Annotated in this window: 53 protein-coding genes (2 of these 53 cut by a window edge); 12 read left to right on the top strand and 41 right to left on the bottom strand. The window is 69.4% G+C overall.

The genetic code is table 11. The features are described 5' to 3' along the window. Positions 1-1,623, top strand: the 3' portion of a protein-coding gene (locus AC07AG_RS40555; protein WP_478761907.1) for a CocE/NonD family hydrolase. It extends 366 nt beyond the left edge of the window; the window shows 1,623 of its 1,989 coding nt (coding positions 367-1,989); its start codon lies off the left edge, out of view; it ends in the stop codon at positions 1,621-1,623. Positions 1,624-1,646: 23 nt separating this feature from the next. Here AC07AG_RS40555 and AC07AG_RS40550 read toward each other — a convergent pair whose 3' ends face one another. Then, complete coding sequence (locus tag AC07AG_RS40550; RefSeq protein WP_478761905.1) at positions 1,647-2,471, bottom strand: HAD family hydrolase; 825 nt, start codon at positions 2,469-2,471, stop codon at positions 1,647-1,649. A gap of 213 nt (positions 2,472-2,684) precedes the next feature. On the opposite strand from AC07AG_RS40550, the gene AC07AG_RS40545 reads away from it, so the two are divergent. Next, entirely contained in the window at positions 2,685-4,064 is a 1,380-nt protein-coding gene (locus AC07AG_RS40545) for an SUKH-3 domain-containing protein (protein ID WP_478761904.1), read from the top strand. Between the two features lie 192 nt (positions 4,065-4,256). After that, entirely contained in the window at positions 4,257-4,793 is a 537-nt protein-coding gene (locus AC07AG_RS40540; protein WP_478761903.1) for a hypothetical protein, read from the top strand. Here AC07AG_RS40540 and AC07AG_RS40535 read toward each other — a convergent pair. Further along, positions 4,684-5,886 carry an FAD-dependent oxidoreductase gene (locus AC07AG_RS40535; protein WP_478761902.1) on the bottom strand — a complete coding sequence of 401 codons (1,203 nt, stop codon included), beginning with the start codon at positions 5,884-5,886 and terminating at the stop codon, positions 4,684-4,686. The genes AC07AG_RS40540 and AC07AG_RS40535 overlap by 110 nt on opposite strands. 43 nt (positions 5,887-5,929) lie before the next feature. Then, the gene (locus AC07AG_RS40530; protein ID WP_478761900.1) at positions 5,930-7,207 is read right to left on the bottom strand and encodes a carboxylate--amine ligase; all 1,278 of its coding nucleotides are present in this window, start codon (positions 7,205-7,207) and stop codon (positions 5,930-5,932) included. 193 nt (positions 7,208-7,400) lie between these two features. Between AC07AG_RS40530 and fahA the strand changes: the two genes are divergently transcribed. Then, positions 7,401-8,696, top strand: a complete 1,296-nt coding sequence (gene fahA, locus AC07AG_RS40525; RefSeq protein WP_478761899.1) for a fumarylacetoacetase — start codon at positions 7,401-7,403, stop codon at positions 8,694-8,696. Between the two features lie 140 nt (positions 8,697-8,836). On the opposite strand, the gene recQ is transcribed toward fahA, so the two are convergent. The 15 genes from recQ to AC07AG_RS40450 form a co-directional block, all read right to left on the bottom strand. Continuing rightward, positions 8,837-10,777, bottom strand: coding sequence for a DNA helicase RecQ (recQ, locus tag AC07AG_RS40520; protein WP_478761897.1), 1,941 nt, complete (start codon positions 10,775-10,777; stop codon positions 8,837-8,839). A 171-nt stretch (positions 10,778-10,948) separates the two neighbouring features. Continuing rightward, positions 10,949-12,613, bottom strand: coding sequence for an NADH-quinone oxidoreductase subunit NuoN (gene nuoN, locus AC07AG_RS40515; protein ID WP_478761895.1), 1,665 nt, complete (start codon positions 12,611-12,613; stop codon positions 10,949-10,951). After that, positions 12,610-14,181, bottom strand: coding sequence for an NADH-quinone oxidoreductase subunit M (locus tag AC07AG_RS40510; RefSeq protein ID WP_478761893.1), 1,572 nt, complete (start codon positions 14,179-14,181; stop codon positions 12,610-12,612). The genes nuoN and AC07AG_RS40510 overlap by 4 nt, the downstream gene beginning before the upstream one ends. A gap of 5 nt (positions 14,182-14,186) precedes the next feature. After that, complete coding sequence (gene nuoL, locus AC07AG_RS40505; RefSeq protein WP_478761891.1) at positions 14,187-16,082, bottom strand: NADH-quinone oxidoreductase subunit L; 1,896 nt, start codon at positions 16,080-16,082, stop codon at positions 14,187-14,189. A 14-nt stretch (positions 16,083-16,096) separates the two neighbouring features. Continuing rightward, on the bottom strand, positions 16,097-16,396 hold the full coding sequence (gene nuoK / locus AC07AG_RS40500; protein ID WP_478761890.1) for an NADH-quinone oxidoreductase subunit NuoK: 300 nt from the start codon (positions 16,394-16,396) through the stop codon (positions 16,097-16,099). Next, the gene (locus tag AC07AG_RS40495; RefSeq protein ID WP_478761888.1) at positions 16,393-17,208 is read right to left on the bottom strand and encodes an NADH-quinone oxidoreductase subunit J; all 816 of its coding nucleotides are present in this window, start codon (positions 17,206-17,208) and stop codon (positions 16,393-16,395) included. Before AC07AG_RS40495 ends, nuoK begins: the two co-directional genes overlap by 4 nt. Next, positions 17,205-17,876 carry an NADH-quinone oxidoreductase subunit NuoI gene (gene nuoI / locus AC07AG_RS40490; protein WP_249588399.1) on the bottom strand — a complete coding sequence of 224 codons (672 nt, stop codon included), beginning with the start codon at positions 17,874-17,876 and terminating at the stop codon, positions 17,205-17,207. Before nuoI ends, AC07AG_RS40495 begins: the two co-directional genes overlap by 4 nt. Next, on the bottom strand, positions 17,869-19,251 hold the full coding sequence (gene nuoH, locus AC07AG_RS40485; RefSeq protein ID WP_478761947.1) for an NADH-quinone oxidoreductase subunit NuoH: 1,383 nt from the start codon (positions 19,249-19,251) through the stop codon (positions 17,869-17,871). The genes nuoI and nuoH overlap by 8 nt, the downstream gene beginning before the upstream one ends. Continuing rightward, a complete protein-coding gene (locus AC07AG_RS40480; RefSeq protein ID WP_478761886.1) occupies positions 19,251-21,764 on the bottom strand; it encodes an NADH-quinone oxidoreductase subunit G in 2,514 nt (837 codons plus the stop codon). Before AC07AG_RS40480 ends, nuoH begins: the two co-directional genes overlap by 1 nt. After that, a complete protein-coding gene (gene nuoF / locus AC07AG_RS40475) occupies positions 21,761-23,125 on the bottom strand; it encodes an NADH-quinone oxidoreductase subunit NuoF (protein WP_478761884.1) in 1,365 nt (454 codons plus the stop codon). The genes AC07AG_RS40480 and nuoF overlap by 4 nt, the downstream gene beginning before the upstream one ends. Further along, a complete protein-coding gene (gene nuoE / locus AC07AG_RS40470; RefSeq protein ID WP_478761945.1) occupies positions 23,122-23,928 on the bottom strand; it encodes an NADH-quinone oxidoreductase subunit NuoE in 807 nt (268 codons plus the stop codon). Before nuoE ends, nuoF begins: the two co-directional genes overlap by 4 nt. 38 nt (positions 23,929-23,966) lie before the next feature. Beyond that, a complete protein-coding gene (locus AC07AG_RS40465) occupies positions 23,967-25,289 on the bottom strand; it encodes an NADH-quinone oxidoreductase subunit D (protein WP_478761883.1) in 1,323 nt (440 codons plus the stop codon). Then, a complete protein-coding gene (locus AC07AG_RS40460; RefSeq protein WP_478761881.1) occupies positions 25,289-26,011 on the bottom strand; it encodes an NADH-quinone oxidoreductase subunit C in 723 nt (240 codons plus the stop codon). The genes AC07AG_RS40465 and AC07AG_RS40460 overlap by 1 nt, the downstream gene beginning before the upstream one ends. Beyond that, positions 26,008-26,562 carry a NuoB/complex I 20 kDa subunit family protein gene (locus tag AC07AG_RS40455; RefSeq protein ID WP_160506582.1) on the bottom strand — a complete coding sequence of 185 codons (555 nt, stop codon included), beginning with the start codon at positions 26,560-26,562 and terminating at the stop codon, positions 26,008-26,010. Before AC07AG_RS40455 ends, AC07AG_RS40460 begins: the two co-directional genes overlap by 4 nt. A gap of 20 nt (positions 26,563-26,582) precedes the next feature. Then, positions 26,583-26,942 (bottom strand): NADH-quinone oxidoreductase subunit A, encoded by a 360-nt coding sequence (locus AC07AG_RS40450; protein ID WP_003992243.1) that lies wholly within the window; start codon positions 26,940-26,942, stop codon positions 26,583-26,585. Positions 26,943-27,906: 964 nt separating this feature from the next. On the opposite strand from AC07AG_RS40450, the gene AC07AG_RS40445 reads away from it, so the two are divergent. Then, positions 27,907-28,722 (top strand): C40 family peptidase, encoded by an 816-nt coding sequence (locus AC07AG_RS40445; RefSeq protein ID WP_478761879.1) that lies wholly within the window; start codon positions 27,907-27,909, stop codon positions 28,720-28,722. 82 nt (positions 28,723-28,804) lie between these two features. Here the strand turns inward: AC07AG_RS40445 and AC07AG_RS40440 are convergent, their stop codons facing one another. Next, positions 28,805-29,131 (bottom strand): putative quinol monooxygenase, encoded by a 327-nt coding sequence (locus AC07AG_RS40440; protein ID WP_478761878.1) that lies wholly within the window; start codon positions 29,129-29,131, stop codon positions 28,805-28,807. Positions 29,132-29,192: 61 nt separating this feature from the next. Beyond that, on the bottom strand, positions 29,193-30,482 hold the full coding sequence (locus tag AC07AG_RS40435) for a geranylgeranyl reductase family protein (protein WP_478761877.1): 1,290 nt from the start codon (positions 30,480-30,482) through the stop codon (positions 29,193-29,195). Positions 30,483-30,579: 97 nt separating this feature from the next. Here AC07AG_RS40435 and AC07AG_RS40430 point away from each other — a divergent pair, with 97 nt between their 5' ends. Beyond that, positions 30,580-31,104: a GNAT family N-acetyltransferase gene (locus tag AC07AG_RS40430; RefSeq protein WP_478761876.1), complete on the top strand. Its 525-nt coding sequence runs from the start codon at positions 30,580-30,582 to the stop codon at positions 31,102-31,104. A gap of 93 nt (positions 31,105-31,197) precedes the next feature. Next, positions 31,198-31,482 (top strand): hypothetical protein, encoded by a 285-nt coding sequence (locus tag AC07AG_RS40425; protein WP_478761944.1) that lies wholly within the window; start codon positions 31,198-31,200, stop codon positions 31,480-31,482. 101 nt (positions 31,483-31,583) lie between these two features. Here the strand turns inward: AC07AG_RS40425 and AC07AG_RS40420 are convergent, their stop codons facing one another. Together AC07AG_RS40420 and AC07AG_RS40415 are read right to left on the bottom strand one after the other, a co-directional pair. After that, positions 31,584-34,367: a zinc-ribbon domain-containing protein gene (locus tag AC07AG_RS40420; RefSeq protein ID WP_478761874.1), complete on the bottom strand. Its 2,784-nt coding sequence runs from the start codon at positions 34,365-34,367 to the stop codon at positions 31,584-31,586. A gap of 216 nt (positions 34,368-34,583) precedes the next feature. Further along, the gene (locus tag AC07AG_RS40415) at positions 34,584-35,276 is read right to left on the bottom strand and encodes a demethylmenaquinone methyltransferase (protein ID WP_478761873.1); all 693 of its coding nucleotides are present in this window, start codon (positions 35,274-35,276) and stop codon (positions 34,584-34,586) included. 236 nt (positions 35,277-35,512) lie between these two features. Here AC07AG_RS40415 and AC07AG_RS40410 point away from each other — a divergent pair, with 236 nt between their 5' ends. Then, a complete protein-coding gene (locus AC07AG_RS40410) occupies positions 35,513-36,553 on the top strand; it encodes a chitinase (protein ID WP_478761872.1) in 1,041 nt (346 codons plus the stop codon). Positions 36,554-36,649: 96 nt separating this feature from the next. Here AC07AG_RS40410 and AC07AG_RS40405 read toward each other — a convergent pair whose 3' ends face one another. The 4 genes from AC07AG_RS40405 to AC07AG_RS40390 form a co-directional block, all read right to left on the bottom strand. After that, positions 36,650-37,285: an amidohydrolase family protein gene (locus tag AC07AG_RS40405; RefSeq protein ID WP_478761870.1), complete on the bottom strand. Its 636-nt coding sequence runs from the start codon at positions 37,283-37,285 to the stop codon at positions 36,650-36,652. Between the two features lie 7 nt (positions 37,286-37,292). After that, the gene (gene mqnC / locus AC07AG_RS40400; RefSeq protein WP_478761868.1) at positions 37,293-38,492 is read right to left on the bottom strand and encodes a cyclic dehypoxanthinyl futalosine synthase; all 1,200 of its coding nucleotides are present in this window, start codon (positions 38,490-38,492) and stop codon (positions 37,293-37,295) included. A 155-nt stretch (positions 38,493-38,647) separates the two neighbouring features. Further along, positions 38,648-39,373: a prepilin peptidase gene (locus AC07AG_RS40395; protein ID WP_478761866.1), complete on the bottom strand. Its 726-nt coding sequence runs from the start codon at positions 39,371-39,373 to the stop codon at positions 38,648-38,650. Positions 39,374-39,472: 99 nt separating this feature from the next. Next, positions 39,473-42,469 (bottom strand): BTAD domain-containing putative transcriptional regulator, encoded by a 2,997-nt coding sequence (locus AC07AG_RS40390; RefSeq protein ID WP_478761865.1) that lies wholly within the window; start codon positions 42,467-42,469, stop codon positions 39,473-39,475. Positions 42,470-43,062: 593 nt separating this feature from the next. On the opposite strand from AC07AG_RS40390, the gene AC07AG_RS40385 reads away from it, so the two are divergent. The 4 genes from AC07AG_RS40385 (at position 43,063) to AC07AG_RS40370 (ending at position 45,831) form a co-directional block, all read left to right on the top strand. Continuing rightward, the gene (locus AC07AG_RS40385; protein WP_478761864.1) at positions 43,063-43,692 is read left to right on the top strand and encodes a hypothetical protein; all 630 of its coding nucleotides are present in this window, start codon (positions 43,063-43,065) and stop codon (positions 43,690-43,692) included. Between the two features lie 2 nt (positions 43,693-43,694). Beyond that, positions 43,695-44,765 carry a hypothetical protein gene (locus AC07AG_RS40380; RefSeq protein ID WP_478761862.1) on the top strand — a complete coding sequence of 357 codons (1,071 nt, stop codon included), beginning with the start codon at positions 43,695-43,697 and terminating at the stop codon, positions 44,763-44,765. 156 nt (positions 44,766-44,921) lie between these two features. Next, positions 44,922-45,353 carry a barstar family protein gene (locus AC07AG_RS40375; RefSeq protein WP_478761860.1) on the top strand — a complete coding sequence of 144 codons (432 nt, stop codon included), beginning with the start codon at positions 44,922-44,924 and terminating at the stop codon, positions 45,351-45,353. A gap of 127 nt (positions 45,354-45,480) precedes the next feature. Further along, on the top strand, positions 45,481-45,831 hold the full coding sequence (locus tag AC07AG_RS40370) for a hypothetical protein (RefSeq protein WP_361054791.1): 351 nt from the start codon (positions 45,481-45,483) through the stop codon (positions 45,829-45,831). Here the strand turns inward: AC07AG_RS40370 and AC07AG_RS40365 are convergent. From AC07AG_RS40365 to AC07AG_RS40295, 15 genes are all read right to left on the bottom strand, one after another. Then, the gene (locus AC07AG_RS40365) at positions 45,828-46,520 is read right to left on the bottom strand and encodes a hypothetical protein (RefSeq protein WP_478761858.1); all 693 of its coding nucleotides are present in this window, start codon (positions 46,518-46,520) and stop codon (positions 45,828-45,830) included. The two genes, AC07AG_RS40370 and AC07AG_RS40365, sit on opposite strands and share 4 nt — an antisense overlap. Before the next feature lie 18 nt (positions 46,521-46,538). Next, positions 46,539-47,159, bottom strand: coding sequence for a hypothetical protein (locus tag AC07AG_RS40360; RefSeq protein WP_478761857.1), 621 nt, complete (start codon positions 47,157-47,159; stop codon positions 46,539-46,541). Positions 47,160-47,251: 92 nt separating this feature from the next. After that, a complete protein-coding gene (locus AC07AG_RS40355) occupies positions 47,252-48,571 on the bottom strand; it encodes a WXG100 family type VII secretion target (protein WP_478761855.1) in 1,320 nt (439 codons plus the stop codon). Next, positions 48,568-48,873, bottom strand: a complete 306-nt coding sequence (locus AC07AG_RS40350; protein WP_478761853.1) for a hypothetical protein — start codon at positions 48,871-48,873, stop codon at positions 48,568-48,570. The genes AC07AG_RS40355 and AC07AG_RS40350 overlap by 4 nt, the downstream gene beginning before the upstream one ends. A gap of 38 nt (positions 48,874-48,911) precedes the next feature. Further along, positions 48,912-49,964: a hypothetical protein gene (locus AC07AG_RS40345; protein WP_478761851.1), complete on the bottom strand. Its 1,053-nt coding sequence runs from the start codon at positions 49,962-49,964 to the stop codon at positions 48,912-48,914. Next, positions 49,949-50,581: a hypothetical protein gene (locus AC07AG_RS40340; protein ID WP_478761850.1), complete on the bottom strand. Its 633-nt coding sequence runs from the start codon at positions 50,579-50,581 to the stop codon at positions 49,949-49,951. Before AC07AG_RS40340 ends, AC07AG_RS40345 begins: the two co-directional genes overlap by 16 nt. 209 nt (positions 50,582-50,790) lie before the next feature. Beyond that, positions 50,791-51,258, bottom strand: coding sequence for a TadE/TadG family type IV pilus assembly protein (locus tag AC07AG_RS40335; protein WP_478761849.1), 468 nt, complete (start codon positions 51,256-51,258; stop codon positions 50,791-50,793). Beyond that, a complete protein-coding gene (locus AC07AG_RS40330; protein WP_478761848.1) occupies positions 51,255-51,713 on the bottom strand; it encodes a TadE/TadG family type IV pilus assembly protein in 459 nt (152 codons plus the stop codon). The genes AC07AG_RS40335 and AC07AG_RS40330 overlap by 4 nt, the downstream gene beginning before the upstream one ends. Then, positions 51,713-52,096, bottom strand: coding sequence for a TadE family protein (locus tag AC07AG_RS40325; RefSeq protein ID WP_425575240.1), 384 nt, complete (start codon positions 52,094-52,096; stop codon positions 51,713-51,715). Before AC07AG_RS40325 ends, AC07AG_RS40330 begins: the two co-directional genes overlap by 1 nt. Before the next feature lie 103 nt (positions 52,097-52,199). Beyond that, positions 52,200-52,451: a hypothetical protein gene (locus tag AC07AG_RS40320; RefSeq protein WP_249588426.1), complete on the bottom strand. Its 252-nt coding sequence runs from the start codon at positions 52,449-52,451 to the stop codon at positions 52,200-52,202. 82 nt (positions 52,452-52,533) lie between these two features. Next, the gene (locus AC07AG_RS40315; protein ID WP_478761846.1) at positions 52,534-53,469 is read right to left on the bottom strand and encodes a type II secretion system F family protein; all 936 of its coding nucleotides are present in this window, start codon (positions 53,467-53,469) and stop codon (positions 52,534-52,536) included. Further along, a complete protein-coding gene (locus AC07AG_RS40310; RefSeq protein WP_478761845.1) occupies positions 53,466-54,548 on the bottom strand; it encodes a type II secretion system F family protein in 1,083 nt (360 codons plus the stop codon). Before AC07AG_RS40310 ends, AC07AG_RS40315 begins: the two co-directional genes overlap by 4 nt. Before the next feature lie 7 nt (positions 54,549-54,555). After that, positions 54,556-55,866: a CpaF family protein gene (locus AC07AG_RS40305; protein ID WP_478761843.1), complete on the bottom strand. Its 1,311-nt coding sequence runs from the start codon at positions 55,864-55,866 to the stop codon at positions 54,556-54,558. Further along, positions 55,863-56,726: a hypothetical protein gene (locus tag AC07AG_RS40300; RefSeq protein ID WP_478761842.1), complete on the bottom strand. Its 864-nt coding sequence runs from the start codon at positions 56,724-56,726 to the stop codon at positions 55,863-55,865. Before AC07AG_RS40300 ends, AC07AG_RS40305 begins: the two co-directional genes overlap by 4 nt. A gap of 17 nt (positions 56,727-56,743) precedes the next feature. Further along, positions 56,744-56,849: the final stretch of an RcpC/CpaB family pilus assembly protein gene (locus AC07AG_RS40295; RefSeq protein WP_478761841.1), read on the bottom strand. Its footprint extends 626 nt past the window's final position; only the last 106 of its 732 coding nucleotides appear in the window; its start codon lies beyond the right edge, outside the window; it ends in the stop codon at positions 56,744-56,746.

The following is a 56,849-nucleotide window of genomic DNA, read 5'->3' as shown; positions in this document are numbered from 1 at the left end:
TGGGGCGGCTTCAACTCCCTCCAGATCGCGGCACTCAAGCCCGAGCCGCTCAAGGCGATCATCACGGTCTGCTCCGCGGACGACCGCTATGACAACGACGTGCACTACATGGGTGGTTCCGTCCTCGCCGTGGACATGCACGCGTGGGCGGCGACGATGCTGGCCTTCGTGTCGCGCCCGCCGGACCCGCTGTTCGTCGGCGACGCCTGGCGGGACATGTGGCTGGCCCGCCTCGAAGCGGTCGACCCGTTCATCCACACCTGGCTCGACCACCAGACCCGGGACGCCTACTGGCAGCACGGCAGCGTCTGCGAGGACTACTCCGCGATCAACGCGGCGGTGCTCGCGGTCGGCGGCTTCCATGACCCCTACCGGGACACGGTCCTGCGCCTGGTCGAGCATCTGCCGGGTGACGTCCGGGGGTTGATCGGCCCGTGGTCGCACCAGTACCCGGACCGGGGCCTTCCGCCGGGCCCGGCGATCGGCTTCCTCCAGGAGACGCTGCGCTGGTGGGACCACCACCTGAAGGGCATCGACACGGGCGTGATGTCCGAGCCGAAGCTCCGCTCCTGGATCAGCGATTCCCACCCGCCGGCGACGGTCTACGCCGAGCTGCCCGGCGGCTGGGTCGGGGACCCCTCCTGGCCGTCCCCGAACGTCACCCCGACCTCGTACGCCCTCCAGGGCACGCCCTTGGTGGTGAACTCCCCCCAGCACACAGGCCTGGACGCGGGCCGCTACTTCCCCTTCGGCAACGACGCGGACCTGCCGCCGGACCAGCGGGACGAGGACGCGAAGTCGGCGTGCTTCGAGTTCGAGGTCCCCTCGGCCGTACGCATCCTGGGCCGCCCCAAGGTGACGCTGCGCCTGAAGATGGACGTCCCGTCCGGCCAGGCGATCGCGCGGGTGTGCGACGTGGCCCCGGACGGCTCGTCGACCCTGGTCACGCGGGGCGTACTGAACCTGTCGGCGCGCAACGGCCGGGAACGCGTGGACCCGTGGCCGGTCGGCGGCGTGGAGGACGTGACGTTCGAGCTGAACGCGATCGGGCACACCTTCCCGCCGGGCCACAGGATCCGGCTCGCGGTGTCGTCCGCGTACTGGCCGTGGATCTGGCCGCAGGCGGATTCGGCCGGATTCGTCCTCGACCCGGCGGGCAGCGCGCTGGAACTTCCGGTGCGGGAGGGCGAGTTGGACCCGACGATCACCTTCGCCGCTCCGGAGCAGTCGGAGCCGCTGGGCGTGGTGTACCCGGCGACGCTCGACGAACTGCGTCCCGAGCGCCTGGTCGTACGCGATGTGGCGAAGGGCGAGTGGCGCATGGAGGTGGACCCGCGCTACGGCGGCACGCGGGTCTACCCGGACGGCCTCGAATTCACCGAGGACGCGGTGGAGACGTACACGATCAACGAGTCCGATCCCCTCAGCGCCCGCACCCGCTCCGACTGGACGATCCGGCTGCACCGCCCTGAGCTCGGGTGGGACGTGTCGATCAAGTCCCGTTCCGAGATCACGTGCGACGCGACGGACTTCATCACGTCGAACGAGGTGGTGTGCAGGGACGGGGACGAGGTGGTGTTCCACCGGACGTGGGAGAAGCGCATCCCGAGGACGGCGGGCTAAGAGCGCGTCCCAAGGACGGCGGGCTAACGCTCCACACCCCTTGCTTCGAGCAGCCGCTCGAGGACGACGGCCACCCCGTCGTCCTCATTGGACGAAGTGACCTCATCGGCGGCCGACTTGAGGTCGGGATGGGCGTTGGCCATGGCGACACCGCGGGCCGCCCACACGAACATCGGTACGTCGTTGGGCATGTCGCCGAAGGCGATGGTGTCCTCGGCGGTCAGCCCGAGCCGCTCGGCGGCCAGGGCGAGGCCCGTCGCCTTGGTCACCCCGCGGGGCTGGAGCTCGACGGTGCCGGGCCCGGACATGGTGACGGTGGCGAGGGACCCGACGGCATCGCGGGCGACGGCCGCCAACTCGTCGTCGGTCAACCGGGGGTGGCGCAGGAGCACCTTGCTGATGGGCTCGGCCCACAGGGCGTCGCGACCCTTCACGCGGACGGCGGGCAGGGTGGGGTGCGGCATCAGATACCCGGGCTCGATGAGCGTGAGCCCGTCCACGCCGTCCTGGTCCACGGCGGCGTAGACCTGCCCGGCCTCCGCCTCGATCTTCCCGAGCGCGGCCTCGGCGAGCTCGCGGTCGAGCGTGACGGACCAGATCATGCGGTCGGCACCGGAGTCGTACAGCTGCGCCCCCTGCCCACAGACGGCGAGTCCGCCGCCCCCCAGGTCGTCGAGAAGCGGCTTCACGCGCGGCGCGGGCCGCCCGGTCACCACCAGATGACGCGCCCCCTCCGCGGCCACCGCCGCCAGCACGGCCAGCGACCGGTCGGAGACGGTGTCGTCGCCGCGCAGCAGCGTCCCGTCCAGGTCAGTGGCGATGAGTGAATATGCGAGGGGTGCAGCCATGATCCAGAGAATACGGATCCTGGGCGATGCCGAAAGCAACGTCACAGGACCTGTGACGCGCGCAGTGCGCTGGTCGCACAACCGGCGCTCGCGGGATTCACTTGGACGAGTCTCCGCGAACCGGCCCTAAGGTCATACTTCCCAGCCGAAGGCTGCCTGCGATGCATGCAAGTTTGCTCTTGACCGACCAGGAGTCAGAGAGGCACCCCTGTCATGAGTGACCAGCTTGGACCGCATTGGTCCGCGACAACCGACCGCGCGTTGCGGCAGGCCGGCTGGCACCCCGGCCGCGTGGTGCCCACCGACGAGTGGCGGCGTTCTCTGCTGGGGCGCGGTGGTATCGATATGTCTGAGGCAGCGCGGCGGTTCCTGGGCGAGTTCGGGGGCTTGGTCATCGAAGGGCCGGGCGGAGAATTCCACGTGGACCCGCTCACGTCCGGTTGGGACGACAAGATCTTCGACGTACCGGGCGAGGACTCTTTGGCGTATCTCTACCCCATCGGCACCACAGATCGTGGTGACGGCGTGGGCATGGCTCCGAGCGGAGCGGTCTACGCCGGCCGGGAGAGTGCGAAGCTCCTCGCGCATTCCCCCGGCGAGGCGCTGGACAGGCTGGTGACGGGGAGCGGAGCAGATGAAGAGGTAGAACTCCCCTCTCGTTGGTCCGCGTTGACACAGCGGGTGCTTCGGTCGTCCGGCTGGGATCCGGACCGCTGGGTTCCCAGGCCCGACTGGGAGAACGAGCTGCGGCTGCACGGCGGTTTCGAGATCCATGAGGCGGCTCGGCGGTTCCTTGCCGAGTTCGGTGGGCTGCGGACCGATGAGTGGACACCCGGCCCGATCATGCCGCAGTCGCCCTACCGCTTCGATCCCCTCACCACACTGACGGACAGCGAGACCTTCGCCAGGCTCATCGACGGTGCCGGGACCGACCTCTGCCCCATCGGCCAGGCCGACAGCGGCAACAGCTACCTGGGCATGGCTGCGGACGGCTCGGTCTACATCGGCAAGGACAGCGCCGAACTGCTGGCGAACACCCCCTACGAGGCAGTGGAGAAGCTCGTCATGGAGCGCCGCACCGACGCCCCGCTGCCGTTCGTCCTGGCCGGGAACCATCTCGTGCTCCCGCACAGCCCCGAGCACGACCTGAGTGCGGAGATCGGGACACGGTGGTCCGCCGAGACCGACCGCGTACTACGGCTCGCCGGCTGGTACCCCGGCCGGTCGGTCTCGACCGAGGAGTGGGAGCGCACGCTCCACGAAGCCGACGAGGACTTCGAGATCCACGACGCGGCAAGGGACTTCCTACGCGAGTTCGGCGGCCTGGAGATCGACCAGAAGGGCCCGGGGCGCACCGCGCCCCGCTCTCCGCTCCGCCTCGATCCGCTGGTGGCCAAGTGGGACTGCGAGATCTTCGACGACCTCGGCGAGCAGGCGGGGACATACCTCTACCCCATCGGTGGGATCGGCCGCGGCGTCTCCTACCTGGGCATGGCTGCGGACGGCACGGTCCACACGGGCATGGACGACGTGGAGTTCCTGGCGGACACCGGCGACAGGGCCCTGGAGAAGCTCATCGAAGGCATCCGGTAGGAGAATCCGTCGTGATCAGCTTCTCGTTCGACGTGGGCAGGAAGGCCCGAGGAGGCCGCGGCGTTCCCAGCGCCACCGAAGGGCTCCCCCGCCTGGACCCTGGCGAGCGAGGACTGAGCTCGCCGATCGCTTCTCGTACTTCTCGTACTTCGCGCACTTCTCGCACTTCGCGCATTTCTCGATACGGAACCCATGGAAATCACCGGCCACTCAACCGACTTCATCCTGGACGCCGGCTTCCCCGCGGCGATGAGGCAATTCGTCATGCGTCAGCACCGCCGATGGCCCGGTCTCTTCCTGGACGGAGCGCCGGTCCGTGCGGAATCCCTGGCTGTCTGGAGTCTCCCGGGCTGGAGTCTCCCGGAAGTCGACGGTGACGACGCCGACGGATTTCCCGGCATCGTCACCTTCTCGGCGGGCCAGGCGATGGAGGATTTCTGGGAGGAGCACGGCTACGCCATCGACAGCGCGGGCGAAGGCCCCTTCTCGGTCTTCTACCGGCCCCACCCGCAGCCGCCGTATGCCGGGCGGGTGGAGTCCGTGGAGGGCTACGCCGTCAGTCTCGTCACGCCGGACGACCCCGCGACCGACCCGTTCTCGGGGGACGTCCTGGCCGACTTCACCCGTGCGCCCGCGCCAGATGCCCCACCAGCCGCGGCGACGCGAACTCCGTCCCGCACACGAAGCGCATCACCGGGCCGTACGACGCCGCCGCCGGTAGGCCCGTGAAGTACAGGCCAGGGACCGACGAGACATAGCCCGCGCCCAGCTTCGGTGTGCCCCGGCTCGTGGTGAGGCGGGCGCGGAGCGCGGGGCCCAGGAAGTCCATCGCGGCGATGTCCACCCGGTAGCCCGTCGCCGCGATGACGTGGTCGGCGGAGAGGTCGCGGATACGGCCGCCCAGGGTTTCCAGCCGCAGGACGGGGCTGCCTTCCCTGACGTCCGCCGAGAGGACCCGGCGGACCTCACGCTTCTCGACCTTGCCCTCGAAGCGCTCGCGCAGCCACCACGCGCCCAGCGGGCCCAGGATGCGGCGGACCAGGAAGTGGCGGGCCTGCGGGGGCAGATAGCGGTAGGGGTGGGGGTAGTAGCTGATCGCGTAGAGCGACCAGGCCCGGCCGAACGGCGACTCGGGGCGCAGCTTCGGCTGCTTCCACGGAGGCTCGCCGAAGGCCACCGATCCCCTGCCGCGCGCCACCACCCGTACGGTCGCGCCCGCTTCGGCGGCGAGCGCGGCCGTCTCCAGGGCCGACTGCCCCGCGCCGACCACGATCAGCTCACGCCCCGCGAACCGCGACAGGTCGCTGTGCTGCGAACTGTGCGAGACGGGCCCGGTGGGGGTCGGCCCGTCCGGCGCGGCCGCGGCGAGCGCGGGCGGCAGCTGCGCCAGGCCCGACAGGCCGGTCGCGACGACGACCGCGCGAGCCGTGAACTGCTCGCCGGAGTCCAGCTTCAGGTCGAAGCCCGCCGTGCCCTTGCGGTCGACGGACACCACCCGCACCTGCTCCAGGTCGGGCACGAGCTTCTCCTTGAACCACTCCCCGTAGTCGATGAAGGTCTGGACGGGGATGATGTCCTCGTCGGTGATCAGGCGCGGTATCCCCGCCGCGTCGCAGTAGTCGACGAGGTTGTGGCCGCGCTGCGGGGCGTCGATGTTCGAGGCCACCGGGGTCGATTTCAGGAGCATGCCCGCGGGCATGTGCGCGCGCCAGCTCACCATCGGATCACCGAAGACCCGGACCGGAATGCCTCTGGCCCGCAGATGGGCCGCGGTGGACAGGCCGAACGGCCCCGCCCCGATGACTGCTACTGGATGGATCACGAAGTCCCTCCCCAGGACGTCACTTGCCGCGTGTGCCGTGTGCCTACTTCGTGGTGGCGCTGTGCGAACCGGTGCTGCTGCCGCGGCGGTTCGTACGCCACAGCTGATAGAGATGCTTCGCCCCGGGCCGTATGAAACGCGCGAGCATCATGAAGAACGGCTTCATGTCGTCCGAAGCGAGCCACGCCAGCTCCGTGCCGCTCGCGTGCGGGGGCGCGTGCGGCGTGGTGTAGCCGCTGCGGCGGTAGGCGAGGAGGGCGGGCAGGTCGATGTTCTCCACGACATACCGGTGACCGGCGCGCTGTTCGCCCTTCGGGACCGGGCGCCCTGTCAGGTGCAGGTGCATCGCACGGACGACGTCGATCCCGGATTCGTTCTCGAAGAGCCGGAACTGCGCGCCCATGCGGGGGTTGAAGTCGAGCAGTTTGTACTGACCGTCGCGCCGGTCATAGCGCAGGTCGAGGTCGATGACTCCGGTGAAGCCGATCTGCTTGATGAAACGCGCCGCGAGGTCCGCGAGTTCCGGATTGTCGACGACGTACGCATTCGCCGTCATCCCCGCGTGCGGGGGCCAGGAGCGCACCTTGACGCCCGTGAACATCGCGCGCGGCGCCGAGTCCTCGTCGAAGTACGCGTGCACGATCCAGTCCTCGGCCTGCTCCCGCGGCAGATACTCCTGGAGGATCACTCCGGGCCGCTCGCCCCAGTCACGGGCAAGGCCGAGCAGGCCCTCCGGAGTCTCGATGCGCGTCGTCCCGTTCACCGCGGGCCGGGAGCGGCGCGTGAACGCCTCGCGGTTCTTGGCGACCACCGGGAAGACCGCGGCGGCGGCGAACCGCTCGATGTCCCCGTAGCTCTCGGGGAAGGAAGCGGCCGGCGAGGTGATGCCGTGCTCCACGCACAGCTCGTGCAGGCCCTGCTTGCTGGCGAGGCGTCGGGGCAGCCCCGGCTCCACGCGCGGGAAGAGGAACCCCGCCCCGCTCAGCGGCTCCTGGTGCTCCGCGATGAGGACGGCCGCTTCCTCGTCGGTCGGGATCAGGACCGTGGGCCTGCCGATCCGGCGCGCGACGCGCAGCAGCCCCTCGACGAGCCGCTCCGGCTCCTCCGCCCCGGTGGTCGGCCAGGGAAGGGCGCGGGTGAGATGGCGGGAGGCAGCGGCAGGTGTGTACCGGTCCTCCGTGATCGCGTACATGGGCACGCCGAGCCGCCCCAGGCTGCGGATCGCCCCCACACCGCCGTGGTGCAACGGATAACTGCCGAACTTCACGATCAGGCCGGGCACCTCACGGTCCACCGCGAAGGGCACGCTGTCGTTCCTCATGGCCACGGGTCCCCCCACGTGTCCCTCTGTATGACCCGGACCCACCCCGTCCGCGTCCCCCCAAAGGAAGCTAAGCCGGAACTGACCACTCCAGCAAGGCTTATTCGGACATTGCGAACTCTTTAGACACTGCCCCAATGGAGGGCTTCCACGTAACGTGTGGCACACCCATATGGAAGCGAGGCAGGTACGCATGTCCGAGCACACCCCGCTCGATCAGGCCGGGAGCGACCCTTCCGTCCGCTCCGAAGGCGACCCCTTCGCTCTCGCGGAGGGCGACCCCTTCGGGCCGCACAATCTTCCGTACGGCGTGTTCTCCCTGGTCGGGGAAGCGTCCGGGGCCGCGGAGCGCCGGGTCGGCGTACGACTGGGCGATCACGTCCTCGACGCGGGCGCCGCGGCGGCCGCGCTCGGCTCGCCCTATGTCTCGCTGCTCGCAAGGCCCACGCTGAACCCGCTGCTCGCCGCGGGCCGCACGGCCTGGTCCGACGTGCGGCGCGCACTCACCGCGTGGGTGACGATCCCGGCTCACCGCGAGGTCGTACGTCCTCTGCTGCACCCGCTGTCGGAGGTCACGCTGCACCTCCCCTTCGAGGTCGCGGACTATGTGGACTTCTACGCCTCCGAGCACCACGCGACCCACCTGGGGCAGATCTTCCGCCCGGACGCACCGACCCCTCTGACCCCCAACTGGAAGCACCTCCCCATCGGTTACCACGGCCGGTCCGGCACCGTTGTGGTCTCCGGAACCGGGGTGGTACGTCCGTCGGGGCAGCGCAAGGCGCCCTCGGAGACCGCACCGGTCTTCGGGCCCTCCGTCCGCCTCGACATCGAGGCCGAGGTCGGCTTCGTCGTGGGTACGCCGTCGGAGCTGGGCACTCCGGTTCCGCTCGCGGACTTCAGGGAGCACGTCTTCGGTCTCACCCTCCTCAACGACTGGTCGGCGCGCGACATCCAGGCCTGGGAGTACGTGCCGCTCGGCCCCTTCCTCGGCAAGTCCTTCTGCACCTCGGTCTCCGCGTGGATCACCCCCCTGGAGGCGCTGGACACGGCGCGGATCGCCCCTCCGGAGCGCACCCATGAACTCCTCCCCTACCTGGATGACTCGGCGGAGTCCGTCGCGGACGAGCCCGCCGGCTACGACCTGCGCATCACCGTCACCCTGAACGGCCACGTCATCTCCGAGCCGCCCTTCTCCACCGTCTACTGGACGGCCGCCCAGCAGCTGGCCCACATGACGGCGAACGGCGCGTCCCTGCGCACGGGCGACCTGTACGGCTCGGGCACGGTGAGCGGCCCCTCCGAGGGGCAGTACGGCTCCCTGATCGAGATCACCTGGAACGGCCGCGACCCGCTTGTCCTCCCGGACGGGAAGCGGACGTTCCTCGAGGACGGGGACGAGGTCACGCTGACGGCGTGGGCCCCGGGCCCGGACGGCACCCGGGTCGGCCTCGGCGAGGTTTCCGGCAGGGTCGCCTCGGCGCGGTGATCCTGTGGCCGGGGGTGAGCCACCCCCGGCCCGCCTGCCCGGAGTGAGTCACCCCGGGCCCCTGCCCGCCGGGTCGCCCGCGGCTCGTCGTGGCTGGGCGCACCGTTCCCCGCGCCCCTTCGGGCGCGGCCCTGGGTCGCTCAGAAGTCCTCCGGGGGCTCCGGCCACTCCTCCTCCGGGGGCTCCGGGGCCTGTGCGGGCACCGGAGCCGCCGTACCCCCCAGCTCCGCGAGGACCCCGAGCACGCCCTCCCCGTAGGTCGCCAGCTTCTTCTCGCCGAGCCCGCCGACACCGCCCAGCTCCGCGAGCGAGGCGGGCCGCAGCGTGGCGATCTCCCGGAGCGTGGCGTCGTGGAAGATCACGTACGCCGGCAGGCCCAGTTCCTTGGCCTGCGCACCGCGCCACGCCCGCAGCGCCTCGAACACCGGCACCGCCTCCTGGGGCAGCTCGGCGACGGCCGCCGCCGACTTCGCCTTGCGCTCCCCCTTCGCGGACTTCGCCGCTGCGGGCCGCTTCGGCTCCTTGCGCAACCGCACCTCCCGCTCCCGGCCGAGGACTGTGCCGCTCTCCTCGGTCAGGACCAGCGTGCCGTACTCCCCCTCGACCGCGAGCAGTCCCTGGGCCAGCAACTGCCGCACCACGCCCCGCCATTCGGCCTCCGCGAGATCCTCGCCGATGCCGAAGACCGAGAGCTGGTCGTGGTCGAACTGGATGACCTTGGCGGTCTTCTTGCCGAGCAGGATGTCGATGATCTGGCCCGCCCCGAACTTCTGCCCGCGCTCGCGCTGGAGACGGACGATCGTGGAGAGGACCTTCTGGGCCGGGACCGTGCCGTCCCAGGTCTCCGGCGGCGCGAGGCAGGTGTCGCAGTTGCCGCAGGACTCGCGGGCCGCGTCCTGGCCGAAGTACGTGAGGAGCTGGGCCCTGCGGCACTGGGCCGTCTCGCACAGCGCCAGCATCGAGTCCAGGTGCGAGGCCGCCCGGCGGCGGAACGCCTCGTCCCCCTCGCTGCCCTGGATCATCTTCCGCTGCTGGACGACGTCCTGCAGGCCGTAGGCCATCCAGGCCGTGGAGGGCAGGCCGTCACGTCCCGCGCGGCCTGTCTCCTGGTAGTACCCCTCGACCGACTTCGGCAGGTCGAGGTGGGCGACGAACCGGACGTCCGGCTTGTCGATGCCCATGCCGAAGGCGATCGTGGCGCAGACGACCAGGCCCTCCTCCCTGAGGAAGCGTGACTGGTGCCTCGCGCGCGTCCCGCCGTCCAGGCCCGCGTGGTACGGCACGGCCTCGATGCCGTTCTTGCACAGGAACTCGGCGGTCTTCTCGACCGAGTTGCGCGAGAGGCAGTAGACGATGCCCGCGTCGCCCGCGTGCTCCTCCTTGAGGAAGGCCAGGAGCTGCTTCTTCGGCTCGGCCTTCGGCACGATGCGGTACTGGATGTTGGGACGGTCGAAGCTCGCCACGAAGTGCTTCGCGTCCGGCATGCCGAGCCGCTCGGTGATCTCCCGGTGCGTGGCGTGCGTCGCCGTCGCCGTCAGGGCGATCCGCGGCACGTCCGGCCAGCGCTCGCCGAGCAGCGAGAGCGCCAGATAGTCGGGGCGGAAGTCGTGGCCCCACTGCGCCACGCAGTGCGCCTCGTCGATGGCGAAGACGGAGATCTTGGCGCGGGAGAGCAGATCGAGCGTCCCCTCCAGGCGCAGCCGCTCCGGCGCGAGATACAGCACGTCGAGCTCCCCCGCGAGGAACTCGGCCTCCATCACGCGCCGCTCGTCGAAGTCCTGCGTGGAGTTGATGAACCCGGCCCGCACGCCGAGCGCCCGCAGCGCGTCCACCTGGTCCTGCATGAGCGCGATGAGGGGAGAGATGACCACGCCCGTGCCGGGCCTGACCAGGGCGGGGATCTGATAGCAGAGCGACTTGCCGCCGCCGGTGGGCATCAGGACGACGGAGTCACCGCCCGCGACCACGTGCTCGATGATCGCTTCCTGCTCACCGCGGAACGCGTCATATCCGAAGACGCGGTGCAGCGTCCGCAGTGCGTCACTCTCCGCCACCGCGCTCGGTACGGTCACCTCGCTCATGCCTTTGATCCCATCCATCGCCCTGCCCCCGTACGTCGCGCTTCGACCACAGCCTCCACGATAGGGCTCAGCACCGACACCTCTGGAAGTTATCCACAGGCCGCCGCCCGGCACCCCTGTCGGACGGGGTGCCGGGCGGCGGCCATGAAAGCGATAAGGGGAACAGGTGCGCTAGCGGACGAAGACCCCCGCCTGGTTCGCCAGATCCAGGAAGTACTGCGGGGCCACGCCCAGGACCAGCGTCACCGCCACGCCCACGCCGATCGCCGTCATCGTCAGCGGCGAGGGCACGGCCACGGTCGGACCGTCCGCCTTCGGCTCGCTGAAGAACATGAGCACGATCACGCGGATGTAGAAGAACGCCGCGATCGCGGACGAGATCACACCGACCACGACAAGCGCACCGGCGCCGCCCTCGGCAGCCGCCTTGAACACCGCGAACTTTCCGGAGAACCCGGAGGTCAGCGGAATGCCCGCGAAGGCGAGCAGGAAGACCGCGAAGACGGCGGCGACCAGCGGCGAGCGCCGTCCGAGCCCCGCCCACTTCGACAGGTGCGTGGCCTCGCCGCCCGCGTCCCGCACCAGCGTGACCACGGCGAACGCGCCGATCGTCACGAAGGAGTAGGCCCCCAGATAGAAGAGGACCGACGAGATGCCGTCCGGGGTCATGGCGATGACACCGGCGAGGATGAAGCCCGCGTGGGCGATCGAGGAGTACGCGAGCAGCCGCTTGATGTCGGTCTGGGTGATCGCGACGATCGCACCGGCCAGCATCGTGAGGATCACGACGCCCCACATCACGGGACGCCAGTCCCAGCGCAGTCCCGGCAGGACCACGTAGAGCAGCCTCAGCAGCGCGCCGAAGGCGGCCACCTTGGTCGCCGCGGCCATGAAGCCGGTGACCGGGGTGGGCGCGCCCTCGTACACGTCCGGGGTCCACATGTGGAACGGCACCGCGCCCACCTTGAAGAGCAGACCCATGACGATCATCGCGGCGCCGATCAGGAGCAGCGCGTCGTTGCCCATGGTGTCGGCGAGCGCCGGGTTGACCGTCTGGACGCTGCCGTCGATGACCTTCGCGATGGTGCCGTACGACACCGAGCCCGCGTACCCGTACAGCAGGGCGATCCCGAAGAGCAGGAACGCCGAGGAGAACGAGCCGAGCAGGAAGTACTTGACGGCGGCTTCCTGCGACATCAGGCGCTTGCGGCGGGCGAGCGCGCACAGGAGGTAGAGCGGCAGCGAGAAGACCTCGAGGGCGATGAAGAGCGTCAGGAGGTCGTTCGCCGACGGGAAGACGAGCATCCCGCCGATCGCGAAGAGGGCCAGCGGGAACACCTCGGTGGTGGTGAACCCGGCCTTCGTGGCGGCCTTTTCGCCCTCGCTGCCCGGTGTCGCTCCGGCCTGCGCGGCGAACGAGTCGACGCGGTTGCCGTGCGACACCGGGTCGAGCCGCCGCTCCGCGAAGGTGAAGATCGCGACGAGCCCCGCGAGGAGGATCGTGCCCTGCAGGAAGAGCGCGGGTCCGTCGACGGCGATGGCGCCCATCGCGGCGATGTGCGCCTTCGTCGTGCCGTACCCGGTGGCCGCGAGGCCGACGACCGCGGCGAAGGCCGCGGTGAGGGCGACGACGGCGACGAACACCTGCGCGTAGTACCGGGTTTTGCGCGGTACGAAGGCCTCGATGAGGATCCCGATGACCGCCGCGCCGATGACGATCAACGTCGGCGACAGCTGCGCGTACTCGATGGTGGGAGTGTCGATCTTGTCGATCTGATCTTGGGGCGCCGCGGCCGACGCCATTGTCCACAGGCTGTGGACGGCTGATGCGCTCACTTGGCCGCCTCCACGTCGGGCTTCGGGTCCTTCTGCTGTACGTCGGACATGGTGTGCTTGACCGCCGGGTTCACCAGCTCGGTGAGCGGCTTCGGGTAGACACCGAGGCCGATCAGGAGCGCGATCAGCGGTGCGACGACCACGAGTTCACGTACCCGCAGGTCCGGCATGGCCGCGACCTCCGGCTTCACCGGGCCCGTCATCGTCCGCTGGTAGAGGACGAGGGTGTAGAGCGCGGCGAGCACGATGCCGATCGTGGCGATGATCCCGACCACGGGATAGCGCGCGAACGCGCCGACCAGGACCAGGAATTCGCTGACGAACGGTGCGAGCCCCGGCAGCGAGAGCGTCGCGAGACCGCCGATCAGGAAGGTGCCCGCGAGTACGGGTGCGACCTTCTGCACCCCTCCGTAGTCCGCGATGAGCCGCGAACCGCGCCGCGAGATCAGGAAGCCGGCCACCAGCATCAGGGCGGCGGTCGAGATCCCGTGGTTGACCATGTAGAGCGTCGCGCCAGACTGGCCCTGCGAGGTCATCGCGAAGATGCCGAGGATGATGAACCCGAAGTGCGAGATCGACGCGTACGCCACCAGGCGCTTGATGTCGCGCTGGCCGACCGCGAGCAGCGCGCCGTAGATGATGCTGATCAGCGCGAGCACGAGGATGACCGGCGTCGCCCACTTGCTCGCCTCGGGGAAGAGCCCGAGGCAGAACCGCAGCATCGCGAACGTGCCGACCTTGTCGACCACCGCCGTGATCAGCACGGCGACCGGGGCCGTGGACTCGCCCATCGCGTTCGGCAGCCACGTGTGCAGCGGCCACAGCGGCGCCTTCACCGCGAAGGCGAAGAAGAAGCCGAGGAAGAGCCACCGCTCGGTGCTCGTCGCCATCTCCAGCGTGCCGTTGGCCCGCGCCTCGGCGATCTCCTGGAGCGAGAAGTTCCCCGCCACCACGTAGAGGCCGATCACGGCGGCCAGCATGATGAGGCCGCCGACCAGGTTGTAGAGGAGGAACTTCACGGCCGCGTACGAGCGTTGCGCCGACGCGTTCTCGTCGCTGCCCGCGTGGGCGCGGTCCCCGAAGCCGCCGATGAGGAAGTACATCGGGATGAGCATGGCTTCGAAGAAGATGTAGAAGAGGAAGACGTCGGTGGCCGCGAAGGAGATGATCACCATCGCCTCGACGGCGAGGATCAGGGCGAAGAAGCCCTGAGTCGGCCGCCAGCGCGACGACTTGGTCTCCAGGGGGTCGGCGTCGTGCCAGCCCGCCAGGATGATGAAGGGCATCAGGAGCGCGGTGAGCGCGATGAGGGCGACACCGATGCCGTCCACCCCGAGCTCGTACCGCACGCCGAACTCCGCGATCCAGGCGCGGGACTCGGTCAGTTGATAGCGGGATCCGTCGGGGTCGAACCGCACGAGCACGGTCACGGCGAGCGCGAGCGTGGCGAGCGACACGAGCAGCGCGAGCCACTTGGCGGCGGTCCGCCGGGCGGCCGGGACGGCCGCCGTGGCGATCGCCCCGATCGCGGGCAGAGCCGCCGTCGCTGTCAGCAGAGGAAAGGACATCGGTATCAGACCGCCCTCATCAGCAGGGTCGCGGCGATGAGTACCGCAACGCCGCCGAACATCGAGACCGCGTAGGAGCGGGCATAGCCGTTCTGCATCTTGCGCAGCCGCCCGGAGAGCCCGCCGACCGAGGCCGCCGAGCCGTTGACGACTCCGTCGACCAGGGTGTGGTCGACGTAGACCAGGGAGCGGGTGAGGTGCTCTCCGCCGCGGACCAGGACGACGTGGTTGAAGTCGTCCTGGAGGAGATCGCGCCGGGCCGCCCGGGTGAGCAGCGAACCGCGCGGGGCGGTGACCGGGACGGGACGGCGGCCGTACTGGAGCCAGGCGAGGGCCACACCGATGACCAGGACCACCATGGTGGCGCCGGTGACCGTGGTGGCGCTCAGCGGCGAGTGACCGTGGTCGTGCTGGGTGACCGGCTCCAGCCAGTGCACGAAGTGGTCGCCGATGCTGAAGACGCCGCCCGCGAACACCGACCCGAGGGCCAGCACGATCATCGGGATCGTCATGGACTTCGGCGACTCGTGCGGGTGCGGCTCGTTACCTTCCGCATCCGGCTGCCAGCGCTTCTCACCGAAGAACGTCATGAGCATCACGCGCGTCATGTAGAACGCGGTGATCGCGGCGCCGAGCAGCGCGACCGAGCCGAGGATCCAGCCCTCCGTGCCGCCCTTGGCGAACGCCGCCTCGATGATCTTGTCCTTGGAGAAGAAGCCGGACAGACCGGGGAAGCCGATGATCGCCAGATAGCCGAGCCCGAAGGTCACGAAGGTGACCGGCATGTACTTCCTGAGGCCGCCGTACTTCCTCATGTCGACCTCGTCGTTCATGCCGTGCATGACCGAACCGGCCCCGAGGAAGAGCCCGGCCTTGAAGAAGCCGTGCGTCACCAGGTGCATGATCGCGAAGACGTAGCCGATGGGGCCGAGGCCCGCGGCCAGGATCATGTACCCGATCTGGGACATCGTCGAGCCGGCGAGCGCCTTCTTGATGTCGTCCTTCGCGCAACCGACGATCGCACCGAAGAGGAGCGTCACCGCGCCGACGACCGTGACGACCAGCTGCGCGTCCGGGGCGCCGTTGAAGATCGCGCCGGAGCGGACGATCAAGTACACGCCCGCGGTCACCATCGTCGCCGCGTGGATCAGGGCCGAGACCGGGGTCGGGCCCTCCATCGCGTCGCCGAGCCAGGACTGCAGCGGCACCTGGGCCGACTTGCCGCAGGCCGCGAGCAGCAGCATCAGGCCGATGGCCGTCAGCTTGCCCTCCGACGTCTCACCGGTGGCTTCGAGGACCGGCCCGAAGGCGAAGGTCCCGAAGGTGGTGAACATCAGCATGATCGCGATCGACAGGCCCATGTCGCCGACCCTGTTGACCAGGAAGGCCTTCTTCGCGGCGGTGGCCGCGCTGGGCTTGTGCTGCCAGAAGCCGATCAGGAGGTACGAGGCGAGGCCGACGCCCTCCCATCCGACGTACAGCAGGAGGTAGTTGTCGGCGAGGACCAGGATGAGCATCGCCGCGAGGAACAGGTTCAGATAGCCGAAGAAGCGGCGGCGCCGCTCGTCGTGCTCCATGTACCCGATGGAGTAGATGTGGATCAGGGTGCCCACACCGGTGATCAGCAGGACGAACGTCATCGACAGCTGGTCGAGCTGGAAGGCGACGTCCGCCTGGAATCCCTCCACGGGGATCCAGCTGAACAGGTGCTGCGACAGGGAGCGCTCCTCGGCGCCCTTGCCCAGCATGTCGGCGAAGAGCACGACGCCGACGACGAAGGAGGCGGCAGCGAGCAGCGTGCCGAGCCAGTGGCCCACACGGTCCAACCGCCGCCCGCCGCACAGCAGTACGGCCGCTCCGAGCAGAGGCGCCGCTACGAGCAGCGCGATCAGGTTCTCCACTTTTCAGCGACCCCTTACAGCTTCATCAGGCTGGCGTCGTCGACCGAGGCCGAGTGACGGGAGCGGAACAGCGACACGATGATCGCGAGGCCGACCACGACTTCCGCCGCGGCGACGACCATCGTGAAGAACGCGATGATCTGGCCGTCGAGATTGCCGTGCAGCCGGGAGAAGGCGACGAAGGCCAAGTTGCACGCGTTGAGCATCAGCTCGATACACATGAAGACCACGATCGCGTTCCGCCTGAGCAGCACACCGGTGGCGCCGATCGAGAACAACAGCGCCGCGAGATACAGGTAGTTGACCGGATTCACTTCGACGCCTCCTCGGTCGTGGACGACCGCTCGAGACGGTCCTCGGAGCGCTGCTCCAGGGCCCGCAGATCGTCCAGCGCCTCGTCCGACACATCTCGGATCTGGCCGCGCTCACGCAGCGTCTTGTTGACCGTGAGCTCCGACGGGGTGCCGTCGGGGAGCAGGCCGGCGACGTCCACGGCGTTGTGCCGGGCGTAGACACCGGGGGCGGGCAGCGGCGGCAGGTGCTTGCCGCGCACGCGCTCCTCGGACATCTCGCGCTGCGTCTTGGCGCGCTCCGTGCGCTCGCGGTGGGTGAGCACCATCGCGCCGACGGTCGCGGTGATGAGCAGGGCGCCGGTGATCTCGAAGGCGAAGACGTACTTCGTGAAGATGGCCTCGGCGAGGCCCTCCACGTTGCCGCCCGCGTTCGCCTTGCCGAGGCCCGCGAACTCGTTCACCGAGGCGTTCCCGATCCCCCCGAAGAGCAGGATCGCGAAGCCGAAGCCGCAGAGCCCCGCCAGCCAGCGCTGGCCCTTGATGGTCTCCTTCAGGGAGTCGGCGGCGGTGACGCCGACGAGCATGACCACGAAGAGGAAGAGCATCATGATCGCGCCCGTGTAGACGACGACCTGGACGATGCCCAGGAAGTACGCCCCGTTGGCGAGGTAGAAGACCGCCAGGATGATCATGGTCCCGGCGAGACAGAGCGCGCTGTGCACGGCCTTCTTCATGAGGATCGTGCACAGGGCGCCGATCACGGCGACCGTGCCGAGCACCCAGAACTGGACGGCCTCACCGGTGGAGGTGGTGTAGGCGGCGAGCTGCGTCATCGGTTGATCACCTCCCCCGACGCGGGTTCGGAGTCACCGAAGGTGGAAGCGGCTTCCTGGGGCGTCTCGCCCTTGGAGAGGGCCACTTGGGGCACCGTGCCGGGAGCGGCCTCCGTCACCAGACCGCGGTAGTAGTCCTGCTCGTCCGTGCCCGGGAAGATCGAGTGCGGTGACTCGACCATGCCTTCCTCCAGGCCGGCGAGCAGCTGCTCCTTGGTGAAGATGAGCTTCTCGCGGCTGCTGTCGGCCAGCTCGAACTCGTTCGTCATCGTCAACGCGCGCGTGGGGCACGCCTCGATGCACAGGCCGCACAGGATGCAGCGGGCGTAATTGATCTGGTAGACGCGGCCGTACCGCTCGCCCGGGGAGTAGCGCTCCTCCTCGGTGTTGTCCGCGCCCTCCACATAGATCGCGTCCGCGGGGCAGGCCCAGGCGCAGAGCTCACAGCCGATGCACTTCTCCAGGCCGTCCGGATGGCGATTGAGCTGGTGCCTGCCGTGGAAGCGGGGAGCGGTGGTCTTCTCCTGCTCCGGATACTGCTCGGTCAGCCGCTTCTTGAACATGGCCTTGAAGGTCACGCCGAAGCCCGCGACGGGGTTCTGGAACCCCTGCTTCGATTGGTTCGACTCGTGCTGCGACTGGTGTGACTCTTTCTTCGACTCAGCCATCGGACGCCTCCTTTCCGTCACTACGGGTTCCGTCACTTTGAGTATCCGGCCCACCACTGACAATCAACTCCCGCTCCTGACGCGGGCGTCGGCGCGGCACGGGCGGCAGACTCTGTCCGGGCAGCGGCGGGACAGGGAATCCGCCCGCCATCGGGTCGAAGGCGACCGGCTCCTCGCTCTCGGATCGTGCCGCCGTTTCCTTGTCGCGCTTGTCGCGGAAGATGTCGACGACGACGGAGAGCAACAGGAGCGCGATGACTCCGCCGCCCACATAGAGCGCGATCGAGGTGAAGTCGTACTCCTCGTTCCGCATCGCCCTGACCGTCGCGACGAGCATCAGCCAGACGACCGAGACCGGGATCAGGACCTTCCAGCCGAGCTTCATCAGCTGGTCGTAGCGGACGCGTGGCAGCGTGCCGCGCAGCCAGATGAAGAAGAACAGCAGCAGCTGGACCTTGATCACGAACCAGAGCATCGGCCACCAGCCGTGGTTCGCGCCCTCCCAGAAGGTGCTGATGGGATACGGGGCCCGCCAGCCGCCCAGGAAGAGGGTGACCGAGACCGCCGAGACGGTGACCATGTTGACGTACTCGGCGAGCATGAACAGCGCGAACTTGATCGACGAGTACTCGGTGTTGAAGCCGCCGACGAGGTCGCCCTCGGACTCCGGCATGTCGAACGGCGCGCGGTTGGTCTCACCGATCATCGTCACGATGTAGATCAGGAACGAGACCGGAAGCAGCAGGACGTACCAGCGGTCGGCCTGCGCCTCCACGATCGCCGAGGTCGACATCGACCCGGAGTAGAGGAACACCGAGGCGAACGCGGCGCCCATCGCGATCTCGTACGAGATCATCTGGGCGCAGGAGCGCAGACCGCCCAGGAGCGGATAGGTGGAGCCGGAGCTCCAGCCCGCGAGCACGATGCCGTAGATGCCGACCGAGGCGACCGCGAGGATGTAGAGCATCGCGATCGGCAGGTCGGTGAGCTGCATCGTCGTGCGCTGGCCGAAGATCGAGACTTCGTTGCCCGCGGGACCGAAGGGGATCACCGCGATCGCCATGAAGGCCGGGATGGCCGCGATGATCGGCGCGAGGATGTACACCACCTTGTCCGCGCGCTTGACGATCAGGTCTTCCTTGAGCATCAGCTTGATGCCGTCCGCGAGGGACTGCAGCATGCCCCAGGGGCCGTGCCGGTTGGGGCCGATGCGCAGCTGCATCCAGGCGACGACCTTGCGCTCCCACACGATGGAGAAGAGCACCGTCACCATCAGGAACGCGAAGCAGAAGACCGCCTTGAGGGCGACCAGCCACCACGGGTCACGGCCGAACATGGACAGGTCTTCCGCCGCAAGCGGCACCACGGTGTGCATCACGACGTCACCTCCGGGGCCTCAGAGGGCTCCGGCAGGAGCGCCGGGCCGATGCGGACGAGGTCGCCGGGGCGCGCGCCGGTGTCGGAAGTGACGCCTCCCCCGGTCGAGTTCAGCGGCAGCCACACCACGCGGTCGGGCATCTCGGTGACCAGGAGCGGCAGTTCGGTCGTCCCCGCGGACCCGGTGACGGCCAGGACGTCGCCGTCCTTCACGCCCGCCTCGGCCGCGGTGACCGCCGAGAGCCGGGCGACCGCGGCGTGCCGCGTACCGGCGAGCGCCTCGTCGCCCTCCTGGAGACGGCCCTGGTCGAGCAGCAGCCGGTGCCCCGCGAGAACGGCCTCACCGGAGGCGGGCCTCGGCGGCTGAGCGGCGCTCTCCACGGGGTCGGTGGCGTGCGTCCCCTCCCAGCCGCCGAGCCGGTCCAGCTCGCGCCGGGCCGTCGCCAGGTCGGGAAGGCCCAGGTGCACGTCCCCGGCGTCGGCCAGCATGTGCAGCACACGGGCGTCGGTCGGGGCCAGCGTGCGCGTCATCTGGTCGGGCTTGAGCGCGGCGCCGAACATCCGGGCCCTGCCCTCCCAGTTGAGGAAGGTGCCGGGCTTCTCCGCTACCGCGGCCACGGGCAGTACGACATCGGCGTGCTCGGTGACCTCGCTGGGCCGCAGCTCCAGGGAGACCAGGAACCCGACCTCGGAGAGTGCTTCACGCGCGCGTGCCGGGTCGGGAAGGTCGGCGACCTCCACGCCCGCCACGAGCAGCGCGCCCAGTTCGCCGGTCGCCGCCGCCTCGATGATCTGGCCGGTGTCGCGGCCGTAGCGGTGCGGGAGTTCGGCGACGCGCCAGGCGGTCGCGACCTCCTCCCGCGCGCGCGGGTCGGTGGAAGGGCGCCCGCCGGGAAGCAGCGAAGGCAGCGCGCCCGCCTCGACGGCGCCGCGCTCCCCCGCCCTGCGCGGGATCCACACCAGCCGCGCACCGGTCGCGGACGCGACCCGTACGGCGGCGGTGAGCCCGCCCGCCACGGCGGCAAGACGCTCGCCGACCACGATCACCGCTCCCGCGGTGCGCAGCGCATCGGCCGCCTTGGCGCCGTCGCCCTCCAGGCCGGCTCCGGAGGCAAGGGCGTCGAGCCACTTCGTCTCGGTGCCGGGAGCAGCGGGCAACAGCGTGCCGCCCGCCTTCTCCAGGCCGCGGGTCTGGTGCGTCGCGAGGGAGAAGGTCCGCTGGCCGTGCTTGCGCCAGGCCTTGCGGAGCCGCAGGAAGATCCCGGGCGCCTCCTCCTCGGACTCAAGTCCGACGAGCAGGACAGCGGGCGCCTTCTCCACTTCCGCGTACGTGACTCCGGTGCCGTCGAGATCCCGGCCCCGTCCCGCCACGCGTGCGGCGAGGAAGTCGGCCTCCTCGCTGCTGTGCACGCGCGCGCGGAAGTCGATGTCGTTCGTGTCGAGCGCCACGCGCGCGTACTTGCTGTACGCGTAGGCGTCCTCCACGGTGAGGCGGCCGCCGGTCAGCACACCGGCACGGCCGCGCGCGGCGGCGAGCCCGTTGGCCGCTGCTTCGAGAGCCTCGGGCCAGCTCGCGGTCTCCAGCTCACCCGTCTCGGAGTTGCGCACCAGCGGCGTGGTGAGGCGGTCCGGCTTCTGCGCGTAACGGAAGCCGAAGCGCCCCTTGTCGCAGAGCCACTCCTCGTTGACCTCGGGGTCGTCCGCGGCGAGGCGCCGCATGACCTTGCCGCGCCGGTGGTCGGTGCGGGTCGCGCAGCCGCCCGCGCAGTGCTCGCAGACCGACGGCGAAGACACCAGGTCGAAGGGCCGGGAGCGGAAGCGATACGCCGCCGATGTCAGCGCGCCGACCGGACAGATCTGGATGGTGTTCCCGGAGAAGTACGACTCGAAGGGATCACCCTCGCCCGTACCGACCTGCTGGAGCGCACCGCGCTCGAGCAGCTCGATCATCGGGTCGCCCGCGATCTGGTTGGAGAACCGGGTGCAGCGCGCGCAGAGCACACACCGCTCGCGGTCGAGAAGGACCTGCGTCGAAATCGGCACCGGCTTCTCGAACGTCCGCTTCTTGCCCTCGAAGCGGGTGTCCGTGTCGCCGACCTGCATCGCCTGGTTCTGCAGCGGGCACTCGCCGCCCTTGTCGCAGACCGGGCAGTCCAGCGGGTGGTTGATGAGGAGCAGCTCCATCACACCGCGCTGCGCCTTCTCGGCGACCGGCGAGGAGAGCTGCGACTTCACGACCATGCCGTCGGTGCAGGTGATGGTGCAGGAGGCCATCGGCTTGCGCTGGCCCTCCACCTCGACGATGCACTGGCGGCAGGCGCCCGCCGGGTCGAGCAGCGGGTGGTCGCAGAACCGGGGGATCTCGATGCCGAGGAGCTCGGCGGCCCGGATGACCAGCGTCCCCTTGGGGACGCTGATCTCGATGCCGTCGATCGTCAGCGACACGAGGTCCTCCGGCGGGACCGCCGGCTCGCCTCCTCCGGAGGGAGCGCTGTTGGTGGTCACTGTCATGCGTTCACCTCCGAGTTTTTGGCGGGCCGGTCGGCCCAGAGAGTCGACTTGGCCGGGTCGAAGGGGCAGCCCTTGCCGGTGATGTGCTCCTCGTACTCCTCGCGGAAGTACTTGAGCGAGGAGAAGATCGGCGACGCGGCGCCGTCGCCGAGAGCGCAGAAGGACTTGCCGTTGATGTTGTCGGCGATGTCGTTCAGCTTGTCGAGGTCGGACATGACGCCCTTGCCTGCCTCGATGTCGCGGAGCAACTGCACCAGCCAGTACGTCCCTTCGCGGCAGGGCGTGCACTTTCCGCAGGACTCATGGGCGTAGAACTCGGTCCAGCGCGTGACGGCCCGCACCACGCAGGTCGTCTCGTCGAAGCACTGCAGTGCCTTCGTGCCGAGCATCGATCCGGCGGCGCCCACGCCCTCGTAGTCCAGGGGGACGTCGAGGTGCTCGTCGGTGAACATCGGCGTCGAAGAGCCGCCCGGCGTCCAGAACTTGAGCCGGTGGCCCGCCCTGATCCCGCCGCTCATGTCGAGCAGCTGGCGCAGAGTGATGCCGAGGGGGGCCTCGTACTGGCCGGGGCTCGTGACGTGGCCGCTCAGCGAGTAGAGCGTGAAGCCCGGGGACTTCTCGCTTCCCATCGACTTGAACCAGTCTTTTCCGCGATTCAGGATCGCGGGAACCGACGCGATGGATTCGACGTTATTGACGACAGTGGGGCATGCGTAGAGGCCCGCGACGGCCGGGAAAGGGGGACGCAGTCGCGGCTGGCCACGGCGGCCTTCGAGCGAGTCGAGCAGCGCGGTCTCCTCACCACAGATGTACGCGCCAGCGCCCGCGTGCACGGTGAGTTCGAGATCGAGTCCGCTGCCCAGGATGTTCTCGCCCAGGAATCCCGCCTCTTTCGCCTCACGCACGGCCTCGTGCAGCCGCCGGAGCACGGGGACGACTTCACCACGCAGATAGATGAAGGCATGCGACGAACGGATCGCGTAACAGGCGATCACGATGCCCTCGATGAGGCTATGCGGGTTCGCGAAGAGGAGCGGGATGTCCTTACAGGTCCCCGGCTCCGATTCGTCGGCGTTGACAACTAGATAGTGCGGCTTTCCATCTCCCTGCGGAATGAACTGCCATTTCATTCCGGTGGGGAATCCCGCACCGCCCCTGCCGCGCAGACCGGAGTCCTTCACGTACGCGATGAGGTCGTCCGGCGCCATGGCCAGGGCCTTGCGCAGGCCTTCGTACCCCTCGTGCCGTCGGTAGGTGTCGAGCGTCCAGGACTCCTCCTCGTCCCAGAACGCCGAAAGCACCGGCGCGAGCAGCTTCTCGGGGCTCGTCTCGTTGTCGATCTCGGCTGCCAAGGTCATCACTCCCCCTCCTCGGCCGTCGGTCCGGCCGGGTGGGCCGGGTCGGATGCCGAGGTCTGCTGCGGTGCGTCGTGCGAGCTGAGGTGCTCGGCAGGCGCCTCGTCCTGCGGCCCGCCCGTGCGCGGGTGGACCACCCGGGGCTGCGGCAACTCGCCCTTGGCCAGGCGCAGTCCGATCAGCGAGGCCGGGCCCGCGCCGCCGCTCGCCTCGACGGCGCCCGCGCGCTCGTCCGGGAAGCCCGCCAGGATCCGGGCCGTCTCCTTGTACGTGCACAAGGGGGCGCCGCGGGTCGGCTCGACCTGCACGCCCGCGCGCAGGTCGTCGACGAGCCGCTTGGCGGTCTCGGGAGTCTGGTTGTCGAAGAACTCCCAGTTGACCATCACGACGGGAGCGAAGTCGCAGGCCGCGTTGCACTCGATGTGCTCCAGCGTGACCTTGCCGTCCTCCGTGGTCCCTTCGTTGCCGACACCCAGGTGCTCCTGGAGCGACTCGAAGATCGCGTCGCCGCCCATGACGGCGCACAGCGTGTTGGTGCAGACGCCCACTTGGTAGTCACCGGAGGGCTTGCGCCGGTACATCGTGTAGAAGGTCGCGACCGCGGTGACCTCGGCGGTGGTCAGGCCGAGCACCTCCGCGCAGAAGGCCATGCCCGTGCGCGTGACGTGGCCCTCCTCGGACTGCACGAGGTGCAGCAGCGGGAGCAGCGCGGACCGGGAGTCCGGGTAGCGGGCGATGACCTCCTTGGCGTCCGCGTCGAGCCTGGCCCGTACGTCGGCCGGGAAGTCGGGGGCGGGGAGTTGGGGCATGCCCAGGCTGACGCCCGTGCCCTGTTGGGGAGTGGTGGTCACCGGTCGACGCCTCCCATCACGGGGTCGATGGACGCGACGGCGACGATGACGTCGGCGACCTGGCCGCCCTCGCACATCGCCGCCATGGCCTGCAGGTTGGTGAAGGACGGGTCGCGGAAGTGGACCCGGTAGGGGCGGGTGCCGCCGTCGGAGACGACATGCACGCCGAGCTCGCCCTTGGGCGACTCGACCGCGGTGTACGCCTGCCCGGCCGGGACCCTGAAGCCCTCGGTCACCAGCTTGAAGTGGTGGATCAGGGCCTCCATGGAGGTGCCCATGATCTTCTTGATGTGATCGAGCGAGTTGCCCAATCCGTCCGGGCCGAGCGCCAGTTGCGCGGGCCAGGCGATCTTCTTGTCGCCGACCATGACCGGACCCGGCTCCAGGCGGTCCAGGCACTGCTCGACGATGCGCAGCGACTGGCGCATCTCCTCCAGGCGGATCAGGAAGCGTCCGTAGGAGTCGCAGGTGTCGGCGGTCGGCACGTCGAACTCGTAGTTCTCGTAGCCGCAGTAGGGGTCCGACTTGCGCAGGTCGTGCGGCAGACCCGCCGAGCGCAGGACGGGTCCCGTGGCGCCGAGGGCCATGCAGCCCGCGAGGTCGAGATAGCCGACGTCCTGCATACGGGCCTTGAAGATGGGGTTACCGGTGGCGAGCTTGTCGTACTCGCCGAGGTTCTTGCTCATCTTCTTCACGAACTCGCGGATCTGGTCCACAGCGCCCGGGGGCAGGTCCTGTGCGAGCCCGCCGGGCCGGACGTACGCGTGGTTCATGCGCAGGCCGGTGATCAGCTCGAAGATGTCGAGAACGAGTTCACGATCGCGGAAGCCGTAGATCATGATCGTCGTCGCGCCCAGCTCCATGCCGCCGGTGGCGATGCACACCAGGTGCGAGGAGAGCCGGTTGAGCTCCATCAGGAGCACGCGGATGACCGAGGCGCGGTCCGGGATCTGGTCCTCGATGCCGAGGAGCTTCTCGACCCCCAGGCAGTACGCCGTCTCGTTGAAGAACGGCGTCAGGTAGTCCATGCGCGTGACGAACGTCGTGCCCTGCGTCCACGTGCGGTATTCGAGGTTCTTCTCGATGCCCGTGTGCAGATAGCCGATGCCGCAGCGGGCCTCGGAGACGGTCTCGCCCTCGATCTCCAGGATGAGCCGGAGCACACCATGGGTGGAGGGGTGCTGCGGACCCATGTTGACGATGATGCGCTCGTCGTCGGACCGGGCCGCGGACTGGACGACCTCGTCCCAGTCGCCGCCGGTGACTGTATATACAGTCCCCTCGGTCGTCTCGCGCGCGGATGCATGTGACGTGCTCATCAGCTGTACGACCTCCGCTGGTCCGGAGCCGGGATCTGGGCGCCCTTGTACTCGACGGGGATGCCGCCGAGGGGGTAGTCCTTGCGCTGCGGGAAGCCCTGCCAGTCGTCCGGCATCATGATCCGCGTAAGCGCCGGGTGACCGTCGAAGATCAGGCCGAAGAAGTCGTACGTCTCGCGCTCGTGCCAGTCGTTCGTCGGATAGACCGCGACCAGCGAGGGGACGTGCGGATCGGCGTCAGGGGCACTGACTTCGAGCCGGATCAGGCGGTTGTGGGTGATCGAGCGCAGGTGGTAGACGGCGTGCAGCTCGCGGCCCTTGTCCTCGAGGAAGTGCACCCCCGAGACGCCCGTGCAGAGCTCGAAGCGCAGGGCCGGGTCGTCGCGCAGGGTCTGGGCGACCCTGACGAGATGCTCGCGCGCGATGTGGAAGGTGAGCTCGTCGCGGTCGACGACCGTCTTCTCGATCGCGTTCTCCGGCAGGAGCCCCTGCTCTTCCAGGGCTCCCTCCAGCTCGTCCGCGACTTCGTCGAACCAGCCGCCGTAGGGGCGCGCGGTGGCACCCGGCAGGGTGACCGTCCGCACGAGCCCGCCGTAACCGGATGTGTCACCGCCGTTATTGGCGCCGAACATGCCCTTGCGTACGCCGATGACCTCGCCGGCCTCGTCGCGGGGGGCAGGGACGCCGTTTCCGTTCAGGTGTTCGTCGTGGGCGTCGCTCACCGCAGCAGCCCCTTCATCTCGATGGTGGGGAGCGCCTTCAGGGCCGCCTCCTCCGCCTCGCGGGCCGCTTCCTCCGCGTTGACCCCGAGCTTGCCGCCCTGGATCTTCTGGTGGAGCTTGAGGATCGCGTCCATCAGCATCTCGGGCCGCGGCGGACAGCCGGGCAAATAGATGTCAACAGGGACAATGTGGTCCACACCCTGCACAATCGCGTAATTGTTGAACATCCCGCCCGATGAAGCGCAAACCCCCATGGAAATGACCCACTTGGGGTTGGGCATCTGGTCATAGACCTGCCGCAGGACCGGCGCCATCTTCTGGCTCACTCGCCCGGCCACGATCATCAGGTCGGCCTGGCGCGGTGAACCGCGGAAGACCTCCATGCCGAAGCGAGCCAGGTCGTAGCGCCCGGCTCCCGTCGTCATCATCTCGATGGCGCAGCACGCGAGGCCGAAGGTCGCGGGGAAGACGGATGACTTGCGCACCCAGCCCGCGGCCTGTTCGACGGTGGTGAGCAGAAATCCGCTCGGCAGTTTCTCTTCGAGTCCCATGCTCTTTGCCCCTCAGACCCTTAGTCCCATTCCAGGCCGCCACGCCGCCATACGTACGCGTACGCGACGAAGACGGTGAGCACGAAGAGCAGCATCTCCACGAGCCCGAAAATCCCCAGCGCGTCGAAGGTGACGGCCCAGGGGTAAAGGAAGACGATCTCGATGTCGAAGACGATGAAGAGCATCGCCGTCAGGTAGTACTTGATGGGGAATCGCCCACCACCGGCCGGAGTCGGCGTCGGCTCGATTCCGCACTCATACGCCTCGAGCTTGGCGCGGTTGTACCGCTTTGGACCGATAAGCGTGGCCATGACCACGGAGAAGATCGCAAAGCCTGCCCCGAGGGCTCCCAGCACGAGGATGGGCGCATAGGCGTTCACGCTCCTCGCTCCTCTCAGTCGGCACTGACTGTTGGCGGTTGCATCGGACTGCGGCCCGCGAAGATCGCGTACATGTGAAGCAGGTCACAAGCCCAACTGCCCCGCATCTTATGCCCGCCGGTCTGTGATCTGCGACACGGGGTGCGACAACGGCTTTGTGATCTCCACCACCTGACGAAGGATCATGAAGTCGGATGAGCGGTGATCTTCATACGCGAAGCGCCTGAGTGATCACCAGAGGTGACATCTTTGCGAGTTACCGCTGGTCGGGAGGGGGTCGCCCTATCAAGCGATGGCCGCCGCAGGCAAATTGGCGCTGGACGCGATGGCTTGATAATGGCGGCTCGTTCACACTTTGGCGGGAGAGGTGTGGATGAGGGTGGACGGCCGTGGATGCGTGCACGAATTCACGAGCGGGCGGCGTGCGGCTGACGGCGACCGATTCGACGCTCGGACCGAGGGGCGAATCGAGGCTCGGACCGAGGGGCGGATCGACACCCGGTCCGCATCGATCCGACGCCGGTTGCTCTTCGACCCCACGCCGGTTCCGCGTCGACCGAATGCCGGATCCGCATCGACCCGACACCCGCCCCCCGTCGATCCGGCGTCGATCCGTCACCGATCCCCCACACCCACAACACCCCTGATTTCTTCGGGAGATCTCAGGAAGGTCTCGGCGGGATCTCAGGGAGATCCCCTAGGGTCAAACATGTGACCTGTGCCACACCTCATGATCCGGCGGAGAAGCGGGGCTTGGCCAACCGACTCAACCGGTGGTAGTCCACGGGCAATTCGGGCGTATCGCAGAAAACCCGTGATCACAGGCGTGATCGGCGTTGTCCGCATTGCCCGTTACGGCGTCAATAAGAAGTGACACGCCCGGGATTCGAGGCCTCCACGGGCAACTGTGGCGCAGCCCACGTTTCTTGAAGGGAACCCGGACTCCCTGATAGCGGTTGGTCTCATGTCCCACACCGCTCACATACCCAGCCACCGGAAGCCCCGTCGTAGCGCCACGAAGCAGGCCCTGCGCGCCGGAGTTGCCGGTGGCGTCCTCAGCACCCTGGCAGTGGCCGCGGCAGCTGGCACGGCGACCGCCGCCGAGCCGGTGACCGAGACCATCGAAATGCCCACGCTCACCACGGATCTCTCCACGCAGATCGCGCAGTCCGCGGAAGCCACCCAGCAGACCGCCGACAGCTACCAGCTCCGTGCCGAGCAGGACGCGGCCGCCGTGAAGGCCGCCAAGCAGGCCAAGGAAGACCAGGCCCAGGCCGAGAAGAAGGCCGAGGCCAAGGCGAAGGCCGAGGCCGCCGCCAAGAAGAAGGCGGAGGAGGAGCGCGCCTCGCGTTCCGCCGAGCGCACGACGCTCAGCGCCGCCGGCGGCTCCAGCGCCTCGTCCGCCGATGTGGCCGCCCCGGCCAGCGGCAGCGTCGGCTCGGTCATCAGCTTCCTCAAGGCCCAGCTCGGCGACGCGTACGTCATGGGTGCCTCAGGACCCAACGCCTGGGACTGCTCCAGCCTCGTCCAGGCCGCGTTCAAGCAGGCGGGCGTGGACCTTCCGCGCGTCTCGCAGGACCAGTCGGTCTCGGGCACCCCGGTCTCGCTCTCCAACGTCCAGGTGGGCGACATCCTTTACTGGGGTGGCGCGGGCTCCGCGTACCACGTGGGTGTGTACATCGGTAACGGTCAGTACCTCGACGCCGCCAACCCCGGCAAGGGCGTTGTCATCCAGGACCTGTCGGGCTACCCCGCCGACGGTGCCGTGCGCGTCCTCTGAGGGCCCTCACAGCCATCCAGAAGGGCCCGGAACCCCCCTGCGGGGTCCCGGGCCCTTCTGTGCGTCCAGCGAGGCTCAGGCGTCAGCTCTTCGGCGAGAGCTCGCCCATCTCCGACCAGCTGCTGCCCGGGATCTCCGTGTGGATGATCTCCGGGGTCTTGGCGATCGCCTCGGACATCGTCTCCATGGCGGCCTTGAAGTGGTCGGAACCGACGTGCACGGCGCCCGCCTCCTGGGAGGCGAAGCCCTCCAGGAGGACGAACTGGTTGGGGTCGTCCACGCTGCGGGACCAGTCGTAGAAGAGGTTGCCCTCTTCCGCGCGCGTGGCCCGCGTGAACTCGGCGGTCCGCTCCAGCCAGGTGTCGGCGTGCTCGGGGCGGACGGTGAACTTGACGGCGATGAAAATCATGCGACCAGCCTCGTACCACCCACGGGCCAAGGGCAAATCGGACAGATGCTCCGACAGCCGATCACGCCTTCGGGGCCACCTTGCTCAGGCCGTTGATGATGCGGTCCATCGCGTCGCCGCCCGTCGGGTCGGTCAGGTTCGCCAGCATCTTCAGCGTGAAGCGCATCAGCATCGGGTGGGTCAGTCCGCGCTGCGTGGCGATCTTCATGATCTTCGGGTTGCCGATGAGCTTCACGAAGGCGCGGCCCAGCGTGTAGTAGCCGCCGTAGGTGTCCTTGAGGACCTTCGGGTAGTTGTGCAGCGCCAGTTCGCGCTGGCCCGGGGTCGAGCGGGCGTGCGCCTGGACGATGACGTCCGCCGCGATCTGCCCGGACTCCATGGCGTACGCGATGCCCTCGCCGTTGAAGGGGTTCACCATGCCGCCCGCGTCGCCGACCAGGAGCAGGCCCTTGGTGTAGTGCGGCTGGCGGTTGAAGGCCATGGGCAGGGCGGCGCCGCGGATCGGCATCGTCATGTTGTCCGGGGTGTAGCCCCAGTCCTCGGGCATCGAGGCGCACCAGGCCTTCAACACCTCGCGCCAGTCCAGCTCCTTGTAGGCGGATGAGGAGTCGAGGATGCCGAGCCCGACGTTCGACGTGCCGTCACCCATGCCGAAGATCCAGCCGTAGCCGGGAAGGAGCCGGTCCTCGGAGCCACGCCGGTCCCACAGCTCCAGCCAGGACTCCAGGTAGTCGTCGTCGTGGCGGGGCGAGGTGAAGTACGTACGGACGGCGACGCCCATCGGGCGGTCGTCGCGGCGGTGCAGCCCCATCGCGAGGGAGAGCCGCGTCGAGTTGCCGTCGGCGGCGACCACCAGCGGGGCGTGGAAGGTGACCGGGGTCTTCTCCTCGCCGAGCTTGGCGTGCACGCCGGTGATGCGGCCCGTGCGGTCGTCGACGATCGGGGCGCCGACGTTGCAGCGCTGGTACAGGCGGGCGCCGGCCTTCTGGGCCTGGTTGGCGAGCTGCTCGTCGAAGTCGTCGCGCTTACGGACGAGGCCGTAGTTCGGGTAGGCGGCGAGTTCCGGCCAATCCAGTTGGAGGCGAACGCCGCCCCCGATGATCCGCAGGCCCTTGTTCCGCAGCCAGCCCGCCTCCTCGGAGATGTCGATCCCCATGGACACGAGCTGTTTGGTGGCGCGCGGCGTCAGACCGTCGCCGCAGACCTTTTCCCTTGGGAACGCGGTCTTCTCCAGGAGGAGTACGTCGAGTCCGGCCTTCGCCAAGTAGTAGGCGGTCGTGGAACCGGCTGGCCCGGCCCCGACGACGATCACATCAGCGGTGTGTTCGGTGAGGGGCTGGGGCTCGGTCACGGCGGGTTCTCCCCAAGGCTCGAAATCTGTGTGCCGGAGGGCACGGGTTATGGGCAGTCTATGCAGCGGTACTGATCAGCCAGCCGAAGGGCCACCCGTGACAAAGCAGGCACTGCCGACGAAGACCCTGCCCGCCGTACACCTGCGTGTTCCGACCCACGAGGACGCCTTCGTCTGGCACCGGCTCTTCGACGACCCGGACGTCATGGAGTTCTTCGGCAGCGGCGCGTCGGCCGAGCTCTCCGTGTACGAGGAGCTGACCGCCCGGCAGCGCAGACACGACGCCGAACACGGTTTCTGCTTCTGGACGTTGCTCGACGCGGACGGCGAGCCGATCGGCTTCACCGGAGCGCAGCCCTGGCCGCACGAGTGGGGGCCCAAGGGCGAGATCGAGATCGGCTGGCGGCTCGGCCGCGCCGCCTGGGGCAAGGGGTACGCGACCGCCGCCGCGCAGGCCACCCTGGAGCGGGTGCGCGCGGCGGGCGTGGAGCACGTGGTGGCGATGGTCGACGCCCGCAACGCACGGTCCGCAGCGGTGGCCCGGCGGCTCGGCATGGAGCTGGCCGAGACCTTCACGACGCCGTCGAAGCGGCAGGCACAGCGCTTCCGGCTCGCCCTGTAGCGGTCTACCCTGCCGGTACCGCTGGGGGTGACGCCCGTGCCGAAGGCACCCAGGACAGACGACGAAGTGCGCGTGCCGCGGCTGATCGGTCTGATGGCCGTCGACGCACGCGAGTCGGCGGCGAAGCACGGCGTGCTGCTCGCGGCGCCGGACCGCCCCGACTTCCACCTCGTCGTCGTCGACCATGTCGTCCGGCAGTACCCGCTCCCCGACATGTGGATCCCGCGCGACGCCGTCGTCACCGTCTGGTTCGAGCTCGGCCCCGGTGAGGGCGACGGCGGCGCGGGAGTACGCGAGCCGCGCCGCCCGGGGCCTCCGGACGGCGGGCTGCGGAAGGAGCTGGACGAGCCGGGGAACGAGGTCGGCGCCGCGCTCTGACGCCGCCGGGTCCCTCCGCCTGTGCCTCGGACAGCCTGTGGCCTGTGCCTCGGACAGCCTGTGCCGCAGACGGTCCCTCAGGCGGTCTCTGAGGCGGCCCCTCAGCCGTTGATCCGCCAGTGCTCCAGCGCGGTCCTGTGGGTCTTCTCGCCCTCGCCCGTGGGCCAGAAGTCCGCGCGCCAGGAGAGCTGGATGGCGTACTCGGTGCCGTTGTCCGCGACGTAACTCTGGTTCAGGGCATGGATCTCGCGGCCCGCCGTGTCGGTGTAGGTGTACTCCCAGATCGCGCCGCTGCGCCCCTGGAAGGTGTTCGGCTCAAGACGGATCCGCTCGTAGTCCGACTTCTTCGGGTCCTTCTTGGCGTCCTTCTCGATGGTCGTGAAGTTCTCGTACGAGGTGTACGGGGCGTTCGGGACCACGCCGACGATGAACTCCTCCCTGCCGGTCGACCCCGCGTACACGACCTGGCCCGGCCGTTCCTCGCCCTGCCGGGTCCAGCCGTCGGGCACGGCGAACTCGAAGCCGTTCACGTCGGACGCCAGGTCGTACCCGGCGGGCAGTTCGGGGCCCTCGTCCACGGTGCCGGGGGTCTCGCTCGGCTCCTCGGTGGGAGTGAACGCGGGGGACGGCGAGGGCGCCCCTGTGGGGTCCTGGGTGGGGCCCTCGGTGGGGTCCTCGCTGCGGCTGATGGCGGGCTTGTCGTCCTTGCCCCCGGCCTTGTCGGCCTTGCCGTCGTCGTTGTTCTGCCAGAGCAGGACGCCGGCCGCGATGCCGCTGCCGATGAGGAAGGCGGCGGCGAGGGTGCCGGCCCAGAGGGCGGTGCGGCGGGACTGGGGGGTGACAGGGGGCCGCTGGTGCAGCTGGAAGGTGTTGGGGTCGTAGGCACCAGGGGCGTAGGCCGCGGGGGCATAGGCCGGGTTCGCGGCCGGGTCGTACCCGGGATGGGGCGCCGGGGTGGCGACTCCGGGCGCGGGGGCGTCGCTTGTGACGGGCCCCACGGCACCGACGGCACCGACGGCACCGATGGACCCGACGGCGCCTTCGGTGGGCGCGGTGGCCACGGAACCGGGATCGCCGGGAGCGCCGGTGGCGCCGGGCGCGCCCGCGGGTCCTGCCGGCATCGGAGGGGCCTGCGGCATCGGTGCCACGACGCCCGTCCGCTGCCCCGTCAGCTGGAGCAGGAACGGCGCGATCAGCGCGGCGACGAACACCCAGAGCAGCCCGAACAGCAGCGCGTCCGGCACGCTCACGCCCGCCTCGAAGCTGCCGTTGCCCGAGCCGCTCCCGCCGACGCCTCCGCCTCCGCCTCCGCCGAACTCGGACGACGCGCTTCCGGTGGCGTCGACGCTGAATCCGCCGAGCCCGGCGATGAGCAGGAAGAGCCCGAAGAAGACGCCGGCGGCAAGCAGTTGCTCGCCCCGGTGCGCGGAGCGGCGTGCGGCAAGGACGCCGATGGTCAGCGCACACACGAGCCCGAGCGCCAACGCGCCCACGATCGCCCAGTCGTTGGTGACGTCGCCGAGCTCGGAGAGCCCGAAGGACTCGCTCTCGTAGCCGCCTCCGTACGACGAACTGCTCCCCTGCACCGACGCGTCGAGCGGCGCGCCCCAGCCGAGACCGAGGGCGGCGGCTCCGAGGTTCGGCAGCAGGAGCAGGGCGATGAGCAGCGGGGACACGTCCGCGTCGTCGAGGTCGGTGAGGCCTTCGAGGTCGTCGATCTGGGCGAGGCTGATGAACGCGACGACCGAGCAGAGCGCGAGCACGATCGCGAACGCCCGCAGCGCGGTGCCGGTGGCGCGGAACGCCGCCTGCCAGCCGGGACGTTCCGCCAGCCAGTGGGCCAGGTCGTGGCGGTGCAGCACACCCCCGGAGACGGCGATGGCGAGCACGAAGGCACCGAGTGCGGCGAGCACCGGCGAGGAGGAGAGCTCGACGCCCTCGATCTCGGGCTGCGCGAAGAGGCTGAGCACGAGCGTGCCCACGGTCACCAACAGGGTGACGCGCACGGCCGATTCGAGCCCCGCCGTGCCGCCGCCGAGGCCTCCGGAACGGATGAGGACGCGGGTGCGCAGGATGCGTACGCCGATGAAGAGGGCCCCGATCCACAGGGCGGTGGCGGTGAGCGGAATGAGGTGCAGCGCGGCGGTGCCGTCGAAGGCGACGTCCACGCTGGAGCTCTCGCTGCCGAAGAGGGACGACTGCTGCCGCTCGCTCCCCGAGATCTCGAAGCCGCCGCCGACGGCCTGGAGCAGCAGCGCGAGAGCGATCCGCATCCGCTCGCCGAACCCGACGACGACGTCACTGCCGTCGCCCTGCCCGTAGGAGGGAATGGCCAGCGCGACAGCCGCGACGAGCACCAACCCCAGCGGCCACAGGGCGGCTTGCGCGGCCCCGGCCCAGTCGCCCCGGAACACCCGTCCGAAGAAGGCACCGAGGGGCGAGGGAGCGGCGGGCGCCCCCGGGACGTACGCGGGAGGGGGTGGAAGCGCGGGCGCGGGCAGGGAGGTCGCGGTGAACCCGGGGCCTGCGGGCGTGACTTCGGGGGTCGGGGCGTCGGGGGCCGGAGCGTCGAGGGCCGGAGCTTCGGGCGCCGGAGCTTCGGGCACCTCACCGGCAGGCGCATCGGCAGGCGAACCGGCGGGCGCATCGGCGGACGCATCGGCGGACGCATCGGACTCAGGCTCCGCCGCTGCCGCTGCCGCCGCCGCTGCCGCCGGGGTCTCACCGGAATCCCCCACGCCGGTCGGGCCGCCGAGCTCTGCCGCAGGCAGCTCCGCGAGCCCCGCGTCCACCGTCGTGTCACGCGGACGCTCTCGCCCGCACTTCATGCAGAAGCGGGCCTCGTCAGGGGTGGGTGCCCCGCAGTGAGGGCAATGCGACGCCATGGGAACGCTCCGTCATTGGGGAGATGACCAGAAGGACCGACCCGTACCGAAAGATCCCGCGGCGGCCGGTGCGAAAGAGCGGCTTCGCATCGACCCGTCGCGTCGGCGGAGTCGTATCACAACGGACACATCTTGCCCTGCGGCTGGTTCCCGTCAACTCGGTTCACAACGCGGGATTCTGCGCGCTCCCCGTCCAGGCGTGGAAAGGCCGCAGGCCTAAGCCTTGAACCCCCGGTGCAGGGCCACGACCCCACCCGTCAGATTCCGCCACGCCACCTTCGACCAGCCCGCGTCCTGCAACCGCGCGGCCAGCGTCGGCTGGTCCGGCCAGGAGCGGATGGACTCCGCGAGGTAGACGTACGCGTCGGGGTTGGAGGAGACCGTGCGCGCGACCGGCGGCAGCGCCCGCATCAGGTACTCCTCGTAGACCGTGCGGAACGGCGCCCACGTCGCGTGCGAGAACTCGCAGATGACGACCCGGCCGCCGGGCTTCGTCACGCGGTACATCTCCCGCAGCGCCTCGTCCGTCTCGTGGACGTTGCGCAGGCCGAAGGAGATCGTGACGGCGTCGAACGTGTCGTCCTTGAACGGCAGCTTCGTCGCGTCCCCCGCCGTGAACGGCATCCAGGGATGGCGGCCCTTGCCGACCTGGAGCATGCCGAGCGAGAAGTCGCACGGCACGACATACGCGCCCGCCCTCGCGAAGGGCTGCGACGAGGTCGCGGTTCCCGCGGCGAGGTCGAGGACCTTCTGCGCGGGCCGCGCGTCGACGGCCTTCGCGACCTCCTTGCGCCACAGCCGGGCCTGCCCGAGCGACAGCACGTCGTTCGTCAGGTCGTACTTCTCCGCCACGTCGTCGAACATCGAGGCGACTTCGTGCGGCTGCTTGTCCAGAGATGCGCGGGTCACCCGACCATTGTGGCAGTACGGGCGGCAGCCGGAGGAAGCGGCTCACGGAAGCGGCTGCGGCAGCAGCCGGGGCCTGCGCCGGGCGACGCCACTCGTTCCCTGTACGTTGAAAAGCCAGCCCGGCCAGTCCAGCCGGCCCATTCCCCTGGTTCGGGGATCTTCACGGCAGCACGCGAGAGACGCGAGTGCGAGTGCGAGAGCAAGTGAGCGAGTAGAACGTGCGGAACATACGAGGCGTGCGGAATACCCGGCGCTCGCTGAAGCCGACCGCCGGTCTCGGCTGTCTGGTCGGGTGTCTGGTCGTGCTGGTGTGCTCCGGATGCTCGGAGTCCGGCAGCACGGAGGCCCGGTCGGGCACGTCGCCCTCCGAGGCGTCCGCGACGCCCGAACCCACCACCGCGTACGCCCCGTACGTCAGCGCCACGACCGCCGGGGACAGCGACAGTGCCGGCACCCCGTCGGCGTACAACGTGGCCTTCGCCGTCGCGGACGGCAGCGACTGCACGCCCGTGTGGGGCGGGACCACGGACGTCGACGACGCCGCCGTGAAGTCCCGGATCGCGAAGCTGAAGTCCTCGGGCGGCACCGTCCGTGTCTCCTTCGGCGGCGCGGCGGGCAAGGAGCTCGCGCTCACCTGCGACAGCGCGTCCGAACTCGCCGACGCCTACGCCGCGGTCCTGGACGCCACCGGCGCGACCGAGGCCGACTTCGACATCGAGGGCGACGCGCTCACCGATTCCGCCTCCGTCGCCCGCCGCTCCGAGGCGATCGCGCTGCTGCAGAAGAAGCGCGACCTCAAGGCGACGTTCACGCTGCCCGTGATGCCGTCGGGCCTGACCGCCGACAGCGTGGCGCTGCTGGAGTCCGCCAACGACCACGACGCCAGGGTCTCGACGGTGAACATCATGGCGATGAACTACGGCACGTCCTACGCGGGCGACATGGGCGAGTACGCGATCACGTCGGCCACCAAGGCGCACGCCCAGATCAAGAAGACCTTCGGCCTCTCGGACAGGAACGCCTGGCAGGGGCTCGCTGTCACCGCGATGATCGGCGTGAACGACGTGAAGGGCGAGACGTTCACGCTCGCGGACGCGGCCCGGCTCCGGTCGTACGGCGAGAAGAAGGGCCTGGCCTGGGTCTCGATGTGGGCGTCGTTCCGCGACCGGGAATGCCCGGACGGCACTTCGACGGCCAAGGCCCAGGACACGTGCAGCGGGGTGGAACAGCAGGCGGGGGCGTTCGCTGAGGCGCTGTCGGGCCGAAGCGCCCCGTAAAGGGGCGCGGGGACTGCGCGACAGGCCCCGCCGCGCCGGGCCCGCGGAAGACCCCCGCACCTTCCTCCGGCGCGGCGCCTACCTCCAGCGCGGCGCCTACCGCCGCCGGTGCACCAGACGTCCGCCGAGCACCGTGGCGACGCAGGCGACCCCGCCGCGCTCGACCAGTGCCGCCTCGTCAGGCACATCGAAGGCGGCGAGGTCGGCACGCCCGCCGACGGCCAGCGGTCCGTGCACCGTGCCGGCCAGGTCGATCCCCTCGACGAAGGGGTCGAGGTCAGGACCAGTCGTCAGCGGCGGCGCCAGCCGCCACGCGCCCGGCACCTCGCGCAGCCCCGACCGCGCCACCGACTGCCGCACCCCGTCAGGGAAGTCCCCGCCGACGTGCGTCGTGCCGTGCGCGAGCATGCGCTGCAGACCGCGCCGTACGCTCCCCGCCCACCGGGCGTCGTCGTCGCACTCGAAGTCGGCGATCGGCTCGGTGCCGAGCTCGTCGGCCTCACGCGGGTCGGGGTGGTAGACGCGCGTCAGGAGCCACCGGCCGTGCCACTGCCGAAGCCCCGGAGTGATCACGCCGGGCCACTGCCTGACGCGGGCGCGCGGCTGGGCGGCCACCACGTCCTCGTACGGTCCGATGGCCGCGATCCGGTCCCCGTCGACGAGGACAGCGCCTTCGGCCACCGGCGCCGCGCCGACCGGAAGGACCAGCGGCGCGGCGTGAATCGTCAGCACGGCGGCCTCAGTTGGAGGCGAGGAGCTTCAGCTCGGGGTGGGCCGTGCCGCCCTCGATCGCCGTGGACGAGATGTGCGAGGCGACGCGGTCGTCGGTCGGGTCGTTCGCCGGGTCGTCGTGCACGACGAGGTGCTCGTACGTCGTGGCGCGCTGGGCCGGGACACGGTCCGCGGTGCGGATCATGTCGATCATGTCGCGCAGGTTGTTGCGGTGCTTGGCGCCGGCGGAGGAGACGACGTTCTCCTCCAGCATCACGGAGCCGAGGTCGTCCGCGCCGTAGTGCAGGGTGAGCTGGCCGGCCTCCTTGCCGGTGGTCAGCCAGGAACCCTGGATGTGGGCCACGTTGTCGAGGAAGATCCGCGAGATCGCGATCATGCGGATGTACTCGAAGATGCTGGCCTGCGTCCGGCCCTTGAGGTGGTTGTTCTCGGGCTGGTACGTGTACGGGATGAAGGCCCGGAAGCCCCCGGTCCTGTCCTGGGTGTCGCGGATCATCCGCAGGTGCTCGATGCGCTCGGCGTTGGTCTCGCCCGTACCCATGAGCATCGTGGACGTCGACTCGACGCCGAGCCCGTGGGCGATCTCCATGATCTCCAGCCAGCGCTCGCCGCTCTCCTTGAGCGGGGCGATGGCCTTGCGCGGCCGGGCCGGGAGCAGCTCGGCGCCCGCGCCGGCGAAGGAGTCGAGCCCGGCGGCGTGGATGCGCTTGATCGCCTCCTCGGCGGAGACCTTCGAGATGCGGGCCATGTGCTCGACCTCGGAGGCGCCGAGGGAGTGGATGACCAGCTGGGGGTAGGCCTTCTTGATCGCGGAGAAGTGCTCTTCGTAGTACTCGACGCCGAAGTCCGGGTGGTGGCCGCCCTGGAACATGACCTGCGTGCCACCGAGCTCGACGGTCTCGGCGCAGCGCCGCAGGATGTCGTCGAGGTCGCGCGTCCAGCCCTTCTTGGTGTCCTTCGGAGGGGCGTAGAAGGCGCAGAACTTGCAGGCGGTCACACACACGTTGGTGTAGTTGATGTTCCGCTCGATGATGTACGTCGCGATGTGCTCGGTCCCGGCGTACCGGCGGCGGCGGATCGCGTCGGCGGCGGCGCCGAGCGCGTGCAGCGGGGCATCGCGGTAGAGGTCGAGCGCCTCTTCGGCGCTGATCCGCCCACCTGCGGCGGCACGGTCGAGGACGGACTGAAGTTCGGCCTTCTCGGTCACCGGGGCGTCCCTTTCGTAAGGGTTCTGGACGGACCGATCCAGCGTACGCCAGCCGTTCGTGGCGCCCGACGTCAGGCGGCGTACGCACTGCGCGGCACGTCAGGCGGTGTACGCACCGTGCAGCACGTCAGGCGGCGTACGCACCGTGCAGCACGTCAGGCGGCGTACGCACCGACGAGCAGCCCCACGAACGCCCCGCCGATCAGGAAGGGCCCGAACGGGATCGCCGTCTTGCGCCCGGCGCGGCGGGCGATGACGAGCGCCGCCCCGTACAGGGCGGCGAGCAGGAACCCGGCGAAGGTGCCGAGCAGCACCCCGCCCCAGCCGTACCAGCCGAGGACGGCACCGAGGCTGAGCGCGAGCTTCACGTCCCCGAAGCCCATGCCGTTCGGGCTGATGAGGAAGAGCACGAAGTACGCACCGCCGAGCCCGAGCGCTCCGTACAGCGCGTGCAGCCAGGAGCCGCCGTGCTCGGGCAGCAGCGCGGCGCCCCCGAGGAGGGCGAGTGCGGTCACGGCGAGCGGCAGGGTGAGCACGTCGGGCAGCCGGTGCACACCGAAGTCCACGACGGCGAGCAGGACCCCGAAGGGCGCGAGCAGCAGCCAGACGGCCAGCTCGGGACGGGCCCCCGTGGCGGCGGCGAGGGCGGCGCAGACGAGGGCGGTGGCGAGGGTGACGGTCAGGGTGCGGGGCCCGAAGCGGTCTCCTTGCGGGCACCGCGCGAGCCCGACCCAGCCCCGTACGGGGTGCCCGTCGGGGCAGCTGTCGCGCCAGCCCTCGTCGGGCGACACGGACAGGCGGTAGACGGCACGGGGCACGAGCAGCCCGGCGGCGGCGCCCCAGAGGGCGCTGCCGACGACGAGATACACCAGGGGGTACAAGTGGTTCACCCTCTAGACGCGGAGATACGGGCGGGTGGGTGGGAGACATCCGCCGCGAAGCGGCGGCCTCGAAATGCCCCACCCTCCGCAGCGAAGGAACTACCCCACGGCGGTGAGGCCACTGCGCCAGGTAGGAAGCAGCTCGTCCAGCAAGGCTTCGGTCCGGGGCGGAACGCCCCGCGCCCCACTCCGGGCAACGAGATCGGCGGCCACCTGCTGGAGCCGCGCCGGGTCGCCCACCGCGTGGGTGGCCCGCAGCAACTCGTTCCAGAGCCGCTCATCGCCGGGCGCGGAGCCAAGCGCGGCATTCAGCGCCTCGATGGCCTTCTCCGCACGCCCCTTCTCCAGGTGGAACTCGGAGAGGGCGAGCCCGATGTCGGCGACGAGCAGCGGCAGCTGCGCATCGATGATCTCGTGCGTGAGCCACGCGTACCGCCCCTGCGGCCGGTCAGCGAGCAGCGGCCCGCGCACGAGCACCAGGGCGTCGGTGAGCATCCGCCCGCGCACGGCCCGGCTGTTGGCCCCGCGCCCCTGAGTCGCCTCGTGGTACAGCGACCGCAGGACGTCCAGGTCGGAGACCACGGACTTGGCGAGCGTGAGCCGCCCGCTCTGGTCGGCCGAAAGACGCGGCGATCCGTCGGGCTCGGTGCCGAGCCACTCCCGCAGCCGCTCGACGAGCGCGTCGCGCACGTCCTCGGTGACACCGCGCGGCCACAGCGCGGAGGAGAGCACCCGCGGGTGCACGCCCTCGCGGTGCAGCAGGAGCAGCGCCAGGGCCTCGTGCATCAGCGGGCTGCGCTCGCCGTCCGGAGTGTCGAGGCCGATGATCTCGTACGTACCGACGAGGCGCGCGTACACCGCGGGCCGCCCCTGCTCGGTGACGTCGACGAGGAACGGCGGAGTCGCGGCCGAACGACCGGAACCGGCAGAGCCTGCGGCCCCGCCCTCCCCCGGGTCCGCGTCGAGGAAGAGCTCCACGACGGCCCGCTGCTGGGCCTCGGGCAGCGCCTGCGCCTCCAGCTCCAGCCCGAGCAGCGGGGCGAGGAGCTTGCCGTCGGGGGTGATCTCCATCTCCCAGGCGGCGCCCGGCAGGTCACCGGACTCGGTGCCGACGAGGTATCCGATGCCCAACCGGCTCGCGTCGGCGGCCAGTTCGGCGAGCTTCACGGCGTCGTCCCCGGTGGGCTCGGCGGCGAGCAGCACCAGGTGCGGCGCCCAGCGGGTGTGCTGGGCGGGCCCCGTACGGCCGGTGAGCACCGAGTCGTGCCCGGCCGCTCCGAGGGCCCCGCGGCGCTGCCGCGTCTCGGCCTCCATCGTCTCGATCAGCGCCTCGATGTCGTCGAGGTGCCGCAGACGGTTGGGCGCGAGCGGCGTCAGGTCCTGCCCGAAGCCGACGAGGGTGATGGTCATGCGGTCGGACCAGCCGTTGGTGGCGAGCTCGGCGGCGACGGAGGCGAAGACGGCGGCACGGTCGGCCTCGCGCCCGCTCAGCGAGACGACACCGGGCACGGCTTCGAGGTTGAGCAGCAGCCGCGAGTCGTCGAGCGTTCCGAGACTGACGAGCCCCGGATAGGGAGCAGCGGTGTCGACGTCCTCGTACCGCTCGGCGTCGGTGCGCGCCAGCATCCAGAACGTCTGGTCCTGCCCCAACTGCCAAGGAGCGGGCGGCCGTCCGGCGGGCTGGGCGAGCTGGAGGTGCAGGTCACCGCCGCTGAGCCAGGCCGCGTACACGGTGGGAAGGGCGCGTGACTCCTCGGCGAGTGAGGCGGCGAGCCCCCTCAGGGAGAGATCGAGAAGCCGTACGCCCTCGGGGTCGGCCCCCACGAGCAGCGCGTCCATCGCGTCGGCCGCGCCGCCGGTCGGCGTCGGCGGCTCCATGCCGCGACGCCCGCCGATGGCGCCCATGGCCGACTGCCACAGCGCGTGCCGCCGACGGCGGCCGAGCGCACCGAGCAGTCCGGCGGCGAGGAGCGGGGCGCCGATGAGGGCCTCGGGCAGCCCGAAGGAGAATCCTTCGGACTCGCTGCCGCTGCTGGCGACGGGAGCCTCCTGCTGCCCCTGTCCACCACCCTCGGAGGGCCGCTGCTCGGGAATGGTGATGTGCGCGGTATCACGATCGACGGAGCCGCTGCCGGAGCCGCCTTGCTGACCGCCGCCCTGCTCCTTGGCGCCGCCGCCCTGCTGGTGGTCGCCGGACTTGGCGTAGTCGGAGATCTGCTCCTTCACGTCCTGCGAGACCTTGGGCGCCTCGTCGGGCATCTCGACGAGCTCGCCGCCGTGCGCGTCCGCGGGCATCTCCATGATCCAGCCGGGCCGGATGAGGCTGGCCTCGGACAGCCGCGAGCCGTCGGGCTGCTCACGGTCCTTGTTGAGCTGGTAGATCTCCTTGTACCGGCGGCCGTCGCCCAGGTGCCGCTCGGCGATCTCCCACATGGAGTCGTGATGGCGTCCTTCGGGCGGCTGGATCCGGTAGTACTTCGTGTCCTCGCTCTTGCTCCCGTCCGCATGGGCGGCCGCCTGCTCGGCCTGTTCGGCGACGGCACTGGCGGCGCTGCCTGCCTGCTCCTGCCCGAAGAGACCGCCGGGGGTCTGCTGGGCGGAAGCGGCGGACGCGGGCTTCTGATTCCCCTCCAGGGACTGCCCGAACTGCGAGAGCCCCGGCGCGAAGCTGGCCGCGGTCGCGCCCACCAGGAGCAGGGCCGCGACGAGTTGCCGGGCGAGGAGCTGGCTGCCGCCGGCGCCGGGAATGCGGCCCGGCATGCCGACACCGGAGAGCGCGGCCTTGACCTCGACCAGCACACAGGCGGTGAACTGGGCCCAGGCGAGCCAGACGACGACGGTCAGTACGTTGATGAACGTCCCGACCGTGATCTCCTGCTGCAACCAGTCCAGCGAGGGCGCACCGCCCGGAAGCGGCCACCCCACGGCGTACGCGAGGGCGCCAGGCACGCCGAAGACCAGCGCGGCCAGCGCGACAAAGGCGAGGAACGCCTTGACGAAGTCCCCGAACGTGCGACGACGCCGGGGCAGCGGCTGCGGCGTCCGATTCCGTGGAGCCGACGGGCCGCCTGTCGAACTTGAAGTGGTGCGCGCCATGGCGGGTGTCCTGATGTCCTCTGGGAGGGAGCGGATGGGGATCAGCGGTGGACTTGCGTGGTCTTCTGCGGTCTTCGGTGGTCTTCGGTGGTCTTCAGCAGTCCTCAGCGGTCCTCAGCGGTCTTTGCGCTGAGCGTACTGAGGCGATGGTACGGAAGGGGCCGAAGGTCAGACAGGGGAATCCAGGGGCAACGGCTCTCAAGGGGCTTCGCCAGGTGCCCGTTTAGGCCCGAGTTGCACCGTAAGCGCAACTCTCCTTGCGCAATTCCCGCTCGATCCGGCCCGTTCCAGCCCCGCGATTGACCGCCCGGCGCGGGCATCCATCAGGCATTCATCGGGCGCCCATCGGGCATTCACGCCCCCGCGTCACAGTTCCGGAACGGATTCGCTGCGCTCACGTAGCACTTGAGGACCGTTCGCTTCCGTCATCACGCGGGGCGCGAGAACCTTCACACGGCCCACCAGTGCTGGTAACCCACGCCTGGTAGCGTCGTCCGGCTCCATTCTCTCCTGCACACATGCCCAACTCTGCCGAACCACCGAACCGCCGAACCACCGAACTACCGACGAACGAACTCTGGGGGACTGCAATCGTGGCCCGTCGCACTATGCCCATCGCTGCCGCTCTGGTGGCAAGCGCGACTCTGCTGCTCACCGCTTGCGGGAGCAGCGGGGGCGACAGCCCTTCAGATGAGATCGAGGGGGCGGGGAAGGGGTCGGGCAAGCCGGCGCCCTCCGCGTCGCAATCGTCGGACGTCAACCGCCCCAAGATCACACTGCCCAAGTCGTTCAAGGCTGACTTCGAGGGCTGGACGGACAGCGACCCGAAGGTCCAGTCGATCCTGAACGACGGCAAGGAACGGCTCCGCGGGACGTACGCCGCGATCGGAGAAGCCAACCCCAAGGCGGACTACTTGGCCTTCTACAGCGCCCGGTCCGCCCTTGCCAGTGGCGAGCAGTGGGTCAAGGGCTACAAGGGGCTGACGATCACCGGCGAGATCAAGGCCTCCCGCCCCGAGGCGGAGATCCGTGAGAAGGGCCGGGCGACTCTCTTCTACTGCGTGGACGAGAGCAAGGGCTTCAGCAAGGACCTCAAGACCGGCAAGAAGGAAGGGACTCCTGAAGGCGAGTCCCCCAAGGTCCAGTACCGCACGGCTCTTGAGAAGAGCGACAACGGCGTCTGGATGACCACCTCGGTCGAGACTGACCCTGGAGGGTGCTGATCATGCGCTCCACTCGCAGGACCATAGGCACCGCGGTCGTCCGGGTGATCGCCCCCTTGGCGATTGCCTCGGCCCTCCTCCCGTCGCCCGCGCTGGCGCTGGGCGGGCCGGGCCATGAAGGTGGCGGCAGCGTTGATGACAAGGGCAACCTCGGGGCCGGCGTCACCCACTCCTCGATCAAGATCTCGTACAAGAGCGGCGGAGACGGCGGCGGCAAGAAGGGGAACCTGGCGCCGATCGACCCCAACTGGAAGCCGCCGGCCTGCTGGTACGAGCCCGCCTACACGCCCGAGCAGCTCAAGAAGGCCGCGGAGGCCGGAGAAGTCGACGACGCCGGCATCCACGAATTCTGGTCGGACGCGATCTTCATCGATCACTACGACAAGGGCGAGGCCAACGACAACTTCGACGACGAGAACAGTCGTGCCGAGGGCTACAAGAACTACAACATCGGCAAGGACGGCTACTTCTGGCGCGGTGTCGCGCCGGACGACACGGACCCGGACTCCTGGGACTGCGGCCGGATCATGTTCTGGCAGGACGCAGGAACGGTCCCCGACATCCCGCACGCCCCGACGCCGAAGATGCTCGCCGAGTACGCCTACGACAAGGTGAAGGTCCCCGACACCGAGGTGGAGCTGAAGCCGGAGGCCAAGTCGACGGTCAATCTGCCCACGTGGGTCTGGCTGGACAAGGGCACGTTCAAGGACGTCAAGGTTCGCGCGGAACTCCCGAACACGGGCCTGTGGGCGGAGACCACGGCCAAGCCGAAGAGCCTGCACCTGGAACCGGGCACGGCCGACGCGGAAACCTTCCCGGCATCGGGCGAGTGCAAGATCAACGACGACGGCAGCATCGGCACGCCCTACACCAAGGGCAAGTCGAAGCAGGACCCGCCGTGCGGCATCAATTACCTGCGGGCCACCAGCGGGGAGCCGTACGAACTGAAGGCCTCCATCACGTGGGAGATCTCTTGGGAAGGCTCCCAGAACACCGGAGACGACCTGCCTGACGGCACCTTCGAGACGACCCAGGACATGGACGTACAGGAAGTCCAGTCGATCAACCGTTGAGGTCCTGACGAATTCACCGAGCGGGGGGGTGACGCAGCGATGGCGACATCGGATTTCGACGTAACGGGAACCTCGCCTCCCTGGGTCATCTTCACGCCCAAAGGCACAGCGCACGTGGACAGTCGACTGTCCGCTCTCGCCGCGAGGGGAGGCCGCGTGCACCGCTTCCCCGCATCCGCCCTGATGACCGAGCAAGGCATCTACGGTTCATTCGCGGAGGCGCTTCAATTCCCCTCATATTTCGGGAGGAACTGGGATGCCATGGTGGACTGCCTGGACGATCTGTGCGGAGCGGTCACGGGGCGAGTCGGTATCGCAGGCGTCATCCACGATGCCGACCCCCTGCTCGAAACGGAGAACTTCCCCTTGCTCATATCGGTCCTCTGCCAGGGGGCGGACCGAGCGAATTCAGAGGTGGACCTCGACGGATTCCCCTTGGAGCGACCAGCCCTCGCCGAGCATTTCATCTTCGAGTTCAATCAATTCGACCAGGAAAAGATCAAACTCAGGGTGGACCAGCCCGACCTGCTGGTCACGACTGGGGACGGTTTCGTCGCGGCTGCTCTCGACCCCGAGGAATGGCGTTGACCGGGATTCACTCGCAGGGTTTGACTGTTGACGGGGCGGAGAGGAACAGCAGGCAGCTCACGCCGCACGGGCCACGCGATATCGTCACTTCCCGGCAGCGGGACGCGGAGAGCTACGCAAGGGGGACATGACCATGGCCGGTAAGGGCAAGAGCGACCTCGCGCTTCCGCTGAGCGACCTTGAGGACTACGGGAGCAGACTCCGTTCCGTCAAGGACCGGATGAACCGCACGAAGAAGACCTTCGAGTCCTACAAGGACGACATCGGCGACGGGGGCGTGTACGACGCGCTCGAGGACTTCGAGTCCAACTGGGAGGACGGCCGCGAGGACATCACCCAGCAGCTGAGCGCGCTGGCTGACATGTCCGACGCGGTCGTACGGGAGTTCAAGAAGCTGGACGACAAGCTGGCGAAGGATGTCTCCGAGGGTGTGAAGGACAAGGGTGGCAAGGGGAAGGGCAAGGGGGAGGGCGACTAGCAGGTCGCCTGCGCCTTGCCTGGTTCACCCTCGAGTGGGTTCTCGAAGCTGACCAGTTCCGCGATCTGACGGAGCAGCGTCCGGTACTCCTCGCGTCGGGCCGCGGCCGCCGTGCTCAGAGTGAGGACTGCCATGCGCTTGCCCGTCGGGTGCGGAAGGTGGGCGTGGAGCTGAAGCAAGGGGCCTCGGCTCGGTGGAAGGCCGGTCGCGGGGGCCGGAGCCCGGAGGGTCTCACTGAGGGTGGCCGGACCGCACGCCAGGTCGGCGTACTCGATGCGGGTGTGGTGCTCGGCGGTGGCCACGGCTCGGGCGGCGGCAAAGGAGCGCGGGGACCACGCCGTGTCTCTCCAGGTGATCGTAAAGAGGGAGAGAAGGGGGCGGCCGTCGCCGCTCTCCGCGTCATCACGGTGCAGGCCGATTGAGCTGTGGACTGTGCCGACTTTCCTTATGGCCTGCAGGAGTTGTTGGGCTGTGGACAGGTGGGCGATGAACTGTTGGCGAGTCGCTTCGTCCGGGATGGCGTCGAGAAGTGGCGCGAAGGCCTGACGGAGCGCGTCGTCGGCCGGGGAGCCGGGTGGCGACGCAAATGCGTCCAGCGGCACTGTGGTGAAGCCCTGGGGTTCCGCGAACCAGATGGCGGCGTCGGCGTTGCGGGCCGAGCCGTGGATCGCGAAGCAAACGGTACTCATGGCGTCCGATCAACCTGTTCAATCCATCAGAGGCAGCGAGTTGTCGTGATCGGCGACCCGCGCTCCGGCTCGGCGAGCACGTTCGACGTCTCGGGCGCTGGCGCCCCAATTGAACGGTGCGATGCGCCTGTCGAGGGCCGCCCTTTGGTGGAGGACGTACTTTCGTTTGGGAGCCTTGCCCTCGCGTCCTGGCGCCGCGATGACGGCAAGAAAACGGGGGTCTCCGGCGAACCAGAGCGGCTCGATCTGCGCCTTGAGCTCCGGTTTGGTACGGCTTCCACCGATGCGCTTGGTCCACCAGTACCGGCGCATGGTCCTGAGGAAGACCAGGGGGATCTTCTCCTCCGGCTTCGCCGGATTACTGAACGCGAACCAAGGGCCCTTCTCCTTGGATCCGGGATGCTCGCCCAAACCGCGCTCCACTCCGTCGAGCACCTGCCATGGGTACTGCCGCAGAATCCGACGCATGCGCACAGCCCAAGGGAAGTAGGCGAGCTGGGTGAAGGAGCGGTAGAACGCCAGCATCATGAACGGCAACAGCAAAGGGACGTATCCCGGGGACAGGTACACCGCCAGCGCAGCCAGCAGGGCTGCCCATGTGGCGGTCCAGCCGGCGAGACCGGCAACGTTCATCGCCATGTGCCTCATCCACGCTTGGCGTGTGGGTGCGTGGTCCCAAGCATTCGGACAGTCAGCGGGGTTCACAGCGGTCGTTCTCCTTCCGGTGGCGATCATGGGAAGACGTGGCGCGCAAGGTCGAAGAGTCCACCACCGTCAAGTCCCAGTCGCGCACCGTCGACTCCTGTGGTTCCCTCCGCGACTCCGTCGATGTCGACCGCGTCGACGGCGCCGGCCACCAAGCCGTAGCCCGAAGTGCCCACTCCGATTCCAGCGGAGGCCTTCTCCACGACTTCAACGGCCTTCGGCGCATTGGGCGCACTGCGCAGCACGAAATTGAGCGGTGTGTTTTCCAGGCCTGCCATAGCGCGGGCCTCCTCCATGGTTTTGGTACCGAAAGTGGTCAGCCGCTGCCCGAGTGCCACCGCTTCGCCGCCCGCCTCAGCAGTCTTGACGAGGCTGCGCCCGACAGCGCCAAGACCCGGAAGCACGCCCAGAGCATCCCCTCCAAGGCTGACTGCGTTGCCCCAGAAATCCGCATCGAACTCCCCTTTGGTGAAGCCGTCCGCCAAGGACTCCATGGCCTCCGCGTCGGTCAGACGCAGCGTCAGCGCCCCCGCACTCAACGCCCCCGCCACCAACAACAAAACCGCAGCCGCAACCCCACCCGTGACAACGAACAACGCGACCAGCCCCACCACCCCCGCCACGAAGCTGAGGATGTCCGGCAGGTTCTCGGTCAGCCACTCCCCGATCTCCTCGAAGAGACCCGGCTCCTTGGGGGCCAGCTTTCGCGTCGCGTCGCGGATCTTGCGTGCCCGGTGGCCCGCCTTCTCCTCGTGCTCCGAGGCCAGGCGCCGCGCCCTGCCGAGGATGCGGTCGAGCTCAGCCTGGGCTTCGTCGACCCTGCCATTGGCTCGCTTCAGGGCAGCCTTGCGGTCATCGGCCCCGTCCGGCACCTCGGAGACCCGGCCCTGCGCCGCCTCCACCGCGGCCCTGGCGTCCTTCGCGTCCTCGTTCAGGAGCCGCGCCCGCCGTTGGAACTCGTCGAGCTCGTCGTGCCAACGGCCCAACTGCTTGGCCGCCTTGGTCAGCGAGTGCGCCGCGTTCTTGAGGTTCAGGGGCAGCGGACCGCCATCGATCTGCTCCCGGAAGGCGACCGCCGCGTCGCCCTCCCAGTAGCTGCCGGCCATGAGCTTGGTGACCTGTCCGTGGGTGTCGTCCAGGACCTTGGCGCAGCTCGCCAGCTTCTTGTGCAGGGAGCGCACGGTGTCGGGGCTGCCCGGTACGGGATTGAAGCCCAGCGCCGGATAGGCCGGGTTCGGAATGTGGGGCGCGGACTTCAATCCCTGGGGCCTGGTCAGATCGTCCAGGGTGCCCTGGTTCGACGAGGCCGGCGGGTGTGGCGTCTCCTGCCCCGGCGTGTACGTCATCCCGCGCCTCTCCTCGCCTTCTCCAGCGCCTCAGCCAGCGCCTTGTCGACCTCCTCGTAGCTGTCCTTGCTCTGGCTGATGATCTTCGCGAGGTCCTGGGTCTGCTCCCCGATCTCCTCCGCCCCGGACTTCCAGTCCGACTGGAAGTCCTCGCAGGCGCAGTCGAGATCGTCGGTGCCGAGGTCCGTGATGGTCGCGTTGCTCAGGGCCTTGCGGAGGCCCTTCAGGGAGTCGGCGGATCTGTTCAACAGCTTCATGAAGTGGGCGAGTTCGTCGCCGTCGGTCTTGAGCTTGTCGGCCATGGCGGGCTCCTGCGGCTTCCGGACTTGATCGGTCGGGGTCAGCGGTTCACTGACTGGATCTCCTGTACGGGGACCCGCCGGGTCGCTCCGAAGGTGCCCGACGGCAGCGCGCCGCCCTCCCCCGTGCTGCTGGACCAGCGGATCTTCCAGGTGAGGGTGGCCCGGAGGACGTACGCATCGTTTGCGGCCGTGGAGCGCAAGTACGTCACCCCGCACGGCGGCACCGCCTCCGCCTTGCCCCGCGCGTACGGCTCACCGATGCCGCCGCCCTTGCGGATCGCGCAGCCGCCCGACGCGGGGAAGCGGGTCGCATCGGGCGTGCCGGGGTCGATGTGCAGGGACTCGGGCTCGGCCGTCGTCGTCGCCGAGAGGCCCGTGCCGGGCAGGCTCGCGGTGACGGAGATCTTCTTGAACCTGCCCTTGTCCAGCCAGACCCACGTGGGCAGGTTCACCGTGGACGTGCCCCTCGGGGCCATCTTGATCTCGGTTCCGGGGACGGGGAGTTCGTCGTACGCGTACTGGGCGAGGATCTCCGGCGAGGCCGCCATGGGCTCGGCCGGGGTCTGCCCCTTGTCCACCCAGAAGGGCTGCCGGTCGCAGGACGTCGCCTCGGGGTCGTCCTGCCGGTTCGGGTTGACCACCGACGCCCAGAACATGCCCTCTCCTTGCTTGGAGAGGTTGTAGTTCTTGTAGGGGTGGCCGTCCTTGTAGCGGTGCTCCAGGGCGGCGCTGATGACGTATCCGATCCCTCCGACAAGGGGAGCACTCGCCCCGAAGGTCCGCCACGCCTTGACGGTGCTCTCGATCTCCTTCGGCGAGAACGCGGGCTCGTACCAGCAGGCGGGGGGCGTCCAGTTCCCGGCCGCGGCAGGAGTCAACGTGCCCGTCCTCGACGAGGCGGTGCTGCCGTGGACGGCTGTGCGGACCTTGGTCCGAGCGTGGATCTTGCCGCCGCTCGAACCACCTGTGACAGCGACGTCCTGCTTACCGGCTCCGCCCGTCCCGATGCCATGGGCGGGCAACGACCACGCGGCCACCGCCAGAACCAACACGCTCACCGCGACGCACCGGCCCTTCACCGCGGAAGGCACGTGTCAGCACCTCGCTTCGAGAAGCCCTTCGTGCTCTGCCAGACGCCCTTCGAGTTCAGGGCCAGCCGTGTGTTGTAGAGCACGTAGTTGTCGTCGGGCTCTGTCTGCCCGGACCTCTTGGTCTTGCCGGTCTTACGGTCGGTGTTGACCGCGCCGCTCTCGTCGGCGCAGTAGACGAGCGTCGCCGTCCTGTCGTCGACGACGGTCACCCGGCGGTCGAAGTAGTGGATCGTTCCCTTGTAGCTGATGCCTGCGTCCAGGAAGCTCTGCACGTACTTGACCTCCGACAACAAGGTCTCGCCCTTGTTGTAGAAGCGCAGGGCTGCAGAGGTCGGAGTGCCTCTGACGATGGCGTCGCTCTCGGCATCGATCCCGCGCTCGCTGTCCGCGAGCACCGCGTCCTTCGCCGCGTCCCCCGTCCGCCGCCCCTCAAAGACGTTCTTCACGTCGCTCGGCAGCCTGATCTCCGGCCGCTCGATGCCGTCGGCCGCGGCGGATGCCGAAGGCGACGCCGATCCGCTCGACGTGCCCGCACCCCTGCCCACGCCCGCGATCCCGTCCGAGCCGCCGGGCTCACCACTGCCGCACCCGGCCAGTGCCAGCACAGCCGCAGCCACAGCCACACCAGCCAGCGGCGACGTCACTCTCGTACACATCCGGACCTACCTCCTGCACAGGGGGGACAGGTGGTAAAACCTGCCGCCTCCGCCGAAGGTCACCAGAAGATCGACACCTCCAGAGTGAAAGTCGGATGAGTCCGGCTGACCCCTCAGGTGGACGCCTCCGCCCTCAGGCCAACAAGGCGCCGCAGAAAGCGGCCTGCCGCTCAGCCAACCTCATTCTCCGCAACCGCCCGCCCCCGAACCGTCACATCCCCGCCGTAGAACATCCCGGTGAACACCGGGCTGTAGGTCATCTGGACCTCGACCTCGACCTGGTTCGCGTTCGCCGTCACGCAGTGTGTCGCCGCCACGTCCGGGCCGCTCATGCCCAGTTCCCGGGCGAACGTCTGTGCCCGTGCGCCGCAGTTCTCGAAGTTGATGGGTGCGCCCTTGGCGCCCTCGTAGATGCCCTCGCGGTCTATGTCCTGCGCCGCGTAACGCGCTGCCTGTTCCGCTATGTCGGCGGCCCGCTCACGCTTGGAGATCGACAGGCCGCCGTCGATGACGAAGGCCGAGAGCGAGATGAAGACCAGCGCGAAGATGATGACTGCGCCGGCGCCCGAGCCGCGGTCGTCGAGGCGTTGGCGGCGGGACTTGGTCCACTCGCGCAGGCGGGGGCGGCCCCTTCTCACACCGACCTCCGCAGCGGGTCGAGCGAGGAGCTGAAGCTGGCCTTCAGCGTCGTCGGGACGTCCACGCCGATCATGTCCAATCCCCTTACCTCGCAGCTCACTTCGACCGTGAAGAAGGGGTCGACCTCGGCCTCGAAGCCCGCGCTCGTCTTGTTGACGTTGACCGGGCCTGAGCAGACGTCCGCGAGGTCCGCCTCCGCGGCCGCCTTCGCCTCCGCCATCGCCGTGGCCTGGTCCTTCTGGATCGAGCCCGCACGCGCGGCGTCCCGCGCCGCTCCGTCGATGGCCCCCCGGCCGTCGACGAGCTGGCCGAAGGCCACCAGGACCAGGATGAAGAGGATCATCACCGGGGCGAGGATGACCACCTCGATGGTCGAGAGCCCCCGGTCCGTCCTGAGGCCGCGGCCGAGCGCGCCGCGGTACCGGCGAAGCGCACGTGCGCATACGTTCCTCATCAGCCGCCCTCACCGTCCTCCACGAACCGCTCCACCGGCCCGGACGACTGCGCGTGCACCGTCAGGTCGAGGCCCGGGAAGACCGAGGGCACGTTCGCAGTGATCTCCACCCCGACCGTGTTCGCCTTCGGCTCCAGCGTCTTCACGTCGGGGCCGATCACCAACTGCGGTCCGAGCTGCTGGATGTAGTCGTCGACCACGTCGCGCGCGTCGCCCCGCCAGCCGCCCGGGTTCTCGTCGGCCGTCGCGCGGGCCTTGCGCGCACCCGCCTGCGCCGCGGCCTGGGCAACATGATCCGCGAAGAAGTACAGCGCGAACTGCACCGTCGCGAAGATCATGAAGAAGAGGACCGGAGTGAGCAGCACGAACTCGATCGCGGTCATGCCGGATTCACCGCGGGTGGAGACTGCCTCCACCCTGCGGCGCACCCATCGCTTCACGCACCCGCGCACTCGTCCCCGCCTTCGTTCCCCGATAACCGATTGATCAGCAGGTGCTGCCGGCGTCCGCGCCCTTGATGCACTCGCCGACCTTCTTGGCACCCGAGCCGAGAGCCTCGTTGATGATCGCGGCGACCACGCCGACGATCGCCACGACGACCGCGGAGATGATGACCCACTCGACCGCGGACGCACCACGGTCGAGCTCGCCGGAGCGGGCACGCTGCACGCGGCCCTGCAGGAAGGTGATCACGAGGTCCAGACCGGGGTTGCCGGTGCTGAAGTTCCGTCCGTTCATGGTGAGTTGTCCTTTCAGGAGTGGGGGGAGGGGTCTCGGGCCGCCGCCGTGTCGGCAGGCCCGTCCATCGCCGTAAAGATTGCTAGACCTGGAACACGCGCATCGCCGCCGGGAAGATGAGGAACACCAGGAAGCCCGCACACAGCAACAGCTGGGCGACGAGCATCGACTGGGACTTTTCGCCCGCGCTGCCCTCGATCTCGGCCATCTCGCGGTGGCGCATCGTCTCGGCGCGGGAAGCGAGCGACTCGCGCACCTTGGCGCCGTCGTCCGCCACCAGCGCCAGGGACGCCGACAGGTCCTTGAGCTCCTCGACGCCCAGCTGTTCGCCGAGGGTGCCGAGCGCCTGCCACTGGCTGATGCCGGTGATGCGCGCATCCGCAAGGGCCGCACGGATACGCCGTGTCGCCCATCCGTCCGAGATCTCCGCCGCCGCCATCAAGGCCTCGGGAAGACCACGCCCGCCCGCCAGGCTCATCGACACCAGGTCCAGATAGGCACCGATGACGCGGCGCAGGTCGCGCCGCTTGTTCGCGGCGTCCCGACGCACTTCGAGGTCGGGCAGGAAGAAGAAGAGAGCACCGAACATCAGGGCCAGCCAGACCGGGATGATCGGGCTGCTGCCCATGCCCAGGGTCCAGATGACGGCGAACAGGAACGGACCGAAGAACACACCGGCGGCCGCCAGCAGCGTCTTCGTCGCCAGGAACTTCTCCCAGCTCCGGTCGAGCACCGCCAAGTCGGCCCGCAGCGAACGCTGTTCCCAGCCCTGCTGCAAGTAGAAGTCGGCGACCCGCATGCCCACCCGGGTCCTGGCCGACCCGAGCCGGCCCGCATTGCCCTGGCTCTCGTCGGACGAGGCGCGATGCGATTCGTACGCCGCCCCCCGGGCCCGCATGGCGTCGATCCGCGCGACCGTGGCGACCGCGCTGCGCTTGGAGGGCATCAGCGCACGGACGAGGGCGTAGATGCCAAGGCCCATGATGGCGCCGATCACTATCGGCATCGTCAGGCTCATCGACGTACCCCCTCAGAATTCGAGAAGCCCGGCTGACCCGGCTGTCCCGGACCCGGCTGACCCGACTGCCCCGGACCCGGCTGAGGCTGCGGCTGGCCGTACGGACCCGACGGGCCGTTCAGCGGCGCCTGCTCACCCGCACCGGCGGGACCCGCGGATCCCGGCCCCCGCGGCCGCACGAACTGCACCCCGGGCTCGTCCCTGACCAGGAACCGGTCCGGCGTCTCCACCGTCGACAGCTTCCGCAGCCACCAGAACCCGAGCGCGAACAGACCGCAGACGCACGCGAGGACGAGCTGGCCGACCGCCGTGCCGTAGGGCGAGACGAAGTCGCGGTTGAAGATCGAGAGGCCGAGTACGAACGCGATCGACACCGCGACCACGATCTGCACCGACCGCCGCGTCGACGCACGCTGCGCCATCACGCGCTGGCGCATGTCGACCTCTTCGCGGGCCGACTTGGCGAGAGCACCGAGGACCTGGCGCAGACCCGGACCGCGCAGCTTCGCGTTCAGGATCAGGGCCGCCACGATGATGTCCGCCGACGCGTCGTCGATCTCGTCGGCAAGGACCTGAAGGGCCTCGGGAAGCGGCGTACGCGCGCGCAGCCGGTCCACCAGGGCGTCCAGGTGGGGGCGCAGGACGGGAGCCGCCGCTCGCGCCGAAGCGGGGATCGCCTGCTCCAGGCCGACCGCGCCCGCGATCGTGTCGCGCAGGGACTCCGTCCAGGCGGCGAGGGCCTCGACGCGGCGCATCTGCGACCGCTCCTCCGCCGCGCCGCCGAACAGCTTGTCCCAGAAGAAGACAAGGATGCCGGACGCGATGCCCGCCACCGCCCAGCGGGTGAGGAGAAGCACCACCAGGCCGACACCGATGGCCAACGAGCCGCGCTGGCCCGCGAAGCGGATCAGCTCGCTCATCCGCTCGCTGGCCTTCTGCTTCTCGTGCTCGGGCTTCACCGGCAGACCGCGCAGCGCGATCGCGAGGACCGCGAGGCCACCGCCGACCGCGAGGCCGCAGCCCAGTGCGTACAGGACGGGCAGCGAGAAAAGGCCGCCCATCGAGCCGAGTGAGTTCATGTCGTGCTCACCCCCATTGCCCGGCGGGGCGGTAGCCGAAGACGGCCAGGTCGTCCATGCAGGCGATCGGCGCGTGCGCGACGACCTGCCCGTTGGCGGCCTCCGCGAAGACCTCGCTGGACAGGACGCGGCCGTCGACGCCGTTGACCTCGCGGACCGAGGTCACCATGCGCTGGAGCTTGCCGCCGGTCTGGTAGTTGTTGCGCCGCTGGATGAAGACGACGAAGTTGACGGCTCCGGCCACGAGCATCTGGCTCGCCTCGATGGGCAGCCGCTCGGTGGCCTGGAGGGCGTACGTCGAGATGCGGTTGAAGACCTCACTCGAGCTGTTGGCGTGGATCGTGGAGAGCGAGCCGTCGTTGCCCTGCGACATCGCGTTCAGCATCGTCACGATCTCGTCGCCGAGCACCTCACCGACGATGACCCGCGAGGGGTTCATACGGAGCGAACGGCGCACGAGCTCCGCCATCGAAATGGTGCCCTGGCCCTCGGAGTTGGGCAGGCGCTCCTCGAAGGCGACGACGTTCGGGTGCAGGTCGGCGTACTGGTCGAGGCCGAGCTCCAGGGCTCGCTCGACGGTCACCAGACGCTCGTGCGGCGGGATCTCGTTCGCGAGCGCGCGCAGCAGAGTGGTCTTTCCTGCGTTCGTCGCGCCCGCGATCATGATGTTCTTGCGGGCCCGCACCGCGCACGCCATGAAGTGCGCGACCTCGGGTGTCACCGTGCCGTTGCCCACCAGGTCCGACATGAAGACCTTGCCCATGCGGGCACGTCGGATGGAGAGCGCGGGCCGCCGCGTGACGTCCATGACGGCCGACAGACGCGAGCCGTCGGGCAGCCGGAGGTCGAGCTGCGGGTTCGCGGAGTCGAAGGGGCGCGAGGAGAGACCGGAGTAGGCGCCGAGGATCTGGATGAGCTCGATGAGCTCCTCGTCCGTCTCGGCGACCGGGTCGCCCTTGGTCTCGCGCCCGTCGGCGTATCCGACGAAGACCTGGTCGTACCCGTTGATGTCGATGTTCTCGACCTCGGGGTCGTCGAGCAGCGGCTGGAGCCGTCCGACGCCGAAGAGCGCCGCGTGCACGGCGGCCGCGTACTTCTCCTCGGTGTCGGCGTCCAGCGGGGTGCGCCCGGCGTTGATCTCTATCCGGGCGTACTCCTCCAGGATCTGGGCGATGACGGCGCGGGCGTACTGCCGCTCGTCCTCGCCCGACATGGGGGTGACGCCCGAGACCTGGTCCAGGCGGCGCTGCTCGGCGATGCGGTCACCGGCGTCCTGCCGGAACCGCTTTACGAGCTGGTGATCGACGGGAACGCTCATCGGCCCGCCCCGCGCGTGCCCTGTATGCCCTGCATGCCCTGCGCGCCCGCTGCCGGGTTGGCCCAGGCGGCGCCGTACTGCTGGTACAGGTCGACGGTCACCTTGCGGGCCGAGCGGATCAGCATCGACTTGTCGAGACGGCCGCGCTTGCGGCCCGCCAACTGCTCGGCACCCGCCGGGTCCTCGGCGAGCGTGCCGACGACGCGGGCGCCGGTCTGCGCGGCCACCAGCATGTCGTTGACCTGGTGGACGAGCTTGGCGGACGTCGAGGGGTCGGCGATCAGGAGTACGCCGATGAGCGGGGTCGCCAGCGAGGCGGCCCCACGCGATCCGCCGTGCAGCTTGGCGGCGAGGGCGGCGGCACGGTCGCGCACGCGCGCGATGGCCTCCGGCTCGGTCCGCGAGACGAGCAGCACGAGGGCAGCCTGCGGGAAGAGCTCGACGGCGGGAGTGTCCCCACTGATACGACCACAGTCGGCGATGACATCTGCGGGCGCGTGCGGGGAGTCGGCGAGCTGCGAGAAGGCACGGCCGAGGGTCGGCCAGAGCCCCGCGAGCCCGGCGGCCTGCTCGGCCACACCGAGCCCGACGAGCACCTCGAGTCCCCCGCTCAACGGCTGGGTGTGGTCCCAGAGTTGGTCGGGCACGAGGCCGCGGCGTGCGGTGGCCGCGATGCTGAGCATCCCGGTGTTGGGGTTGAGCGGTCCGCCGTGCGCGGCGGCACTGCGGTAGACCAGGTCGCCGCCTGCGGGGTCGGTCTCCGCGACCAGCACGCGCCGCGGCCAGACGGCTGCGAGCGCGACGGCCGCGGTGGTGACTCCGGGAGACCCCTTGTCGGCAGCGAGAGCAATGAGCGCCATGTCTCTTCTACTCGCCTCTAGTTGCCGTTGGGAGACACTTGGACGAGCGAGACGGCACCGGCGGACGCGGCCCTGGTGACGGCGGCGGCGTCGGCGGTGTCCACCAGGAGCGTGACGCCGAGG

The organism is Streptomyces sp. NPDC044044 (assembly GCF_056434405.1).
The sequence above is the reverse complement of the archived record's forward strand: the minus strand, read 5'-3'. Positions and strand labels throughout refer to the sequence as shown.

What these genes read in the sequence shown, in the direction of transcription:
- AC07AG_RS40550 (WP_478761905.1), bottom strand. Translation starts at nt 2,471, where the DNA reads ATGGCTGCACCCCTCGCATATTCACTCATCGCCACTGACCTGGACGGG.
- AC07AG_RS40545 (WP_478761904.1), top strand. Translation starts at nt 2,685, where the DNA reads ATGAGTGACCAGCTTGGACCGCATTGGTCCGCGACAACCGACCGCGCG.
- AC07AG_RS40540 (WP_478761903.1), top strand. Translation starts at nt 4,257, where the DNA reads ATGGAAATCACCGGCCACTCAACCGACTTCATCCTGGACGCCGGCTTC.
- AC07AG_RS40530 (WP_478761900.1), bottom strand. Translation starts at nt 7,207, where the DNA reads ATGAGGAACGACAGCGTGCCCTTCGCGGTGGACCGTGAGGTGCCCGGC.
- fahA (WP_478761899.1), top strand. Translation starts at nt 7,401, where the DNA reads ATGTCCGAGCACACCCCGCTCGATCAGGCCGGGAGCGACCCTTCCGTC.
- recQ (WP_478761897.1), bottom strand. Translation starts at nt 10,777, where the DNA reads ATGAGCGAGGTGACCGTACCGAGCGCGGTGGCGGAGAGTGACGCACTG.
- AC07AG_RS40510 (WP_478761893.1), bottom strand. Translation starts at nt 14,181, where the DNA reads ATGTCCTTTCCTCTGCTGACAGCGACGGCGGCTCTGCCCGCGATCGGG.
- AC07AG_RS40495 (WP_478761888.1), bottom strand. Translation starts at nt 17,208, where the DNA reads ATGACGCAGCTCGCCGCCTACACCACCTCCACCGGTGAGGCCGTCCAG.
- nuoI (WP_249588399.1), bottom strand. Translation starts at nt 17,876, where the DNA reads ATGGCTGAGTCGAAGAAAGAGTCACACCAGTCGCAGCACGAGTCGAAC.
- nuoH (WP_478761947.1), bottom strand. Translation starts at nt 19,251, where the DNA reads ATGCACACCGTGGTGCCGCTTGCGGCGGAAGACCTGTCCATGTTCGGC.
- AC07AG_RS40480 (WP_478761886.1), bottom strand. Translation starts at nt 21,764, where the DNA reads ATGACAGTGACCACCAACAGCGCTCCCTCCGGAGGAGGCGAGCCGGCG.
- nuoE (WP_478761945.1), bottom strand. Translation starts at nt 23,928, where the DNA reads ATGCCCCAACTCCCCGCCCCCGACTTCCCGGCCGACGTACGGGCCAGG.
- AC07AG_RS40465 (WP_478761883.1), bottom strand. Translation starts at nt 25,289, where the DNA reads ATGAGCACGTCACATGCATCCGCGCGCGAGACGACCGAGGGGACTGTA.
- AC07AG_RS40455 (WP_160506582.1), bottom strand. Translation starts at nt 26,562, where the DNA reads ATGGGACTCGAAGAGAAACTGCCGAGCGGATTTCTGCTCACCACCGTC.
- AC07AG_RS40445 (WP_478761879.1), top strand. Translation starts at nt 27,907, where the DNA reads ATGTCCCACACCGCTCACATACCCAGCCACCGGAAGCCCCGTCGTAGC.
- AC07AG_RS40440 (WP_478761878.1), bottom strand. Translation starts at nt 29,131, where the DNA reads ATGATTTTCATCGCCGTCAAGTTCACCGTCCGCCCCGAGCACGCCGAC.
- AC07AG_RS40425 (WP_478761944.1), top strand. Translation starts at nt 31,198, where the DNA reads ATGGCCGTCGACGCACGCGAGTCGGCGGCGAAGCACGGCGTGCTGCTC.
- AC07AG_RS40420 (WP_478761874.1), bottom strand. Translation starts at nt 34,367, where the DNA reads ATGGCGTCGCATTGCCCTCACTGCGGGGCACCCACCCCTGACGAGGCC.
- AC07AG_RS40390 (WP_478761865.1), bottom strand. Translation starts at nt 42,469, where the DNA reads ATGGCGCGCACCACTTCAAGTTCGACAGGCGGCCCGTCGGCTCCACGG.
- AC07AG_RS40380 (WP_478761862.1), top strand. Translation starts at nt 43,695, where the DNA reads ATGCGCTCCACTCGCAGGACCATAGGCACCGCGGTCGTCCGGGTGATC.
- AC07AG_RS40370 (WP_361054791.1), top strand. Translation starts at nt 45,481, where the DNA reads ATGACCATGGCCGGTAAGGGCAAGAGCGACCTCGCGCTTCCGCTGAGC.
- AC07AG_RS40365 (WP_478761858.1), bottom strand. Translation starts at nt 46,520, where the DNA reads ATGAGTACCGTTTGCTTCGCGATCCACGGCTCGGCCCGCAACGCCGAC.
- AC07AG_RS40360 (WP_478761857.1), bottom strand. Translation starts at nt 47,159, where the DNA reads ATGGCGATGAACGTTGCCGGTCTCGCCGGCTGGACCGCCACATGGGCA.
- AC07AG_RS40355 (WP_478761855.1), bottom strand. Translation starts at nt 48,571, where the DNA reads ATGACGTACACGCCGGGGCAGGAGACGCCACACCCGCCGGCCTCGTCG.
- AC07AG_RS40350 (WP_478761853.1), bottom strand. Translation starts at nt 48,873, where the DNA reads ATGGCCGACAAGCTCAAGACCGACGGCGACGAACTCGCCCACTTCATG.
- AC07AG_RS40330 (WP_478761848.1), bottom strand. Translation starts at nt 51,713, where the DNA reads ATGAGGAACGTATGCGCACGTGCGCTTCGCCGGTACCGCGGCGCGCTC.
- AC07AG_RS40325 (WP_425575240.1), bottom strand. Translation starts at nt 52,096, where the DNA reads ATGACCGCGATCGAGTTCGTGCTGCTCACTCCGGTCCTCTTCTTCATG.
- AC07AG_RS40320 (WP_249588426.1), bottom strand. Translation starts at nt 52,451, where the DNA reads ATGAACGGACGGAACTTCAGCACCGGCAACCCCGGTCTGGACCTCGTG.
- AC07AG_RS40315 (WP_478761846.1), bottom strand. Translation starts at nt 53,469, where the DNA reads ATGAGCCTGACGATGCCGATAGTGATCGGCGCCATCATGGGCCTTGGC.
- AC07AG_RS40310 (WP_478761845.1), bottom strand. Translation starts at nt 54,548, where the DNA reads ATGAACTCACTCGGCTCGATGGGCGGCCTTTTCTCGCTGCCCGTCCTG.
- AC07AG_RS40305 (WP_478761843.1), bottom strand. Translation starts at nt 55,866, where the DNA reads ATGAGCGTTCCCGTCGATCACCAGCTCGTAAAGCGGTTCCGGCAGGAC.
- AC07AG_RS40300 (WP_478761842.1), bottom strand. Translation starts at nt 56,726, where the DNA reads ATGGCGCTCATTGCTCTCGCTGCCGACAAGGGGTCTCCCGGAGTCACC.